This is a genomic window from Frigoribacterium sp. AC759, assembly GCF_979256015.1.
Window position 1 is genome coordinate 28,519 of the sequence record NZ_CEEDMT010000004.1, and the last position, 56,867, is coordinate 85,385.

The 56,867-nt window shown below is 70.4% G+C and carries 48 protein-coding genes and 1 tRNA gene (1 of these 49 running past the window's edge); 21 read left to right on the forward strand and 28 right to left on the reverse strand.

The window, feature by feature from the left end; translation table 11 throughout:
- Positions 1-63: 63 nt before the first annotated feature.
- A complete protein-coding gene (locus ACZ6JE_RS05880) occupies positions 64-1,365 on the reverse strand; it encodes an ABC transporter substrate-binding protein (protein WP_464318434.1) in 1,302 nt (433 codons plus the stop codon).
- A 210-nt stretch (positions 1,366-1,575) separates the two neighbouring features.
- Here ACZ6JE_RS05880 and ACZ6JE_RS05885 point away from each other — a divergent pair, with 210 nt between their 5' ends.
- From ACZ6JE_RS05885 to ACZ6JE_RS05895, 3 genes are all read left to right on the forward strand, one after another.
- The gene (locus ACZ6JE_RS05885; protein WP_464318435.1) at positions 1,576-3,636 is read left to right on the forward strand and encodes a beta-galactosidase; all 2,061 of its coding nucleotides are present in this window, start codon (positions 1,576-1,578) and stop codon (positions 3,634-3,636) included.
- A gap of 120 nt (positions 3,637-3,756) precedes the next feature.
- Positions 3,757-4,068, forward strand: coding sequence for a hypothetical protein (locus tag ACZ6JE_RS05890; RefSeq protein ID WP_192060920.1), 312 nt, complete (start codon positions 3,757-3,759; stop codon positions 4,066-4,068).
- 67 nt (positions 4,069-4,135) lie between these two features.
- Positions 4,136-4,420, forward strand: coding sequence for a hypothetical protein (locus ACZ6JE_RS05895; protein ID WP_464318436.1), 285 nt, complete (start codon positions 4,136-4,138; stop codon positions 4,418-4,420).
- A 329-nt stretch (positions 4,421-4,749) separates the two neighbouring features.
- Here ACZ6JE_RS05895 and ACZ6JE_RS05900 read toward each other — a convergent pair whose 3' ends face one another.
- From ACZ6JE_RS05900 to ACZ6JE_RS05930, 7 genes are all read right to left on the reverse strand, one after another.
- Positions 4,750-5,706, reverse strand: coding sequence for a helix-turn-helix transcriptional regulator (locus tag ACZ6JE_RS05900; RefSeq protein ID WP_320479115.1), 957 nt, complete (start codon positions 5,704-5,706; stop codon positions 4,750-4,752).
- A gap of 90 nt (positions 5,707-5,796) precedes the next feature.
- Positions 5,797-6,258: a hypothetical protein gene (locus tag ACZ6JE_RS05905; RefSeq protein WP_243216396.1), complete on the reverse strand. Its 462-nt coding sequence runs from the start codon at positions 6,256-6,258 to the stop codon at positions 5,797-5,799.
- Between the two features lie 295 nt (positions 6,259-6,553).
- Positions 6,554-6,898 carry a hypothetical protein gene (locus ACZ6JE_RS05910; RefSeq protein ID WP_464318437.1) on the reverse strand — a complete coding sequence of 115 codons (345 nt, stop codon included), beginning with the start codon at positions 6,896-6,898 and terminating at the stop codon, positions 6,554-6,556.
- 63 nt (positions 6,899-6,961) lie between these two features.
- Positions 6,962-7,429: a hypothetical protein gene (locus ACZ6JE_RS05915; RefSeq protein ID WP_243216394.1), complete on the reverse strand. Its 468-nt coding sequence runs from the start codon at positions 7,427-7,429 to the stop codon at positions 6,962-6,964.
- A gap of 79 nt (positions 7,430-7,508) precedes the next feature.
- Positions 7,509-8,378, reverse strand: coding sequence for an SDR family NAD(P)-dependent oxidoreductase (locus tag ACZ6JE_RS05920; RefSeq protein ID WP_464318438.1), 870 nt, complete (start codon positions 8,376-8,378; stop codon positions 7,509-7,511).
- Positions 8,379-8,476: 98 nt separating this feature from the next.
- Positions 8,477-10,687 (reverse strand): NADP-dependent isocitrate dehydrogenase, encoded by a 2,211-nt coding sequence (locus tag ACZ6JE_RS05925; RefSeq protein WP_464318439.1) that lies wholly within the window; start codon positions 10,685-10,687, stop codon positions 8,477-8,479.
- A 48-nt stretch (positions 10,688-10,735) separates the two neighbouring features.
- On the reverse strand, positions 10,736-12,916 hold the full coding sequence (locus tag ACZ6JE_RS05930; RefSeq protein ID WP_464318440.1) for a transketolase family protein: 2,181 nt from the start codon (positions 12,914-12,916) through the stop codon (positions 10,736-10,738).
- Between the two features lie 111 nt (positions 12,917-13,027).
- On the opposite strand from ACZ6JE_RS05930, the gene ACZ6JE_RS05935 reads away from it, so the two are divergent.
- The 4 genes from ACZ6JE_RS05935 (at position 13,028) to ACZ6JE_RS05950 (ending at position 16,682) form a co-directional block, all read left to right on the forward strand.
- Complete coding sequence (locus ACZ6JE_RS05935; RefSeq protein WP_192060911.1) at positions 13,028-14,194, forward strand: ROK family transcriptional regulator; 1,167 nt, start codon at positions 13,028-13,030, stop codon at positions 14,192-14,194.
- Positions 14,195-14,351: 157 nt separating this feature from the next.
- A complete protein-coding gene (locus ACZ6JE_RS05940; protein ID WP_192060910.1) occupies positions 14,352-14,825 on the forward strand; it encodes a PTS sugar transporter subunit IIA in 474 nt (157 codons plus the stop codon).
- A 49-nt stretch (positions 14,826-14,874) separates the two neighbouring features.
- A complete protein-coding gene (locus ACZ6JE_RS05945) occupies positions 14,875-15,147 on the forward strand; it encodes a PTS sugar transporter subunit IIB (RefSeq protein WP_192060909.1) in 273 nt (90 codons plus the stop codon).
- Positions 15,148-15,194: 47 nt separating this feature from the next.
- On the forward strand, positions 15,195-16,682 hold the full coding sequence (locus tag ACZ6JE_RS05950) for a PTS ascorbate transporter subunit IIC (protein ID WP_192060908.1): 1,488 nt from the start codon (positions 15,195-15,197) through the stop codon (positions 16,680-16,682).
- 129 nt (positions 16,683-16,811) lie between these two features.
- Here the strand turns inward: ACZ6JE_RS05950 and opgC are convergent, their stop codons facing one another.
- The 5 genes from opgC to ACZ6JE_RS05975 all read right to left on the reverse strand — a co-directional run bounded on the left by opgC (position 16,812) and on the right by ACZ6JE_RS05975 (position 23,247).
- Entirely contained in the window at positions 16,812-19,307 is a 2,496-nt protein-coding gene (gene opgC, locus ACZ6JE_RS05955) for an OpgC domain-containing protein (protein WP_464318441.1), read from the reverse strand.
- On the reverse strand, positions 19,304-19,732 hold the full coding sequence (locus tag ACZ6JE_RS05960) for an ATP-binding protein (protein WP_192060906.1): 429 nt from the start codon (positions 19,730-19,732) through the stop codon (positions 19,304-19,306). Before ACZ6JE_RS05960 ends, opgC begins: the two co-directional genes overlap by 4 nt.
- The gene (locus ACZ6JE_RS05965; RefSeq protein WP_197981978.1) at positions 19,725-20,054 is read right to left on the reverse strand and encodes an STAS domain-containing protein; all 330 of its coding nucleotides are present in this window, start codon (positions 20,052-20,054) and stop codon (positions 19,725-19,727) included. Before ACZ6JE_RS05965 ends, ACZ6JE_RS05960 begins: the two co-directional genes overlap by 8 nt.
- The gene (locus tag ACZ6JE_RS05970; RefSeq protein ID WP_243215784.1) at positions 20,054-21,997 is read right to left on the reverse strand and encodes a glycosyltransferase; all 1,944 of its coding nucleotides are present in this window, start codon (positions 21,995-21,997) and stop codon (positions 20,054-20,056) included. The genes ACZ6JE_RS05965 and ACZ6JE_RS05970 overlap by 1 nt, the downstream gene beginning before the upstream one ends.
- Before the next feature lie 62 nt (positions 21,998-22,059).
- Positions 22,060-23,247 carry a SpoIIE family protein phosphatase gene (locus ACZ6JE_RS05975; RefSeq protein WP_464318442.1) on the reverse strand — a complete coding sequence of 396 codons (1,188 nt, stop codon included), beginning with the start codon at positions 23,245-23,247 and terminating at the stop codon, positions 22,060-22,062.
- A gap of 173 nt (positions 23,248-23,420) precedes the next feature.
- Between ACZ6JE_RS05975 and ACZ6JE_RS05980 the strand changes: the two genes are divergently transcribed.
- The 4 genes from ACZ6JE_RS05980 to ACZ6JE_RS05995 are packed head-to-tail and all read left to right on the forward strand — an operon-like array spanning position 23,421 to position 27,975.
- Positions 23,421-24,395, forward strand: coding sequence for a hypothetical protein (locus ACZ6JE_RS05980; protein ID WP_464318443.1), 975 nt, complete (start codon positions 23,421-23,423; stop codon positions 24,393-24,395).
- The gene (locus ACZ6JE_RS05985; RefSeq protein ID WP_464318444.1) at positions 24,396-25,988 is read left to right on the forward strand and encodes an efflux RND transporter periplasmic adaptor subunit; all 1,593 of its coding nucleotides are present in this window, start codon (positions 24,396-24,398) and stop codon (positions 25,986-25,988) included.
- On the forward strand, positions 25,985-26,677 hold the full coding sequence (locus ACZ6JE_RS05990) for an ABC transporter ATP-binding protein (RefSeq protein WP_464318445.1): 693 nt from the start codon (positions 25,985-25,987) through the stop codon (positions 26,675-26,677). The genes ACZ6JE_RS05985 and ACZ6JE_RS05990 overlap by 4 nt, the downstream gene beginning before the upstream one ends.
- 14 nt (positions 26,678-26,691) lie before the next feature.
- Positions 26,692-27,975: an ABC transporter permease gene (locus ACZ6JE_RS05995; protein WP_464318446.1), complete on the forward strand. Its 1,284-nt coding sequence runs from the start codon at positions 26,692-26,694 to the stop codon at positions 27,973-27,975.
- A gap of 3 nt (positions 27,976-27,978) precedes the next feature.
- On the opposite strand, the gene ACZ6JE_RS06000 is transcribed toward ACZ6JE_RS05995, so the two are convergent.
- Positions 27,979-29,046: a hypothetical protein gene (locus ACZ6JE_RS06000; protein ID WP_464318447.1), complete on the reverse strand. Its 1,068-nt coding sequence runs from the start codon at positions 29,044-29,046 to the stop codon at positions 27,979-27,981.
- On the reverse strand, positions 29,043-29,393 hold the full coding sequence (locus tag ACZ6JE_RS06005; RefSeq protein ID WP_320479123.1) for a GntR family transcriptional regulator: 351 nt from the start codon (positions 29,391-29,393) through the stop codon (positions 29,043-29,045). The genes ACZ6JE_RS06000 and ACZ6JE_RS06005 overlap by 4 nt, the downstream gene beginning before the upstream one ends.
- A 211-nt stretch (positions 29,394-29,604) precedes the next feature.
- Here ACZ6JE_RS06005 and ACZ6JE_RS06010 point away from each other — a divergent pair, with 211 nt between their 5' ends.
- From ACZ6JE_RS06010 to ACZ6JE_RS06030, 5 genes are all read left to right on the forward strand, one after another.
- Positions 29,605-29,868 carry a GlsB/YeaQ/YmgE family stress response membrane protein gene (locus tag ACZ6JE_RS06010; protein WP_192060901.1) on the forward strand — a complete coding sequence of 88 codons (264 nt, stop codon included), beginning with the start codon at positions 29,605-29,607 and terminating at the stop codon, positions 29,866-29,868.
- Positions 29,869-30,114: 246 nt separating this feature from the next.
- Positions 30,115-31,089 (forward strand): ABC transporter ATP-binding protein, encoded by a 975-nt coding sequence (locus tag ACZ6JE_RS06015; RefSeq protein ID WP_464318448.1) that lies wholly within the window; start codon positions 30,115-30,117, stop codon positions 31,087-31,089.
- Positions 31,086-31,823, forward strand: a complete 738-nt coding sequence (locus ACZ6JE_RS06020; protein WP_192060898.1) for a diguanylate cyclase family protein — start codon at positions 31,086-31,088, stop codon at positions 31,821-31,823. Before ACZ6JE_RS06015 ends, ACZ6JE_RS06020 begins: the two co-directional genes overlap by 4 nt.
- Positions 31,824-31,852: 29 nt before the next feature.
- On the forward strand, positions 31,853-32,617 hold the full coding sequence (locus ACZ6JE_RS06025; protein WP_464318449.1) for a hypothetical protein: 765 nt from the start codon (positions 31,853-31,855) through the stop codon (positions 32,615-32,617).
- Between the two features lie 24 nt (positions 32,618-32,641).
- Positions 32,642-33,856, forward strand: coding sequence for a multidrug effflux MFS transporter (locus tag ACZ6JE_RS06030; RefSeq protein ID WP_464318450.1), 1,215 nt, complete (start codon positions 32,642-32,644; stop codon positions 33,854-33,856).
- A 91-nt stretch (positions 33,857-33,947) separates the two neighbouring features.
- On the opposite strand, the gene ACZ6JE_RS06035 is transcribed toward ACZ6JE_RS06030, so the two are convergent.
- Positions 33,948-34,454 (reverse strand): hypothetical protein, encoded by a 507-nt coding sequence (locus ACZ6JE_RS06035; protein WP_464318451.1) that lies wholly within the window; start codon positions 34,452-34,454, stop codon positions 33,948-33,950.
- 112 nt (positions 34,455-34,566) lie between these two features.
- Between ACZ6JE_RS06035 and ACZ6JE_RS06040 the strand changes: the two genes are divergently transcribed.
- A complete protein-coding gene (locus tag ACZ6JE_RS06040; protein WP_464318452.1) occupies positions 34,567-35,493 on the forward strand; it encodes a hypothetical protein in 927 nt (308 codons plus the stop codon).
- A 731-nt stretch (positions 35,494-36,224) separates the two neighbouring features.
- On the opposite strand, the gene ACZ6JE_RS06045 is transcribed toward ACZ6JE_RS06040, so the two are convergent.
- Entirely contained in the window at positions 36,225-36,920 is a 696-nt protein-coding gene (locus ACZ6JE_RS06045) for a hypothetical protein (protein WP_464318453.1), read from the reverse strand.
- 412 nt (positions 36,921-37,332) lie between these two features.
- Here ACZ6JE_RS06045 and ACZ6JE_RS06050 point away from each other — a divergent pair, with 412 nt between their 5' ends.
- Positions 37,333-39,120 (forward strand): AAA family ATPase, encoded by a 1,788-nt coding sequence (locus ACZ6JE_RS06050; protein WP_464318454.1) that lies wholly within the window; start codon positions 37,333-37,335, stop codon positions 39,118-39,120.
- A 1,427-nt stretch (positions 39,121-40,547) separates the two neighbouring features.
- Here the strand turns inward: ACZ6JE_RS06050 and ACZ6JE_RS06055 are convergent.
- Positions 40,548-40,638, reverse strand: a tRNA-Ser gene (locus ACZ6JE_RS06055).
- A 121-nt stretch (positions 40,639-40,759) separates the two neighbouring features.
- On the opposite strand from ACZ6JE_RS06055, the gene ACZ6JE_RS06060 reads away from it, so the two are divergent.
- A complete protein-coding gene (locus ACZ6JE_RS06060) occupies positions 40,760-41,518 on the forward strand; it encodes an SGNH/GDSL hydrolase family protein (RefSeq protein ID WP_464318455.1) in 759 nt (252 codons plus the stop codon).
- 257 nt (positions 41,519-41,775) lie between these two features.
- Positions 41,776-43,140, forward strand: coding sequence for a DNA repair protein RadA (gene radA, locus ACZ6JE_RS06065; protein ID WP_243214870.1), 1,365 nt, complete (start codon positions 41,776-41,778; stop codon positions 43,138-43,140).
- Between the two features lie 140 nt (positions 43,141-43,280).
- On the opposite strand, the gene ACZ6JE_RS06070 is transcribed toward radA, so the two are convergent.
- The 4 genes from ACZ6JE_RS06070 to ACZ6JE_RS06085 all read right to left on the reverse strand — a co-directional run bounded on the left by ACZ6JE_RS06070 (position 43,281) and on the right by ACZ6JE_RS06085 (position 47,724).
- Positions 43,281-43,757: an SseB family protein gene (locus ACZ6JE_RS06070; protein WP_464318456.1), complete on the reverse strand. Its 477-nt coding sequence runs from the start codon at positions 43,755-43,757 to the stop codon at positions 43,281-43,283.
- Between the two features lie 3 nt (positions 43,758-43,760).
- Entirely contained in the window at positions 43,761-44,447 is a 687-nt protein-coding gene (locus ACZ6JE_RS06075) for a hypothetical protein (RefSeq protein WP_464318457.1), read from the reverse strand.
- Positions 44,448-44,593: 146 nt separating this feature from the next.
- Positions 44,594-45,127, reverse strand: coding sequence for an amino-acid N-acetyltransferase (locus tag ACZ6JE_RS06080; protein WP_464318458.1), 534 nt, complete (start codon positions 45,125-45,127; stop codon positions 44,594-44,596).
- Positions 45,128-45,234: 107 nt separating this feature from the next.
- Positions 45,235-47,724, reverse strand: coding sequence for an ATP-dependent Clp protease ATP-binding subunit (locus ACZ6JE_RS06085; RefSeq protein WP_192061742.1), 2,490 nt, complete (start codon positions 47,722-47,724; stop codon positions 45,235-45,237).
- Positions 47,725-47,962: 238 nt separating this feature from the next.
- Here ACZ6JE_RS06085 and ACZ6JE_RS06090 point away from each other — a divergent pair, with 238 nt between their 5' ends.
- Complete coding sequence (locus ACZ6JE_RS06090) at positions 47,963-48,907, forward strand: NAD(+)/NADH kinase (protein ID WP_464318459.1); 945 nt, start codon at positions 47,963-47,965, stop codon at positions 48,905-48,907.
- Positions 48,908-49,359: 452 nt separating this feature from the next.
- Here the strand turns inward: ACZ6JE_RS06090 and ACZ6JE_RS06095 are convergent, their stop codons facing one another.
- The 6 genes from ACZ6JE_RS06095 to ACZ6JE_RS06120 all read right to left on the reverse strand — a co-directional run.
- Positions 49,360-50,424 (reverse strand): hypothetical protein, encoded by a 1,065-nt coding sequence (locus ACZ6JE_RS06095; protein ID WP_464318460.1) that lies wholly within the window; start codon positions 50,422-50,424, stop codon positions 49,360-49,362.
- Between the two features lie 656 nt (positions 50,425-51,080).
- On the reverse strand, positions 51,081-52,106 hold the full coding sequence (locus ACZ6JE_RS06100) for a sigma-70 family RNA polymerase sigma factor (RefSeq protein WP_192061739.1): 1,026 nt from the start codon (positions 52,104-52,106) through the stop codon (positions 51,081-51,083).
- Positions 52,107-52,607: 501 nt separating this feature from the next.
- A complete protein-coding gene (locus ACZ6JE_RS06105) occupies positions 52,608-52,853 on the reverse strand; it encodes a hypothetical protein (RefSeq protein ID WP_192061782.1) in 246 nt (81 codons plus the stop codon).
- 24 nt (positions 52,854-52,877) lie between these two features.
- Complete coding sequence (gene lysS, locus ACZ6JE_RS06110; RefSeq protein ID WP_464318461.1) at positions 52,878-54,434, reverse strand: lysine--tRNA ligase; 1,557 nt, start codon at positions 54,432-54,434, stop codon at positions 52,878-52,880.
- Positions 54,435-54,485: 51 nt separating this feature from the next.
- The gene (locus tag ACZ6JE_RS06115) at positions 54,486-55,247 is read right to left on the reverse strand and encodes a Rossmann-like and DUF2520 domain-containing protein (protein WP_320477692.1); all 762 of its coding nucleotides are present in this window, start codon (positions 55,245-55,247) and stop codon (positions 54,486-54,488) included.
- Positions 55,244-56,867 carry the 3' portion of a PH domain-containing protein gene (locus ACZ6JE_RS06120; protein WP_464318462.1) on the reverse strand. Its footprint extends 131 nt past the window's final position, so the window shows 1,624 of its 1,755 coding nt (coding positions 132-1,755); its start codon lies beyond the right edge, outside the window — the gene reads right to left on this strand; the stop codon is at positions 55,244-55,246. Before ACZ6JE_RS06120 ends, ACZ6JE_RS06115 begins: the two co-directional genes overlap by 4 nt.

Sequence of the window (56,867 nt, forward strand, 5' to 3'; positions counted from 1 at the left end):
CGAGGGCGGGGGCGACCATCGGGATCTTGATCCGCAGGGCGCCGCCCCTCCCGAGGCGCTCGGCTACTCGACCGAGAAGCCGCTCTTCACGAGGTCGTCCGTCGTGATCTCCTGCATCGCGTCGACCGCGTCCTCGAACGCCGCCTGGGTGCGGGCGTCGGCGGCCTTGGCGAACTCGTCGTTGTACGCGCTGAACGCGACGTTGACGTTGGGGCCGTAGGTGAACGGCGCGACGGTCGACGACGCCTCGGCGGCGATGTCGTAGAAGTCGCTCTGCTGGCTGAAGAACTCGGGCGAGGTGGTCAGCGCGTCGGCCGCGGCCTCGGTCGCGGCGGGGTAGACGCCGGCGATGTCGGCGAGCGCGGCGACGGCCTCGGGGTCGGTGTTCAGCCAGGTGGCGAACTCGACCGCCGCCTCCTTCTTCTCGGACTGCGTGGTGACGGCCGTGGTCGACCCTCCCCAGTTGCCGTCCGAGGGGTTCGCGGCGTCCCACTGCGGCAGCGGCGCGGCGGTCCACTTGCCGGCGGTGTCGGGGGCGTTGCCGCTCAGCACGCCGGGGGCCCAGACCGAGCTGATCCAGCCGACCTGCGAGCCGTCGTTCAGACCGGCGTTCCACTCGGGGGTGTACATCGGCTTGTTGTCGATGGCGCCGCTCTCGACGAGTCCGCCCCAGTACGAGGCGACCTGCTCGGTCGGGCCCTCGGCGATGTCGACTCCCCAGCTCTGGTCGTCGATGGACCACCAGGAGGCGCCGGCCTGCTGCGAGAGACCGGCGAACCAGCCCGCGTCGTTGGCCGAGAAGGTGCCGAGGTACTTGCTCGGATCGGCGGCGTGCAGGTCTTCGGCGACCTGGGCGTACTCGTCCCACGTGGTGGGGACGCTGAGGCCGTACTGGTCGAGGATGTCGGTGCGGTAGTAGGCCATCATCGGGCCGCTGTCCTGCGGGATGGCGTAGACGCCCTGCCCGTCGAGGGTGACCGACGACCAGACGCCCTCGCTGAAGTCGCCCTCGAGGTCGCCGGCGCCCTGGTCGGTGAGGTCGGCGAGCGCGTCGGACGCGACGAGCGTCGGGATCTTCTGGTACTCGGCCTGGATCAGGTCGGGGGCGCCGCTGCCGGCCTTGATGGCGGTGAGCAGCTTGGTGATCGCGGGGTCGCCGCCGTCCTGCTTGTTGACGGTGACCTGGATGTCGGGGTTCTCCTCGTTCCAGATGTCGACCACCTTGTCGAGGTTGGGCGCCCAGGCCCAGTAGGTGAGCTCGACGGGCCCGTCGGACGAGCTGCCACCGCCGCCGGAGCAGCCGGTGAGGATGAGGGCCGCTGTGGCGACCGTGACGACGCCGATGCGGCGGAGTGAGCTGTGCATTCGTCCTCCTTGAGGAAAGCAAGAGCTGGTGAGCGGACAGCGCGAGCCGGGAGAACCACCACGCTGTGCCTGTGAGCGGTAACAGTTACGCACACGACTTTTCGCTTGTCAACACGCTGCGGGTCACGGTTCGACATAGTCGTTGCGCCTTCTGCAGACTCAGCACGTGTGCTAGAACTGGGAGCGCACACAGTCAAAGGAGATCACCGCATGTCACTCGACCTCGACGCCCCGGCCGTCACGCCGACCCCCGAGTCCGACCCGCGTCGCACGACGAGCTGGCTGCCCGGTCGTGCCGACATCCGCTACGGCGGCGACTACAACCCCGAGCAGTGGCCCCGAGAGGTCTGGCTCGAGGACATCGCGTTGATGAAGCAGGCCGGCATCAACCTGGTCAGCGTCGGCATCTTCTCGTGGGCGCTGCTCGAGCCCCGCGAAGGCGAGTACGACTTCACGTTCCTCGACGACATCCTCGGGCTGCTGCACGACGCCGGCATCGACGTCGACCTGGCCACGCCGACGACGGTGCCGCCGGCCTGGTTCTGGACCGCCTACCCCGACTCGCACCCCGTGACCCGCGAGGGCCTCACCCTCGGTCGCGGCTCGCGAGGCATGGTCAGCCCGAGCTCGCCCGACTACCGTCGCGCGGCGACCGCCATCACCGAGAAGCTCGCCGAGCGCTACGCGACCCACCCCGCGGTCGTGCTCTGGCATGTGCACAACGAGTACGGCGCCCCGATCAGCGACGACTACGGAGTGCACTCGGTGCGCGCCTTCCGCGCCTGGCTGAAGACCCGGTACAACACGCTCGACGCGCTGAACGCGGCGTGGGGCACGCTCTTCTGGGGTCAGACCTACGGCGAGTGGACCGACATCGACGCGCCCCGCGTCTCGGCCACGGTCGTGAACCAGACGCAGCGCCTCGACTTCGCGCGGTTCACCTCCGACGCCCTGCTCGCCTGCTTCGTCGCCGAACGCGACGTGATCAAGCGACACGCACCGCACCTCCCCGTCACCACGAACTTCATGTCGACCAACTGCCCGTCGATCGACTACTGGAAGTGGGCCCGCGAGGTCGACGTCGTCGCCAACGACCACTACCTGGTCGCCGAACGCCACGACAACCACGTGCTGCTCGCCATGGACGCCGACCTGAACCGGTCGCTGGCCGGCGGCGAGCCGTGGATGCTGATGGAGCACTCGACGGGCGCCGTCAACTGGCAGCCGCGCAACATCGCGAAGCGCCCAGGCGAGCTGGCCCGCAACAGCACGACGCACCTGGCCCGCGGCGCCGACGCGATCCTGTTCTTCCAGTTCAGGGCGTCGCGGTACGGCGCCGAGAAGTTCCACTCGGCGATGCTGCCGCACGCCGGCACCTCGTCGCGCATCTGGCGCGAGGTCGTCGAGTACGGCGCCGACCTCGGTCGCCTGGCCGACGTGCGGGGATCCCGGGTGGAGGCGCGGGTCGCCATCCTCTGGGACGTCGAGTCGTTCTGGGCCCACGACCTCGAATGGCGCCCCTCGGTCGAGCTCGACCACCGCGAGCGCATCGTCGCCTTCTACACCGCGCTCTGGAACCTCGGCGTCACCGTCGACTTCCGCCACCCGCACGACGACCTGTCGGCCTACGACCTCGTGCTGGCGCCGTCGCAGTACATCGTCGACGCCGAGACGTCCGAGAACCTGACCTCGTACGTGCGATCGGGCGGCCGCTTCGTCGCCTCGTACTTCTCGGGGGTCGTCGACGAGAACGACGCCGTACCGGCCGGCGGCGCCCCCGGCGGCCTGCGCGAGGTGCTCGGTCTCTCGGTGCCCGAGTTCCTGCCGCTCTACGCCGACCAGGTCGTCACGCTCGACTCGGGCGCCACCGGCACCGGCTGGTCGGACGACATCGTGCTCGAGGGCGCCGAGGCGGTCGCCCGGTACACGACCGGCCCCGCGGCCGGCGGCCCGGCCGTCACCCGCAACGCGCTCGGCGACGGGACGGCCTGGTACGTCTCGACGCGCCTGGCCGGCGACGACCTCGCGGCCTTCGTCGGCGACGTGCTCGACGAGGCCGGGGTCGTCGTGCCCGGCGGCCACGTCGAGGGTCTCGAGGTCGTCGTCCGCCACGGAGACGACGCGACCTTCACGTTCTTCGTCAACCACGCCGACGCCGACGCCGACGTGGTCGCCGAGGCGGGGGTCGAGCTTCTCGGCGGCGAGGTCGTCGACGGCCCGCTGACGGTGCCGGCCGGTGGCGTGCGCGTGGTGCGGAGCCCGCGGGGCTGACCCGCGCCTCCTCGGTCCATCCATCGAGCCGAGGAGGCGCGCCGGGCGGAGCGGGCGGGCTGCGGGTGAGCTCTCGGCCGATCCCTTGTCGGCGGAACCGGCACCGGCTACACAGGGTCCATGAAGCACATCACGTTCGCCGCCAAGTCGCTCTTCGTCGATGACGAGGCGGCGGACACGCTGCTCGAGTACGCCGCGCTGCTCGCCCAGTCGGGCGACGCCGACACGGTCGAGCTGAACGCGATCAACGCCGACGGCAACCAGGTCGTCGCGACGTTCCTGCTCGACTCGGGTTCGCCCCTGATGGCGGAGACGACGACGAGCTCGCTCGAACCGCCCGAGAACGGCGAGGCGATCGCCTACATGCGGACCGAGATCGGGCACGCGTTCTCGGCCCTGCTGCCCGATGAGCAGCACCGGAGCCGGGACTAGCGCACCGGCCAGGCCGTTCTGCGAGTCTTGTTTTGAATTCCTCAAAACAAGGTCTAGAGTCGTGGACATGACCTCGACGCACACCACCACCTCCACGGCCCAGCTGCACCCCCTGGGCGGCCAGTACGTCTCGCGCATCGACACGGGCGCCGGCGTCGGCGTCGGCGTCGGCTCGTACACCGGCTCGAGCGCTCACGACGCCACGGTGATCGGGTCGTACGTCACGACCGTCGCCGAGCGCAACCTCGCCGTCGGTCGCTACACGCGCAGCGAACGACGCGGCGTCTCGGCCTGGACCACCGCGGTCCGCACCCTCACGGGATCGATCGTCACGTACCGTACGGCCGCCTAGCGGGGGCTGCGCGCCTCGCTCGACGGGCTCTGACGCGGCGCGGCCCTGGCGCGACCCGGCCTCGCGCCACCTGGCCTCGCGCCGCCCGGCCTCGCGCCGCCCGGCCTCGCGCCACCCGGCCTCGTGCCACCCTCCCCCGAACCCCGTTCGCGAAGATGAACCGCGTTATATCGCGGTTCATCTTCGCGAACGGGGTTCATGGCGTCACCCGGCACCGCGCGCAGCTCAGCCCGGCACCGCACGGAGCGTCGCGCAGCCCAGCCCAGCCCAGCCGCGCAGCGCTCAGCGCCGCGGAGCGCCGCAGCCCAGCAGCTGGCGCCGCAGCCCCGCTACCGGTGCAGCGTCGCGGAGGGCTTCTCGCCGAAGCGCTCGCCGTACGACGCCGAGAACCGGCCCAGGTGGGCGAAGCCCCAGCGCGTCGCGATCGCGGCCACGGTCGTCTCGCGCGGCCCCAGGTTCAGCAGATCCGAGCGGGCGCGGTCGAGGCGGATGCCGCGCAGGTAGTCGGTCGGCGTCGTGCCGAGCTGGCGGCTGAAGGCGACCTGCAGCCCGCGGAGGCCCAGGTCGGCGTGCTCGGCGATCATGGTCGGGGTGATCGGCAGCTCGGCGTTGGCGTGCATGTACTCGACGGCCGCGCGCAGTCGCGCATTGCGCGGTGCGAGCAGCTGCTCGGGTAGCTGCGGCCCCCGGTGCTTGAAGGTGCTCAGCAGCGTGACCGCGGCGAGCCGGTTGACCTCGGAGCGCAGCAGGGGCGTCGCCTCGCCGCCGAGCACGGTCTTCGCCACCGTGGTGATCGTGTTCTTCCACTGCAGCAGCGCCGTCGCCTCGGGGATCGCCGTGTGATCGAACTCGAGCGTGCCCGGCAGGGTCCCCTCCTCTTCGGCGGCGACCCGCTCGAGGAACCCGGCGTTGAAGTGCACCAGGTTCTGGCGGTAGTCCTCGAACTCGAACTCGAACTGCTTGCCGGTGGGGAACATCGCCGGCCGGCCGATCTGCAGGGGCAGCTCATCGCCGTTCAGGTCGTAGACGCCGGAGCCCCCGGTGATCCACGACACGACGTACTCGTTCTCGGGCTGGATGGCGCCCTTGATCGACCCGAGGAACATCGACGACCGCAGCGTCATCTCGTCGTCGCCCGTGATCGTGTACCGGTACGCGAAATCCGACTGGCTGTGCTCGGTGTCGAAGCCCTTGCCGTTGTAGCCGTCTTCGTACATGGCACGCGCCTGGTCCATGTCGCGACCCGCGATCTCCGACCTGATCGGCGGCTCGGTCTCACGGGTCATGCCCAGATGGTCCCACAGATGGCCTGACGGTGCCGCCTCTCGGGCCGCAATGCGAAGACGGCAGGAGGCGCGGGTCGACGACCGCGACGGTCAGCGGTCTTCGGAGTCGCCCAGCACCTTGAGCAGGGCCGTCCGCAGCACCGAGCGGAACGCCTTGGGCACCCTGATGCGGTACCGCCGATCGCCCTGCAGCGTCAGCACGACGTTCGACCCCTGCACGACGAGCGCCCAGCCGGTCACGGCAGCGAGCCGGAGGGTCGCCGACCCCCCGACGATCTCGGGACCTTCGATCGCGATGCGGTCGGGGTACACGTAGACGGCGTTGTGGTCGCCCGAGAGCGTGGCCGAGCATTCGAACACCAGCTCGGGGTCGAGTTCGCCGAAGAAGTCGGCCCAGTCGTCGTCGGCGGTGAGTTCGGGGGCGGCCGGACGGCGGTCCTCGATGGCGGCGGGTCGACCGTCGGCCCCGCTGAACGCGTCGAGGAGGGCGTTGCCCGCGTCGGTCGTCGAGTCACGCCGGGCGGTCGGGTCGGGCTGCTGCTGCTGCACCACGACGCACCACCTCTCACCTCGGCCTGATCTCTTGATCCGTCAGTCAATCAGTCGATCATGCTGCGATGCGAGGAGGTCGCAGGACTCCCAGGCCGTCTTGCGAGCCCCTGCAGCCCCCGATCCGCGGAGGGACGCCGATGCGAGGGGATGCCGGGCCGCCGACCGATTTTCGTGCACAGTCCGCTAAACGAACACCCATCCCTCCAGACCCCCGAGGCGCAGCCCGCCCTCGACCGCACCTGTCGCCCGGCGACGCTCGGACAGCCGAGGAGGAGCGGCCCGCAGGAGGCGCGGGTCAGCCCGAGACGAGCGCCATCGACCGGCTGCGCATCAGGCCGAGCATGGCCGCGGCGTCGACGGGAGCCGACACGGAGACGTCGACGACCGCGGCCTGCGCGGCGGCGCCCGAGGTCGGCCGGCCCTGCGGCTCGGCCGTCGGCGTCGGTGACGCAGGTGGTGTCGGCGAGACCGTCGCCGGCTCGTCGACGACGGTCTGATCGGTGGGGGCCGAGCGCGGGGTCGGACCGAGCGGAGCCCGGCCCCAGACGACGGTCGCGACGAGGAGGACCATGCCGATGGTCGTGAGCATCATCGTGCCGTGCAGTGCACGGCGCGTGACGTGGCGATGTTCTCGACGCATGACTCCCCCTCCGGTCGATGCGACGTTAGGGGGTCAGCATCACCGACTGCTGGGTCGTCGCCGTCAGAAGGCTGACAGGCGGGATCTCGCGCCGATGGCGATGCTCTCGACGAACCGCAGCGCCAGCGCCTGCGCCGCCGCGTCGTAGTCGTCGTATTCGGGCAGGCCCTGCACGAGCAGCGACAGGCAGAACACGACGTCGACGCCGCGGAGGGTCTTGTCGACCGTGCCATCGTGACGGCCGCGCGCCACGAGCAGATCGATGCGACGCCGGATCTCGTCGTCGAGGCGGGCGACCTCGGTGGGCGGCAGGCCCGGGGCGCCGAACCCCGGCAGCATCAGGCTCTCGCGTCGGTCGATCGCCTCGGCGAAGAGGCTCTCGAGGCCGACGATGCCGTCGAGCTCGAGACCCGCGATGTGGTCGAGCAGCGAGATGGTCTCGCCGTAGGCACGCACCATCACCCCCTGGGCGGCGGGGGCGGCATCGGCGTCTGGGCCGTCGGGCACGAGGCGTGGCGGAAGTCGAGTCACGATATGTAGCCTACGAAACACCGGCGGCGAACGCGACCCCGGATCGCGACTCCGAGCGAAATCACACCGAGCAGACCCCTCAGACGATGTCGGGAGCCTCGGTGAACCGGACGCTGCACTCCCACAGGCCGCGGGCCAGCTCGGCGTCGTCCGCCGACCGGTGCAGGCGACCGGGGGCCTGCAACCGGTCGAAGTAGTTCCCGCTCGGTGCCGGGACCCGTGCGGCGCCCGCCAGCCGCACGAGCGGCTCGGCGCCCTCCTCCGTCGTGACGGCGAGTCGCTTGCCGAGGGTCATGAGGCCGCCCGTCCCTCCGAAGCCCGACGCGACGAACCCGGGGTGGAACGCGAACGCCTCGACTCCCGTGCCGCGCAGGCGCCGGGCGAGCTCCCGGGTGAACAGCACGTTCTCGAGCTTCGACGCCCCGTAGGCCCTCATGCCGCCGACCCAGGGGCCGGTGGCGGTGCCGAGGTCGTCGAGCCGCACCCCGCCCATCCGGTTGCCCGCGCTCGAGGTCTGCACGATGCGGACCGCGCCGGCCGGCGAGCTATCGGCGGTCTCGAGGAGGCGCGGCATCAGCAGCGAGGTCAGCAGGAACCCCGCGAGGTGGTTGCTCTGGAAGGTCGTCTCGAAGCCGTCGCGGCTGCTCGTCCGCTCCGCGAAGATGCCGCCGGCGTTGTTCGCCAGCACGTGGATGCGCGGGTGGTCGGCGAGGAGCGACGCCGCCAGATCGCGCACCTGCGCCAGATCGGCGAAGTCGGAGACGTAGGCGCGACCGCCGACCTCGGCGGCGACGGACGTGGTGCGGTCGGGGTTGCGCCCGACGACGGCGATCTTCGCCCCGAGACGCGACAGCTCGCGAGCGGCGCTGCGGCCGATGCCGGAGCTCGCGCCGGTGATGACGATGGTGCGGTCGGTCTGGTCGGTGGCTTCAGGCAGGGTCACGGTCATGACTGCACGCTAGGCGCAGGCGCCTCCGAAGGGACCGGGGAACGGCAGGAGGCGCGGTGCCGACCGGCACCGCGCCTCCTGAAGGGATCGTCTCGGCTCTACAGCGTCGCGAGCGCGGCGTTCAGCGTCGCCGACGGGCGCATGACCGCTTCGGTCTTGGCGGCGTCGAGGCGGTAGTAGCCCCCGATGTCGACCGCGGTGCCCTGCGGCGCGATGAGCTCGGCGGTGATGACCTCCTCGCCCTCGCCCAGGGTCGCGGCGAGCTCGGCGAACGAGGCGGCCAGCTCGGCGTCGACGGTCTGCGCGGCGAGCTCGTCGGCCCAGTACTTCGCCAGGAAGAAGTGGCTGCCGCGGTTGTCGATCGAGCCCAGCTTGCGACCCGGCGACTTGTTCTCGTCGAGGAACGTGCCGGTGGCGCGGTCGAGCGTGTCGGCGAGGATCTGCGCCCGGGCGTTGCCGGTCGTCGTCGCCAGGTGCTCGAAGCTGACGGCCAGCGCGAGGAACTCGCCCAGGCTGTCCCAGCGCAGGTAGTCCTGCTCGACGAGCTGCTGCACGTGCTTCGGGGCCGAGCCGCCGGCGCCGGTCTCGAAGAGCCCGCCGCCGTTGATCAGCGGCACGACCGAGAGCATCTTCGCCGAGGTGCCGAGCTCCATGATCGGGAACAGGTCGGTGAGGTAGTCGCGCAGCACGTTCCCGGTGACGGAGATGGTGTCTTCGCCGCGGCGGATGCGCTCGAGCGAGAACGCCATCGCGTCGACCGGCGACATGATCTCGATCTGCAGGCCCTCGGTGTCGTGCTCGGCGAGGTACGTGCGGACCAGGTCGATGAGGGTCGCGTCGTGCGAGCGGGTCTCGTCGAGCCAGAAGACCGCCGGGGTCTCGCTGGCGCGGGCCCGCGTGACGGCGAGCTTGACCCAGTCGCGGATCGGGACGTCCTTCGTCTGGCAGGCGCGCCAGATGTCGCCCTGTGCGACCTCGTGCTCGAGGAGGGTCGTGCCGGCGGAGTCGACCACGCGCACGGTGCCGTCGGCCGGCAGCTCGAAGGTCTTGTCGTGCGAGCCGTACTCTTCAGCGGCCTGGGCCATCAGCCCGACGTTCGGCACCGAGCCCATCGTGGCCGGGTCGAAGGCTCCGTTCGCGCGGCAGTCGTCGAGCACGGCCTGGTAGATGCCGGCGTAGCTCGAGTCGGGGATGACCGCGAGGGTGTCGTGCTCGCCGCCGTCGGGGCCCCACATGTGACCCGAGGTGCGGATCATCGCGGGCATCGAGGCGTCGACGATCACGTCGGAGGGCACGTGCAGGTTCGTGACGCCCTTGTCGGAGTCGACCATGGCGAGGTCGGGGCCGTCGGCGATGCCCCGGTCGAAGGCGGCCTTGATCTCGGCGCCGTTCGGCAGGGCCGCGAGACCCTGCAGGATGCCGTTCAGGCCGTTCGCGGGGTCGAGCCCGGCGGCCTTCAGGTCGGCGCCGTACTGCTCGAAGACGCGGGGGAAGAACGCGCGGATGACGTGACCGAAGAGCAGCGGGTCGCTGATCTTCATCATGGTGGCCTTGAGGTGCACCGAGAACAGCACCCCTTCGGCCTCGGCGCGGGCGATCTGCGCGGCCAGGAACTCGTGCAGGGCGGCGACGTGCAGCACGGTCGCGTCGACGACCTCGCCCGCGAGCACGGGGATCGACTCGCGCAGCACGGTGGTCGTGCCGTCGGCCGCTGCGAACTCGATGCGCAGGGTGTCGTCGGCGGCGACGACGACGGTCTTCTCGTTCGACCGGAAGTCGTCGACGCCCATGGTCGCGACGTTCGTCTTCGAGTCGGCCGACCAGGCGCCCATGCGGTGCGGGTGCTTGCGGGCGTAGTTCTTGACCGAGAGCGGCGCGCGGCGGTCGCTGTTGCCCTCGCGCAGCACGGGGTTGACCGCGCTGCCCTTGACCCTGTCGTAGCGGGCCTTGACGTCGCGCTCGGCGTCGTCCGCCGGGGCGTCGGGGTAGGCGGGCAGGTCGTAGCCCTGCGACTGCAGCTCGGCGATGGCGGCCTTCAGCTGCGGCATCGACGCCGAGATGTTCGGCAGCTTGATGATGTTGGCCTCGGGCGTCTGCGCCAGGGCGCCGAGCTCGGACAGGGCGTCGCCGATGCGCTGCTCGTCGGTGAGCCGCTCGGGGAACTGGCTGATGATGCGTCCGGCGAGCGAGATGTCGCGGGTCTCGACGTCGACCCCCGCGGTCTTGGCGTACGCCTGGATGATGGGAAGGAACGAGTAGGTCGCCAGCAGCGGCGCCTCGTCCGTGAGCGTGTAGATGATCTTGGCCATGACGGCGGGTTCTCCCTCGTGTCGCTCGTGCGTGTGTTCCGCCTCAGGCTAGCGCTCGGAGATGTCTCGATGTCGAGAGACTTCGAGCACCCGACGCGCGGCCCGCTCGACCGACTCGACGTCCACGCCCTTGAGGCGCAGCAGCTCCGCGCCCGAGCCCGACTCGCCGAACCCGTCGATGCCGACGACCTCGCCGTCGAGCCCGACGTACCGATGCCAGGGCTGCGTGCTGCCGGCCTCGACGGCCACGCGAGCCCGCAGGGCGGACGGGAGCACCGCCTCCTGGTATCCGGCGGACTGCTCGTCGAACCACTCGAGGCAGGGCATCGAGACGACCCGGGCCGCGACGCCGTCGACCGCGAGTCGACGGGCGACCTCGACGGCCACGTGCACCTCGCTGCCGCTGGCGATCAACGCCAGGTCGTCGCCGCCGCGCTCGGCATGCACGACGTACCCGCCGCACGCCGCGCCGACGTCGGTCGCCTCGCCGCCGCCGAGGTCGGGCAGGGCCTGACGCGAGAGCACGAACGCCGTCGGGCCGCTCCCGTCGTGCTCGGGGGCCGGGCCGTCGCCCCCACGGGCCGCACCGTCGCCCACGCGGGTCGCACCGTCGCCCACGCGGGTCGCACCGGCCGCAGCCGCCGAGGAGGCGCGCTCGGCTCCGCGACCCAGCACGCGCCTCCAGATGGAGACGACCTCGCGGGCGTCGGCCGGGCGCACCACGTCGAGCCCCGGCACGGTGCGGAGCGATGCGATCTGCTCGACGGGCTGGTGGGTCGGGCCGTCCTCGCCCACGGCGACCGAGTCGTGCGTGAAGACGTAGAGCGCGGGCAGCCGCATCAGCGCCGCCAGCCGGATGCTCGGTCGGGCGTAGTCGCTGAACGCGAGATAGGTCGAGCCGTACGGGCGCCAGAGGCCGTGCAGGGCGATGCCGCTGAGCACGGCCGCCATCGCGTGCTCGCGGATGCCGAAGTGCACGAAGTCGCCCCCGGGACTCGCGCGATCGACGGCGACCCCCGCGACGGCGACGTTCGTCGACGCCGACAGGTCGGCCGAGCCGCCCCACAACCCGGCGAGGTCGTGCACGGCGGCGAGCACGGCGCCCGACGTCGTGCGGGTCGCGGCGCCGTCGTCGACCGGGACACCTGCCAGCACGGCCTCGAGACGGGTCGGGTCGGGCGCGGCCCGGGCGGCGTCGCGGCGGGCCGCGAGGTCGGGGTGCTCCCGCCGCCAGCGCTCGACCGCCGTGCTCCACTCGCGGTGCCGCCGGACGCCGCGGTCGCGCGCCGTGAAACCCGCGGCCCGCACGTCGTCAGGCACGAGATCGTGCAGACCCGCGTCGGGCGCGTAGCCGAGCGCCACCTTGACCGCCGCGACCTCGTCGGCGCCGAAGCCGCCGGAGTGCGCCGCCGGGGTGCCGCCGCGCAGGGTCGACGGGGCCCCGATCACGGTGCGGAGGGCGACGAGCGTCGGGCGCCCGTCGCGCACGCGCGCCGCCTCGAGGGCCCGCTGCAGCGCGTCGAGATCGGTGGCGTCGTCGGCCGCGACGTCGATCACCGACCAGCCGTAGGCGATGTAACGCGCCCGGACGTCCTCCGAGAACGCCAGCTCGGTCGTCCCGTCGATGGTGATGCCGTTGTCGTCCCACACGACGACGAGGTCGTCGAGCCCGAGCGTGCCGGCGAGGCTCGACGCCTCGGCCGAGACCCCCTCCTGGAGGCAGCCGTCGCCCGCGATCACCCACACCGTGGGGTCGAACAGGCCGGTGCCGCCGCCGTGCAGGGCCTCGTCGCGGCGGGCGGCGAGCGCGATGCCGACCGCCGACGCGAGCCCCTGGCCGAGCGGCCCGGTGCTCATCTCGACGCCCGGGGTGTGGTGCAGCTCGGGGTGCCCGGGGGTGCGCGAGCCGAGGCTGCGGCTGCGGGGCAGCTCGTCGAGGTCGAGGTCGTAGCCGGTCAGCACGAGCTGCGTGTAGAGCAGCAGACTCGCGTGGCCCGCCGACAGGACGACGCGGTCGCGCCCCTCCCACCCCGGGTCGGACGGGTCGTGCCTCAGCACGCGCTGCCAGAGCACGTGGGCGAGCGGTGCGAGGGCCATGGCGGTGCCGGCGTGGCCGTGGCCCTTCGCCTGGACGACCTCGGCGGGGATCGCGGTGGCCGCGGCGACCAGGCGCTCGTCGAGCCCGCGGCTAGGGTCTGTCGGGTGGATGTCGGGGACGTCGTTGGCCATCCGTCCACATTCGTATACAAATAGACAGAAGTCAACCGACCGAGGCCCACCGGACCGACCGGGACCGACCGACACGACCCACCGAGACCCACCGACCGAGAAGAGCGCATCGTGGCCCGAACCCCCAAGACCCCCTCGACGGGGTCCGGCGTGGTGCTCGACCTCATCCGTCGCGGCGAGGCGGCCACGCGCTCCGAGCTGATCGACCGTCTGGGCTGGTCGCGCGTCACGCTCGCCCGCCGTCTCGACGACCTGCTCGAGGCCGGCTTCATCGTCAGCGCCGGGCAGCTCAGCTCGAGCGGCGGCCGCCCGCCCGAGGAGTTCGCGGTCGACGCGTCGGCCGGCGTGATCCTGTCGATCGACATCGGCGGCTCGCACACCCGGGTCGGGGTGACCGACCTCGTCTCGACGGTGCTCAGCGAGGACGAGGCCGACATCGGCCTGCACGACGGACCGGACGAGATCTTCAGCTGGGCGATCCAGGTGTTCGACTTCCTGCTCGCCGACCTCGGTCGCGGTCGCGGCGACGTCCGCGCGATCGGCATCGGCGTGCCCGGGCCGGTCGACGCGGTGACGGGTCGACTCGGCAGCCCGCAGCTCGACTCCCGCTGGGAGGAGGTGCGCGTCGACGACTACTTCACCGGCTTCGACGCCGTGTTCGCGGTCGACCGCGACGTCAACATCCTGGCCGTCGGCGAGTCCCGGCTGAGCTGGCCCGAGTACTCGCACCTGACCGTGGTCAAGGTGGGCATGGGCGTCGGCTGCGCCTTCGTGCTCGACGGTCACGTCTACCGAGGGGCCCGAGGAGGCGCGGGTCAGCTGAGCGCGCCCCGTCACGACGGCAGCCCGCTGCACCGTCTCGAGCTCGAGGCGAGCGGTGCCACCATCCGCCGCGAACTCCGCTCCCGGGGCCGCGACATCGCGACGAGCGCGGACATCGTCGCCGCCGCCCGGGCGCACGACCCCGTGGTGCTCGACCAGCTCGAGCAGGTCGGCACCCGGATCGGCGAGGCCCTCGCCGACGTCGTCGGGCTGCTGAACCCTCAGGCGGTGATCATCGGCGGCAACCTGGCCGAGACCGGCGAGCGCCTCGTCGCGGGCATCCGCTCGGCGCTGCTGACCGGCACCCACGACTTCTCGCGTCGCGGTCTCGTCGTCGAGCGGGCCCGCCTCGGCGACAAGGCCGGCGTGCGGGGGGCCTCGCTGATGGCGCAGGACGCCCTCTTCGACATCGGCCGGGTGAGCGCCGCGACCAGCCGGCGGTCCCCGGCGTCGTGACCGGCGCCTCCTGACCGGGTCTCCCGCGCCTCCTTCGAGGACTTTCGAACACGAGTGGTCAAAAGCCGTTTTTCGGGTTAGGCTCGGGCACCAGTCGACGAGGCCCCTCTTCGACGACAGCTGCCGCCCAACGAGGCGCCGAGCGGAAGAGCGCGACATGCCCGTCGACCTGGCCGAAGAACTCCCCGTCGAATCCGTCGTCACCGGCGCGCACGCCGCCGACTGGCGCGAGGCCCTCCGACTGGCCGGCGACGGTCTCGTCGCCTCGGGCGCCACGACCTCCGCCTACACCGACGAGATGATCGCCGCCGTCGACGAGCTGGGGCCGTACATCGTCATCGCCCCGGGGCTCGCCCTGGCGCACAGCCGCCCCTCGCCCGCCGTGTCGCGCACCGGTCTCTCGTGGGTCGGCCTCGCCGAGCCGGTCGAGTTCGGGCACAAGACGAACGACCCGGTCGATCTCGTCATCGGGCTCGCCGCACTCGACCATGACGGCCACATCGAGGTCATGTCGGCCCTGGCCGGCGTGCTCGCCGACGAAGACGGGCTCGCGGCCCTCCGCGCCGCCGGGTCGCCCGACGAGGTGCTGCGCACGCTGCACGCGCTCTCCGACGCCCAGAACGCCTCCTGACCACCATCGCCACGCACCACCATCACGCACCGCTCGAAAGGAACGCACCATGAAGATCATCACCGTCTGCGGCATGGGGATCGGCACCTCGGTCCTGCTCAAGATGAACGCCGAGAAGGCCCTCCGCGCCCTCGACGTCGACGCCGACGTCGAGGCGGCCGACATCGGCACCGCCCGCGGCGCCGCCCGCACGGCCCAGATCGTCCTGACCTCGGCCGACCTCGTCGAAGAGCTCGGCGAGGTCCCCTCGAAGGTCATCGTCATCGACAACTTCACCAGCGTCGCCGAGATCCAGGCGAAGCTCCAGGAATCGATCGCCTGACGCTCCGCGTCGGCTGATCCCACGAACGAAACCCAGAAGGAGTCCCAATGGAGTGGCTGGTCGTCGTACTCGACTTCATCGGCATGCAGATCCTCAACGTGCCCGCCTACCTGATCGGCATCATCACCGCGATCGGTCTGATCGCGCTGCGCCGCAACGCCGGGCAGGTCGTGGGCGGCGCGCTCAAGGCCGCTCTCGGGTTCCTGATCCTCGGGGCCGGCGCGACCGTCGTCACCGGGGCGCTCGACCCGCTCGGCACGCTGATCCTCGCCGTCACCGGCGCCCAGGGCGTCATCCCCACGAACGAGGTCATCGCGGCCGTCGCGCAAGAGCAGTACGGCGCGCAGAGCGCCTACGTGCTGGTGCTCGGGTTCCTGGTGATGCTCGCCCTCGCGCGCTTCACCCCGCTGAAGTACATCTTCCTCACCGGGCACCACATGGTCTTCATGTCGGTGATGCTGACGGTCGTGCTGTCCGTCGGTCTCGGCGAGGGCCTCAGCTGGCTCACCGTCGTGCTCGGCGCGGTGCTGCTCGGCGTGATCATGGTGGTGATGCCCACCCTGGCGCAGCCCTTCATGAAGAAGATCACCGGCGACGACTCGATCGCCATCGGCCACTTCGGCACCCTCGGCTACCTCGCGGCGGGAGCGACCGGTTCGGTCGTCGGCGGCAAGAGCAAGTCCACCGAAGAGATCAAGTTCCCGCAGGGGCTGAAGTTCCTCCGCGACTCGATGGTCGCGACCAGCCTCTCGATGGTGCTGATCTACCTGGTCTTCACCGTCTGGGCCCTCATCGTGCTGCCGCGCGACCAGGCCTTCGACATCTTCGGCGTCACCGACGCGGGCGCGTTCATCATGGCCGGCTTCGCCCAGGCGCTGCAGTTCGGCGTCGGCGTCGCGATCATCCTCTACGGCGTCCGCACCGTGCTCGGCGAGCTCGTGCCGGCGTTCCAGGGCATCGCCGAGAAGGTCGTGCCCGGCGCCAAGCCGGCCCTCGACATCCCGCTGATCTTCCCGTACGGGGCGAACGCGGTGCTGATCGGGTTCCTGTCGTCGTTCGCCGGCGGTCTCGTCGCCCTCGCGGTGCTGGCGTCGTGGCTGAACCCGGTGTTCGGCCTCGCGCTGATCCTGCCGGGCATGGTGCCGCACTTCTTCACCGGTGGTGGAGCGGGCGTCTTCGGCAACGCGACCGGCGGTCGCAAGGGCGCCGTGCTGGGCGGGTTCGTCAACGGCCTGATCATCACGTTCCTGCCCGCGATCCTGCTGCTCGTGCTCGGCAACCTGGGTTTCGCGAACAGCACCTTCGGCGACGCCGACTTCGGCTGGTTCGGCACGCTCATCGGCGTCAGCTTCCTGGGCGGCCCGCTGATCGGCGTCGTCATCAGCCTGGTCGTCGGCGCCGCGCTCGTCATCGGCGCGTCGATCTACCAGATCAAGCTCGTCGACGGCGGCTGGGTGCCCGGCGCGAAGCGCGATGCGCGACTGGCGGCCGAGCAGGCCGAGGTCGATGCGGCGAAGGCGACCACCGCCTCCTAGGCGGCCGCTCCGCGAGAACGACGAAGACCCCCGTGCGCTGTGCACGGGGGTCTTCGCGTCGCTCGGCCGGGTGCCGGGCCTGAGGAGCAGAGCGCAGGAGGCGCGGGTCGCGACGACCGCGCCGCCCGGCTACCGCGGGATGACGGAGAACAGGAAGCGCTTCCGCACCATCCACCACACCAGCAGGATGACCGCGGTGTGGATGATCGTGCCGGTGATCACGTTCGTCCGGTCGAGGCCGGGGATCGACGCCACCGCCAGGGCGAAGAACACCTGCCAGATGAACACGTAGAGGCTGGCCTGCCCGAGCGGGATCCACAGCCAGCCGAGGGCGGCGGCGATGGGCTTCCAGAACACCGTGAGGATCGCGTAGACGCAGACGACGACCAGGGCGGTGTCGACCAGGCGGCCCCACTGCATGTCGACGCGCTGGTAGCCCGTCAGGTACAGCGAGTCGTAGATCGACGAGGGGATCGGCCCCAGGTCGAAGCCGTAGGTGCTTCCCGCCCAGATCAGGGCCAGGAACCCCGCGTAGCCGACCACGCCGACCCCGACCAGCACCTTGCCGACCGTCGTCGTCAGCGCCGAGACGATCTGCCGCCGGTAGTTGCCGATCACGAGACCGTGGGTGAACAGCACCTGCCAGGCGAAGAGCGGGAACACCGGCTCGAACTGCGAGGGCAGCAGCGAGAAGTCGGGGAAGAGCACGCCGACCGCGTAGACGGCCCAGCTGCCGACGAGCACGACCCACCAGAGACCGCGCTTCACGAGCCACATGAGACCGGGGATCGTCAGGCTGAGCACGACGAACAGCCCCATGATGTTGAACGGCCAGGGACCCATCTCGAGCAGCAGCAGCTGCCGGACGGCGTACCAGGGCGGCGGGTAGTCGAGCAGGCGGTCGGCGTTCGGGTAGAGGTCGTAGACCCGGCCCATCGCGCCGGCGCCGGTGTCGCCCGTGCCGCGGTCGGTGAAGGTCGTGATCTCGTCGGTGTTCACCAGCGGCACGAAGCTCAGGGCGAAGACGACGAGGATGACGACGAGCGTCACGACGTACTGCTTGCGGGCCCGCACGAAGGCGCCGATCGCGGCGGTCTTCTCGCCGAACTTCTTGACGCCCAGCGGGTAGACCATGCCGAGCACGAGCCCGCTGAGGAACACGAACATCTCGGCGCCGGTGATCGCGCCGACCGCCTTCAGCGTGACGAACGAGTACGGGCCCGCGACCTCGATGTGGGTGATGACCACGGCCAGGATGATGAACCCGCGGAAGAGGTCGATGCGGAGGTCGCGCCCGGGCTTGCCGTCGTCGGGGTAGCGCCAGCGCGGCAGCACGCGCCCCACGACACCGCTCAGCAGGAACGCCAGCGCGAGGGCGACCGCGCAGCCCACGATCCAGCCCATCTCGTCGCCGCCGCCGCCGTCGCGCACCTGCACCGTGGCGGCGTCGCCCTCCTCGGGTGTGACGGGGTCGGTGAGAGGCCCGAAGACGATGGCGCCGCTGTCGACCAGGTCGGCGCGGAACGCCGCGGCGATGGCGTCGTCGTCGGTGGCGCGCCAGTCGACCTCGCGGTCGCCGGCCTCGGCCTCCTCGCGCACGGTCTCGAGCCAGGTGACGCCGGCGACAAGGGGCTGGTCGTCGAGCGCGGTGAGCATCTGACGCCACCAGCCCTGCTTGACCGCGAGCTCGGTGGCGCCGTCGAGCCCCTGGTCGTAGAGGGCGCCGGTGTCGAGCAGCAGCGGGTGGTCGGTGCCGACCGCGAACCGGTCGTAGAAGGTCGCCTCCTGCGGCTGCGAGTAGCCCCAGGTCTCGTCGAAGCGCGCCTGCACCTCGCCCTCGGCCGGCGCCTGGTTCGCGACGAGCGGCACGTCGGTGCCGGCGGCCGTCGAGGCGTCGCCCTTGCCGAAGAAGAACATGGTGAGACCGACCCAGTCGACGGCGTCGTCGCCCGGGTAGTACGGGCCGTACGGGTCGTCGGCCTCGGTGACCGTGCCGTCGCCGTCGGTGTCGAGCAGGGCCTCGTCGCGGGCTCCGGTCGCGGGCAGACGCCCGTCGGCCTGGGCGAAGGGGTAGCCGGCGCCGTACGAGGGCGCCCAGACCATGTCGGCGGTGGACGTGCCGTCGTGCACGGCGTCGGCGATCTGGCCGAAGGCCCGCACGAACTCGGTCGGCTGCTGCCCCCAGCGCTGCCAGTTGCCGTTCATCTCGGGGGCGAAGCGCACGAGCTGCGCGATGCCGTACTGGTCGTGGAACTCGGTCAGCAGCTCGTCGGCCCGGGCGGCCTGGTCGGCGTCGAGGTCGGCGAGCGGTCGCGACGGCTCGAGGCTGACGACCAGCGCGGCGCCCTGAGCCGCCGCCGCGCGGGCCGATCGCCGCCACTGATCGGCGGAGTCGTCGTCGATCGGGTAGTCGATGTTGACGGAGTACGTCGAGGGGGTCTCCCCCAGGCGGTCCGCGTAGCCGTCGGGCCCGTCGGAACCCCAGTCGAGGTCGGGCCCGAACCAGGCCCCCTCTGCAGGAGGCGCGGTGTCGGCGGTCGCCGGCGCCGCGCCTCCCAAGACCAGGGGCACCACGGCCACCGCCGCCGCGAGTGCGGCGAGGGCGCGCAGTGCCGGTCTTCTCACCGACGGCACACGAGAGTCCAGATGTTGCGGCCGCCCTCGCGGGTGTAGTCGAGCGACTCGAGGCTGAGCATGGCGAGCGCCAGACCGCGGCCCCCCTCGTCGTCGAGATCCGCCATCGACACGTCGCTGAGGTCGATCTCGGCGGGCAGGCCGTTGTCGTTGAAGACGGCCGTCAGGCGCTCGTCCTCCGCACGGAGCTCGAGGGTGAAGCGGCGACCCTCGATCCCCTCGGCGCCGTCGGCCACGATCGAGTGCTCGATGACGTTCGCCGCGATCTCGACGATCGCCGTCTCGAACGGGAACCGCACCTCCATCGAGTCGATGCCGAGGGCCGTCCACCAGGCCTCGAAGGTGTTCTGGACGAGATCGATGCTCTCGGGGACGGCCGCGACGTCGATGACGCTGACGCCGTCGCTCTCAGTCATGGAGCGCTTCTTCGACCGAAGCGCGGGGCTGGAGGATGCGGTCGAGGTTCGTGAGCTTCAGCACCATCGACACCTGCTCGGTCGGCGCGACGAGCCGCAGGTCACCACCCGCCTGGCGCGCGGACTTGAGGCACGACACGAGCGCGCCGAGCCCCGACGAGTCGACGAAGGTCGTCTGCGACAGGTCGACGATGATCAGCCGGTCGCCGGCCTCGATGCGTGTCGCCACCTCCGTCCGCAGCTGCGGGGTCGACACGACGGTGAGGCGCCCCTGCGGGGAGATCACGCATCCGCCCTCGACGGTCTTCACTTCTACGGTCATCATGGGGATTCCTTGTCTCGGGGCTCCGGCCCCGTGTAGAGAACGGCGCGGACGACGATGCTGAAGATCACCAGGTCGAAGACGACCCAGAGGATGTTCACCAACGGCGCGATGCCGTCGGCCTGTCCGGTCGCGTAGCGGATGCCGACCAGCACCAGTGCTGCGGCGAGGCAGCCCATGGCGACGAGTTGCGGCTTCACGAGGTCCCAGCGTGGCCCGTTCGAGGCCTGCTTGGTCTTGGGCGTCACCGAGAAGCCGAGCGCACGGCCCCGGTAGACGTTCTGGAACGCCGTCGTCACCGACGCGATCCAGACGGGGAAGAGCGCCAGCGAGTACTGCTGCCCGCGCCAGGTCGGCCGCCCGGCGGCCACGACCCAGAACAGCACCTGGTTCAGCACCAGGAACGGGATCAGCCGGGCGAAGAAGTCGACGCTGTACGCCGTGACGGGCACGACGCCGAACGAGAGGCAGAGCACCGGCGCGCCGATGTAGACGAGGGCGGCGAAGCCCGAGAGGTAGCTCCACATCGTCGAGAAGTACATCAGGCGCTGGCCCAGCGAGAGGCCCTTCTGCACGAGCGGGTTCTCGCGGAAGAACACCTGCATCGTGCCCTGCGCCCACCGCAGGCGCTGCGTCATCATGGTGTTCAGGTCTTCGGGGGCGAGGCCGATCGCGAGGATCTCGTCGTGGTAGACCGACTTCCAGCCGAGGCCGTGGAGGCGCATCGCCGTCGCCATGTCCTCCGTCACCGAGATCGTGGCCAGCGGCATGATCGCCTGGGCCTCGTCGCCGCGGTCGACGTCGAGCGCGCCGACGAGCATCGAGATCGACTCGATGGCCTGCAGCGGCGACGCCGAGCGGTCGCTGAGCAGATCGAGGGCTGCCTGGTCGAGCGCGTCGAAGGTGCCGGGGCCGACCGACATGGCCGCGAGCTCGGCGATGTCGTCCTGCATGGCGGCGACGTCGGCGTCGGCGAACCGGTAGGCGATGGTGTCGATGCCGCGCTGGAACCGGTACGTGACGTCGCCCAGCGAGTCTCCGCGGGCGAGCTCGACCCGGGCGCGCTCGACGATCGTCTCGGCCTCCTCGAGCACCTCGAGCACGCGCGGCTGGTCGACGGCCTCGAGACGGGCGTGCTCGATCAGACGGCTCGACGTCTTGACGGCGCGACGCACGGCCGACTCGACCTCGGCGACGTACCGCGACACGCCCAGCTGCATCAGCGCCTCCCGACGGAGGACGGCGTTCGAGCCGCAGAAGAACGCGCTGTTCCAGCCGTCCTTCGACTGCTGGATGGGCCCGTAGAACAGCGGGGCCTGACTGCCGAGCGGGTCGGACTCCGGCACGTTCTCGAACCACTGCGGCGTCTGGACGAGCGCGGTCTTCTCGTCTTTGAAGTACCCGAGGGTGCGGTGCAGGATGCTCGGCTCGGGCACCTGGTCGGCGTCGAGGATCAGCAGGAACTCGCCCTCGGTGGTCAGCAGCGCGTTGTTCAGGTTGCCCGCCTTGGCGTGCCGCGGGCGGTCGACCCAGTCGGACGACCGGGTGATGACGCCGATCCCCGCGCCCTCGGCCGCCTCGCGGATCTCCGCCCGCCCGCCGTCGTCGAGGATCCACGTCGTGTGCGGGTACTCGATGGCCTGCGCGGCGAGCGCCGTGCGCATCACCATCTCGACGGGCTCGTTGTAGGTGGTGACGAAGACGTCGACGGTGACGACGGTCTCGGGCGAGTCGGGCGACGGCGGGGTGGGCGGCTCGCCCCGTTCGCGGAGGCGCCAGGCGCCGAGGCCGAACAGCAGCGAGTCGATCACGCTGTACGTCTCGGCGACGACGAGCGGCACGGCGATCCACCACGAGGTCCAGTTCACCGAGACGGCCCAGCGCCAGATGATGTAGTTCAGGCCGGCGAGCGATGCGAGCAGCACGACGATGCGGATGGGCACGATCCGACGGGCCGGGGTCGACCGGCCGAGGAGGCGCTGGTCGCGTCGGGTGAGGAGGTCCGTCACGGACGTCGGTCCAGTACGAGGAGGGTCACGTCGTCACGGGCGATGCGGTCGCGGGCGAGCAGGGCGATGGCGTCGACGAGATCGGGGGCGTCGGAGCGTTCGGCGTCGCCCGAGCGGGCGACGATGCCGCCGACCTCGGCCAGCCAGCCGTTCTCGTCGTCGAGCACGTCGAGCACGCCGTCGCTCATGACGACGAGCCGGTCGCCCGGCAGCAGCACGATGGTGTGGGTCTCGTGCGTCTGCGCCTCGAGGCCGAGCGGCAGGTCGGATCCCATCAGCTGCTCGACGGAGCCGTCGGCGCGGACGACCAGGGCGAGACCGGAGCCGGCGTCGACGTACGAGAGCTCGTCGGTGTCGAGGTCGAGCACGGCGTGGAAGTACGTGACGAACGAGCCGGTGCGCTGCAGATCGCCGATGACGGCGCGCTCGATGCGGTCGACGGCCGTGCCGAGGAGGCGGTTGTCGCTGACCGTGGGGACGGCGGCTCGGCAGGCGGCCCGGACTGACGACCCGAGGATGGCCGCGCCGACGCCCTTGCCCATGACATCGCCCACGGCGACGTGCACCTGTCGGCCGACGACGCCGTAGTCGAAGTAGTCGCCGCCGACGCTGAGCGAGGGGAGGCAGACGCCCTCGACGTGGACGTCGTCGATCTCGAGCGGCTCGGCGGGCAGCAGCGCCTGCTGGGTGGCGGACGCCGAGGCGGCCTCGGCGTCGGCCAGCAGCTCGCTCTGAGCCCAGGCCGCGAGGTCTTCGAACTCGGACATCTGCTCGGCGTCGAGATGACGCGGTTCGAAGCCCATGACGCAGAACGAGCCCACGACGTTGCCCGACCCGTCGAGCAGGGGGTGGCCGAGGTAGAAGCCGAGGCCGTTGGCGCGGAACGGCTCGATGTGGTCGAAGCGGGCGTCGGCGCGGGCGTCTTCGGCCGAGATGATCTCGCCCGAGTCGATCACGAGGTGGCAGGGGGTGTCGTGCCGACCCACCACCGGGACGTCGAAGCCGTCGCGACCGAGGAAGAGCGCGCGCTGATTGTCGAGCACCGTGACCGACGACATCGGCACGCCGAAGATCGCCCTGGCCATGCGGGTGATGCGGTCGAGGCGGGGATTGCGGTCGGAGTCGATGACGCCGAGGCTCTCGACCGCCCGCTGACGTCTGATCTCGCGAGTCGACTCCTGCATCGCTGCACCCCCTCTCTGTGGACACTCTAAACAGATGGAGCGGTCTACGGCGGCGATCGGGCCGCCACCGGTGACCCCATTTCTGGTCTGGCCGGGGTGTGGAGGAGCCGGTTGACGGGCCGACATATTAATAACACTATGAGGGTTCTTGTCATCGTCCCGAAGGGTCCCTCGTGAAACACCGCCGCTCCGTCCTGGCCGCCGCATCGCTGGCCACCGCTCTGACCGTGACCCTGTCCGCCTGCGCGGACAGCACCTCCTCCCGATCCGACGAGGTCGCCGAATCGCCGCTCGAGGCCTACCTCGGCTCCGTGATGGGCAGCGAGCTGTCGCCCGAGGAGCAGGAGGCGGAGAACGACGAGCTGAATCGCCGTGTCGAGGAGGCCGTGGCCGAGTGCATGACCGATCAGGGCTTCGACTACGTGCCTCACACCACGTCGATGTCGGCGGACCCCGACTACGAGTGGCTGCCCGACGACCGCGACTGGGTCGCGCAGTACGGCTACGGCGTCGTGGACTCGCCCTACACCACGAGCGACGAGGGCCTCGTCGAGGACGACCCGAACACCGAGTACGTCGAGAGCCTCTCGGAGTCCGAGCAGGAGGCCTACTACGAGGCTCTCCACGGCCCCATGCCGGATGAGGACGAGGTCGTGGACGAGCAGGCGGAGTACGACTGGACCACCGCGGGGTGCTACGGCGAGGCGCAGCACGACAGCCAGTCCGACCAGACGGCCCTCTTCGAGGAGCACGACGAGCTCTTCGAGAAGATGGGCGCTCTCTACGAGGACATCGAGAGCGCACCCGAGCTCGTCGAGGCGAACGAGGCCTGGTCGCAGTGCATGACCGACGCGGGTCAGCCCGGTTTCGCCCGGCAGACCGACGCGCGCGGGTCGATCGAAGAGGCCTCCTCCGACCTCTGGGCCGAGATCGACGACGGGGCCGCAGAGGGCGACCCCGACCAGTCCGCTCTCGACGAGCTCGCCGACACCGAGATCGAACTCGCGCTGATCGACCTCGACTGCCGAGAGGAAACCGACTTCGCCGGCATCTCGGCCGCGGCCTCCGCCGAGATCGAGCAGCGGTTCATCGACGAGCACAAGAGCGAGCTCGACGCGCTCAAGGCCGACGCCGAGCAGGGCCGCTAGGTGGCGCGAGACGGTGCGGGCGGGGCCGGCGGCGATGCCGGGGCGGCCGGAGGGCTGCTCTCGCGTGAGGCGTCCGCCACCGGGGGCGCGGTCGGCGGGTGGCGGGTGCTGCTCCGTCGCAACCGTCTGATCGCCATCGTCGCAGGGGCTTCGGCGCTCGGTCTCGTCGCGGGCCTGCTCGTCGGGCGATTCGTCGTATCACCCGCGGACGCCGCGTCGGCGGAGGGTCCGCCCGAGGCCGGACTGGTCGGCGTGCCGGTCGAATTCGGCGAGCTGCGCAACGACGTGACCGTCCGGGGCGAGATCGCCTACGCCGACGCCGTCGAGGTGAGGGTCGACACCTCGACCCTCTCGGGCCCCGCCGTCGTCACAGGGCAGGTCCCCGACGAAGGGACCGAGCTGTCGGCCCTGTCGGTCGCCCTCGAGATCGCCGGACGCCCTGTGATCGTGCTGCCTGGCGACCTGCCGGCCTACCGGACGCTGCGCGTCGGCGTCGCGGGGCCCGACGTCTCGCAGTTCAAGACGGCCCTCCGCGCCGTCGGCATCGACGGAGGCGACCCCGCCGACGACGTCTTCGACGCGACGGCCGCGAACGCCCTGACCGCCCTCTACGCCGAGGCGGGTTACCCCGTGCCCGACGGCGGCTCCAGGTCGGACGGCGAGGGCGCGACGGTCGATGTCCGCGCCGCCTCGGAGGGCGTCCGAGCCGCGGAGCAGGCCGTCGCCCAGGCGAAGGCCGAGTTGAACCGCGCGCAGGCGGGCCCCTCGGCGGTCGAGAGCCTCGAGGCCGCGAACGCCGTCGACGCCGCCCGACGCGCCTGGGAGGCCGCCCAGGCGCAGCTCCCCGTCGACCGCGTGCTCGTCGCCGATCTGCACGACGCGCTCGAACTCGCCGAACTGCAGCGGAAGCAGCTCGCCGCACCCGCCGACGCGTCGAGCGAGCGATCCGCTCTCAGCACCGTCGAGGCGCAGCTGGCCGACGCCAGGTCCGAGCTGACCCGAGCCCGCGAGGGCGCCCTCCCGGCACTGCCCGCGAACGAGGTGCTCTATCTCACCGAACTGCCCCGCCGGGTGGACGCCGTCTCCGTCGCTCGGGGCGACATGCTCGAGGGCCCTGCCATGACCGTCTCGGGCGCGACGATCGGGGTCACCGGTTCGGCGGCCGAGGCCGATGCGTCGCTGCTCGAGGTGGGCGACGAGGCGTTCTTCGACCTGCCCGACGGCGCCGAGCACCGGGCTGTCGTCTCACAGGTCCACCCCGGCTCGGACGACGACGCTCGATGGACGATCGCCCTGACCCCCGATCCGCTGACGGCGGAGCAGGTCCAGCAGCTGCAGGGGTCGAACGTGCGCGTCTCGATCGCCGTCGGCGCGACCGACGGCGAGGTGCTCTCGGTGCCGCTCGCCGCGCTCACCGCGGGGCCCGGGGGCGAGTCGCGCGTGGAGGTCGTCGAAGGGGACCCGCGCGACGGCGCGTCCGCCGAGACACGGATCGTCGTCGTCGAGACCGGCTTGGCCGCGGCGGGAGCAGTCGAGATCGCACCCGTCGACGACGAGCTGAGCGAGGGCGACCTCGTCGTGGTCGCCCGATGAGCGCCGCGGCCGACGGCGCGCCGCTGGTCGAGCTGCGGGGCGTCACCCGCTCGTTCGCCGGGCCGCCCGAGGTGCAGGCGCTCAGGGCGGTCGACCTCCGGATCGAGGCCGGCGACTACCTGTCGATCGTCGGGCCGAGCGGCTCGGGCAAATCGACGATGCTGAACATCCTCGGGCTGCTCGACAGGCCGAGTGTCGGCGAGTACCGCCTCGCGGGCGAGCTGACCGGGGCCCTCGACGACGACGCGCGGGCGGCCCTGCGATCGAGGCGGATCGGCTTCGTGTTCCAGTCGTTCCATCTGATGCCGAGGCGATCCGTGCTCGAGAACGTCATGATGCCGATGCTCTACAGCGGCACGCCGCGGGCGTCGCGGGAGGATCGCGCCCGCGAGGCCCTCGATCGGGTCGGCCTCGGCCACCGGGTCGACTTCTCGCCGACGACCCTGTCGGGCGGCGAGCGCCAGCGCGTCGCCGTCGCCCGCGCCGTCGTGGCCCGCCCGGCCCTCCTGCTGGCCGACGAGCCGACGGGAAACCTCGACGGGATAACCACCGGGGCGGTGATGGGTCTGTTCGAGGAGCTGCTCCACGACGGGCTCGCCCTGGTCGTCATCACCCACGACGACGATGTCGCCGATCGAGCAGCTCGTCGCATCCGCATCGCCGCAGGGCGTCTGAGCGAGCAGTCGTGAGGCGGCGCACAGCCGTGAACCGGCTCACAGCGGCGAGGCGGAGCACCCACCGGCCGGGGTCGGTGACGTCGACCGTGGCGAGGGGCGACCGGTTCGGCCTCGCGGATCTCCTCACCGAGGCCACAGCCGATCTGGGTACGCGCCCGGGTCGACTCGCGATGACGCTGCTGGGCACGGTCCTCGGCATCGGCGCCCTGGTCGCCACGATCGGGTTCGCGCAGACGACCGCGGGGCAGCTGTCGCGGCAGTTCGACGCCGTCTCCGCGACGCAGGTGACGATCGGCCCGGCCGAGGCGACGACGTCCGACGGGTCCAGTGTCGCGACCGTGCGCCTCCCCTGGGATTCGGCGTCGCGACTCGAGACGCTCGCCGGCGTCGAGTCCGCGGCGGTCGTCGCCGAGGTGCCGCTCGGCGAGGCGGAGGTGACCGCCGTTCCGCTCAACGACCCGTCGGCCGCGACCGTCGCGTCACCGCGGGTCTTCGCGTCGTCGGCCGGGCTGATCGACACCCTCGGCGGGTCGGTGACGACGGGGCGGCTGTTCGACGAAGGTCACGATGCGCGAGGCGATCGGGTCGCGGTGCTCGGGTCGCGGGCGGCAGAGCGCCTCGGTGTGGGCCGGGTCGACTCGCAACCGTCGATCTTCATCGACGCTCTGGCCTACGCCGTGATCGGCACGTTCGACGACGTCGAGCGCCGGTCCGAGCTGCTCGACGGGGTGGTGCTGCCCACCGGCGCGGCTCGTGCGGACTTCGGGCTCGTGGCCCCCGGGGAGGTGCAGGTCCGGATCGAGGTGGGTGCCGGTCCGCTCCTGGTGCGGCAGGCACCGCCGGCGCTGGCTCCCGACTCCCCCGACGAGGTCGAGGTGGCAGCGCCCCGCTCGGGTTCCGACCTGGCCGAGGCCGTTCAGGCCGAGGTGAACCTGGTGTTCGTGGTCGTCTCGGTCATCGCCCTCTTGGCCGGAGGGCTCGGCATCGCGAACGTGACGATGCTGTCGGTCTCCGAGCGGACGGGCGAGATCGGTCTGCGTCGGGCCGTCGGGGCGACGAGGCGGCAGATCGCCGGTCAGTTCGTCGCCGAGTCGGTCGTGATGGGGTCGCTCGGTGGTCTCGCGGGTGCCGCGGTCGGCGTCGCCGCGGTGCTCGGAGTCTCCGTCGCACAGCAGTGGACACCGGTCGTGGACCCGCTCGTGGCGGTGGCGGGTGTCGTGCTCGGGGCCGTCATCGGGCTCGCGGCCGGCGGGATCCCCGCACGCCGCGCCTCCCTCATCGAGCCCGTGGACGCGCTGCGCGGGTCGTGAGGGTCAGCGCTGCGCGAGAGCAGCCGCGACGGACGCGGCCGACTCGGCGTCGTCGATGGTGACGGCGACCGCGCTGCCGTCGCGGCGTCGGACGACGATGCCGGGGCGGCGGCCGGTGACGTAGGCGGTGCCGCGCTTCGAGACGCGCAACCCCCAGCCGCCCCACGACATCGGGTCGAGGGTCTCGGTCTCGACGCCGGCGACGTCGGTCAGGCGCACCCGCAGCAGGCGGACGCCGAGCAGCGCCGAGACGAGACGCACCCCGCGGTGGTCGACGGTCAGTCGAACGCGGCCCAGAGCGAGGACGGCGGCGCCGGCGAGCAGCAGCACGGCCGAGTAGACGACGACCGAGGAGGCGCCCATCACGAAGAGCACGGCGCCGGTGACGATAGCCAGGGTTAGCACGACGGACCCCATCACGACGAAGACGGGGCTGCCGGTGGTGCCCGACCACGCCAGCCGCTCCCCCGGTCGCAGATCCGCCGGGCGGACGCTCGCCCGGTCGTCGAACTCCACGTCGGGCAGCGCCCGGACGCCGCTGCCGGTCGCCAGCCAGCCGACGACGACGCCCCAGGCGAGGCCCGGGAGCGTGAGCGCGGGCGTCCAGCCGGCCACCGCCTCCCCGGGGGTCGGCGCGGCCGCGGTCGCGAGGGCGGTGGCGACCCAGGTGCAGGCGGCCAGGCCGGCGAAGGAGGCCGCGCCCCCGGCGATCAGGCGTGACGGGCGCCCGCGCCGGGTCAGAGCGGCCACGATCGACACCGTGGTCAGGGCCGCGACGATCGCCGCGACGACGGTGAACGACGACCAGGTGCCCGAGAACCCGTCGGCAGCGCCGTCGCCCGACCAGTGACGCGCGATGGTGTCGCCCAGCCGCGGACCGAGCACGAGGGCGACGACCACGAGGAGGGCCGCGGGCGCGAGGGCCGCGACGACGGCCGAGGAGGTGCGGAGCAGGGCCACCCCGTCCACCTCGGCGGGCACGGGGTCGGCGGGCACGTGGTCGGCGGGCACGGGCGTGGTGCCGGTCTCGGGCTCGTCGGGCGAGCTCGGGGCGGGTCGGTCGGCGGTCATGTCATCCCCCTGATGATCGTGGCGAGGTCGGCGGGTGCGATGCCGAGGCGGGCGGCGTCGCGCACGAGCGCGGCGGCGGCGGCGTAGAGGGCCGTGGTCGGGGCGTTAGCGCCGGCGATGACGACCGCCCCGCGACCGCGACGGAGCTCGATCAGGCCGGCGGTACGGAGCGAGTCGTAAGCCCGCAGGACGGTGTGCATGTTGATCGCGAGGGCGGCCGCGAGGTCACGCGCCGAGGGCAGTCGCTCGCCGACCTCAATGTCGCCGTCGGCGATGCCCCGGCGGATCTGCGTCACGATCTGGTCGGCGATCGGCATCTCGGATGCCGGGTCGAGCCTGATCAACATGTTCTAGTTCTACTAGTACAAGTGGCTGCTCAACAAGGGCCCCCGTGCGCTTTTCGGCTAGCCGATGCGCGAGCTCGAGCACCAGACTCTCAGGAGGTGCACAGTGGATGTACCGCTAAGCCTCGATTTGAGGCTCCTGAGCTCGTCGCCATCTCGGTGGTGAGGGGGTCAGGCGGTGCAAACTTGTCGTCAACCGCTCGAAAGGTCTCTCATGAGCTTCCTCGCCTTCCTCCTCCTCGGCCTCATCGCCGGCGCCATCGCCAAGGCCATCCTCCCCGGCCGTCAGGGCGGCGGCTGGATCGCCACCCTCGTGCTCGGTGTCATCGGCGCCCTGCTCGGCGGCTGGATCGGCGGCGCGCTCTTCGGCGTCGACTTCAACGGCTTCTTCTCGATCGAGTCGTGGCTGATCGCCATCGTCGGCGCGGTCGTCGTGCTGTTCGTCTACGGCCTCATCACGGGTCGCAGCAAGCGCTGACCCTCCGGGTCTAGAAGAAGGGGCGGGCGCAGTGCGCCCGCCCCTTCTTCGCGCTCGAGGTCAGCCGAGCCGGCCCGTCAGGCGGGATGCGCCGCTAACGCATCGGCGAACACCCGCTCTCCGCGTCATCCACGGTCGCAGCTGCTGACCCGATGCGACTCCCGAGTGATCAGCTGCCCGCAGGGCGACCGCCCTGATCGCGAGACATCTTGACATATCGTACGGTATGTCTTACTTTCGGCAGCTATGCATGAGCCCATCCTCGACGTGCGCGAGGCACGACGCAGCTTCCGGACGTCGGCAGGATCGATCGAGGCTGTCCGCGGGGTCGACCTCTCCATCGGCGCCGGCGAAGTCGTCGCCGTCCTCGGCCCGAACGGCGCCGGCAAGACCACCACGGTCAAGATGGCGGCGACGTTGCTCGAGCCCACGCGCGGCTCCGTCCGAGTCGCAGGCATCGATGCTGTCGCCGACCCTCGCGCAGCTCGCCGTCACCTGGGGCTGGTGCTCGGAGGCGACCGGGGCTTCTACATGCGGGCCAGTGCGGTAGAGAACCTCCGCTTCTTCGGGGAGCTCCAGGGAGTACACGGACGCGCCCTACGGCAGCGGATCGTCGAGGTGCTCGCCCGCGTCGGCCTCTCCGATCGTCGAGGCAGCAGGGTCGAGACCTACTCCAGGGGTATGAGGCAACGACTGCATCTCGCGAGAGCGCTCCTCGCAGAGCCCGAGCTCATCCTCCTCGACGAGCCGTCCATCGGGCTCGACCCTGAAGGCGCCGAAGACCTCCGCGGGCTGATCCGTGAGCTGCGGGCCTCGGGCAAGGCGGTCCTTCTGACCACGCACGATCTCGCCGACGCCGACGACCTCGCTGATCGCATCGTGATCATCTCGGATGGTCTCGTCGTCGCGGAGGGGGCACCCTCCGACATCGCGGCCCGCGCGGGGATCGGCACCGTGACGACCCTCACCGTCGAGTCGCGGGCAGATCCCCGGCCCATGTTCCGGTCCGTCGCCGGAACAGCGGACATCATCAGCGAGGAGCGGCGGGGACTCTGGTACGTCGACCTCGTCTGGGAGCACGGCCGCGATCCCGCCGCACCGGCCTTCCTCGCCTCCCTGGCCGACGTCCGGGCCTCCGTCACGAGACCGACGACCCTGGAGGAGGCGTACCTGGCCTTCCTGCGGACGCATCGAGAACGAGTCGGGACATCAGCGCCGTGAACGGGCTTCGAATCACGCTGTTCCACGCCCGACAGCTCCTGCGGACGCCCTTCTTCCTGCAGCAGGCGCTCGTCGCACCATGCATCTTCGTCGCCCTCCGTGTCCTCGGCTCCCTCGGTGCCGACACCCCCCTGACGGCCTCGCTGTGGCTCGAGGGCTCCATCGCCGGCATCTGGGCGACGACCACGACCGCTGTCGGCATCATCAGCTACCAGCGCTTCCAGGGCACCCTCGAGCACATGGCCTTGAGCACCCTCCGCCCGGGCGTGGTCTTCGGGAGCCTGTGTGCGGCGGCGGCGACCATCGGACTCCTCGGCATCCCCCTCGCGCTCGGGTTGCAGCTCGCCGTGACGGGTCACGTGCACGTGGATCTCCGCGACCTGGTCTCGTTGGCCGCGTCGTTCCTTGCCTGCATGAGCTCCGCCCTCGTCCTGGCCGCGTTCTTCCTGGTCTCACGCTCGGCGACTGTGCTGGAGCCGCTGCTCCTGACCCCGATCTGGCTGCTCAGCGGGATCGTCGTCCCCTTGTCGTCATTCCCGTGGTGGATCGTTCCGGTAGCGGCGATCCATCCGCTCGTGGGGGCGGTCGCCGTCGGGCACTCGACGGGGTCCGTCGCTCTCGTGTGGCTCCTCGAGTCGGTGGGGATGTCCGCGCTGTGGGCTACGGCCGCGTGGGTTCTGCTGATCACGGCGCTCCGTCGAGCGCGTCGAGACGGAACGCTGGCGCTGGCATGACGGGCGCAGGTTCGACCTACCGCGCGGCGATGGTCATCGCATGGCGGGCGCTGCCCGAGTCGATCAGTCCGACCGTTCGAGCGGTCCGCCTCGGGGTGATCCCGCTGCTGACGTCGATGTTCTACCTCGCCATGGCGAGCGGTGCCTGGGCCGCCGATCCTGATGCGGGCGACGCCCTCGCCGCGTCGGTCGGCGTCGGTTCGGTCGCCGCGAGCGTCGCCGTCGCCACCCTGGTCGCAGAGGATCGCTTCGAGGGGACGACCCCGTTCCTCTTCATCGCCCCGCACGGAACCGTCGCCTCGTGGCTGGGTCGCTTCACCGTCGTCGCCGGCCTGGGCGTCCTGGTCGCGACCGTCGGTCTCCTCGCGACCCTCATGGTGGTCCAGCCGTCGGGCCGCTCAGACAGCTGGGGCATCATCGCCCTGGTGCTCATCGGCGTCGCACCGGCTGCCATCGGCATCGGCTTCCTCATCGGTGCCGCCAGCCTCTCCCTCCGCGACAGCTTGCTTCTGTCCAACATCGCAGAGTACGTGCTGCCCCTGGCGGCCGGGGTCGTCGCCCCCCTGAGCGTGCTGTGGCACCCGATAGATCTCGTAGCGCGTGTCATTCCCCTCGCGAACCTCATCGAAGCCGGGAGGACCGGCGTCGACGAAGGGATGTCGGAGGGGTTCTGGGGCGACTACGCCCTCGCTCTCGGCACCGGAGTCGTCTGGGTCATCGCGGCGGTCGTCGTCTGGGGGCGTTTCGAGCGACGCGCCCGTCGCGTCGGGACCCTGGAATCGTCGGCGTTCTGAGGCACGGAGCTAGGCTTCGACGTGATGAGCGACGACGACGTCTCCCTGCCCCGCGCTGCCGCCCCGGCCCCCAGAGGGCGCGGCGCGGTCCTCACCATCGCGCTCATCGTCGGCATCTCGCCGTTCGCGACCGACATGTACATCCCCGGTCTGCCGGCCATCGCCCGCGACCTCGGAGCCTCGACGGCGCAGGTGCAGCTCAGCCTCACCGCCTTCCTCGTCAGCTTCGCGCTGGGGCAGATCGTCATCGGCCCGCTCAGCGACGGCACGGGTCGCCGGCGCATCGTCCTGATCGGCATGTCGGTGTTCGCGCTCGCCTCGGTCGCCTGCGCGGTGGCACCCGACGCGAGCACCCTCGTCGTGGCCCGGGTGCTTCAAGGACTAGGAGGCGCGGCCGGCTCCGTCGCGGCCCGCGCGATGGTCGGCGACTCGACGACGGGCACCACCCGGAGCCGTCTCTTCGCCACCCTGGCGGCCATCAACTCGGTCGGCCCGGTCGTGGCCCCGCTCGTCGGCGGCGCCGTGCTGGCGGCCGGGTCGTGGCGCATCACGTTCGTCGTGCTGGCGGTCTTGGGGGCGGGGCTGGCCATCGCGGCGGCGCGACTGCTTCCGGAGACCCTCACCGCGCCTCCTGAAGGCGGAGCCTCGCTGGGGGCGTCGCTGCGAAGGATGCGCGGCCTGCTCGGGATCGCACGGTTCCGCTGGTATCTGATCACCGGATGCGCGGCGACGATCGGCTTCTTCTCGTACATCTCGACGTCGTCGTTCGTGTTCCAGCAGGAGTACGGATTCGGCGAGGGGCTCTACACGCTCGTCTTCGCCTCGAACGCGTCGTGCATGATCGCGTCGACGCTGGTGTTCCGGCGGCTCATCGGGCGATTCGACGAGGACCGCCTCTTCACCGTCGGGCTCGCGGTCTGCGCGTCCGGGTCGCTGCTGGTGCTCGTGGGGGCGCTCTCGGGCGCGGGGCCGGCGCTCGTGTGGCCGGCGCTGGCGATCGTCACGGCGGGGTGGGGGTGGGTGATCCCCGGGTCGATCACGCTGACGCAGGCGCTCGGCCATCGCTCTCCCGGCACGGCGGCCGCCCTCGTCGGCGGGCTGCAGTTCGGCCTGGGCGGAGCGGCCACACCGCTCGCGGGCGCCCTCGGCGGTAGGGCCGTCGTGATGGGCGCGCTCATGCTCGGGTTCATCGCGGTCGGTCTCGGGGCGCAGGTCTGGGCGTCGCGACGGGTCAGGTGACGGTGCCGGTGAAGGCTTCTCCGAGATCGAGATCGAGGAGTCGCACGATCGCACGACCTGGATCACGCTCGTGAACGCGAGTCGTGTCGACCTACGGGAGGTCGAAAGACCGTTCGTCGCGGCGAGGGTCGGTCCGTGCCTGCAGACGGTCGAAGACGGGAGCGCAGGCCGCTCGGAGTTCGTCCCACGTGGCGGTCATGAGGCCCGTCAGCGGGTTGTCCACGCTCTGCGCGTAACCGTGCTGCGCGCGCGGCACCGCGTCTCCGGGCAGGACCAGAGACTGCACGAACGCCCCCGTGTCCTGGTCGAACGTCAGAGTGTGCGAGGCGACGTTCCGCCCCCAGTCTTCGGAGGGCCAGGACACGAACGCCACGTGACGGGGCGGAGCGGCCGGGTCGGTCGCGGAGACGTAGCTCCCGTAGTGCTCCTCGCCGGGCGAGAGGATCTTGTACGCGCCGTTGTCCAGGTAGATCAGCAGAGCCTCGGGGAACGGCTTCGCTCCGTACATGGCCGTGTACCGCAGCGCCTGGACGAACACGGGGGCGCCGAGCGGCACCTCGAGTGCTCGCCGTGGTGATGAGTGCTCTTGCTCGATCATCGTGTCTCCTTTCGGTTAGGACGGGTCGACAGGGGTGCCCAGATTAGGCGACCTCTTCAGTACGTAGGCGTCTCCGGAGCCGCTGGGCTGATCGGCCGGTAGCGTCGCCGTCATGGGGATCTGGTCTCGGCTCGTCGGCGCGGCGTCGAGCCACGTGCCCGCGGAGTTCGTCGTCGTCGTCAACCGGGAGAGCGTGTCGATGGGCGACGACGCCCAGTCGCACCGTCGCGAGCTGCGGGTCGGGGCAGGGTCGCTCGTCGGCGATGTGGTCGAGCGCAGCAGCCCCGACGTTCGCGTGCAGGGCTGGTCGTGGGTGGCGGTCGTCGACGGCACCGTCGTCGCCGTGTGGTCGGACGACCACGGCGTCGCCCTGCTCGCCCCCGACAGGCCCCTCACCGCGTCGGACCCGGGCGGGGTCGTCCAGGTGCGCTTCCTCTACCTCGGCCGGCTCGACCCGGCGTGGCTGCACGCGCGCCTCGCCCAGGGGGCGCCGCTCGACCGGGAAGCGCTCGCCGCCGAGCACGCCCCGCTCGCCCGTGCGGTGCTCGAGCGCGAGCGCCGGGAGCGCGAGGCCGCGACGACCGCGCGCTTGCTCGGCCCGACGTGCGTGCGGGCGCTGGAGCACCTCGGGGCGGTCGTCGACCTCCACTCCGACGTGCTCTGCCGGTTCGACGTCGGCGGTGTCGCCTGGCAGGTCGAGCGCAGCGACAGCATGATCGTCGTCTTCGGCCGGGGCCGCCGTTCGCCCCTGGCGTCGCTGCGTCCGGTCGGCCTCGCGGAACGCTGGGTGCTGGCGGCGCTGGCCCTCGACCGGCACGCCGCCGAGGGCCTCGACCCGCTGCCGGACCCGCCCGTGCGTGCCGGGGCCGAGCCGGTGCAGCTCGTGGTCGCGGGCAAGGCCCGGGCTGTCGAAGGCTCGTCGGGCGCGGTCGTCGCGCAGCTGAGGGACGAACGCGACGTCGCGTCTCTCGACCTCGTCCGGGGGCGCGACCTCGACGAGGTGGTCGCCCTGTTCGGCCTCGCCGGGCCGCGCGCCTGAGGCACCCGTCGCGGCCCAGCCCGTGGCACCGCCGGCCGGCCCGACCGGGGGCTCGTTGAGGCTGCGCGCGCACGGTGACGGCCAGGCCGGCGCCCGATCCGGCGACGCCTGCCTCGGAGTCGGCGGTCCGAAGATGCGGCGGCCCAGGCGAGCACCTCCGGCGTCGAGGCGGCGCGGTCGGTCCGACATGCGCGGTGATCGCGAGTACGTCGACGTGCGGCAGCTGGCTAGCCGCTCACCTGCCTCCATGCGTTAATCGAGGTCAACAACGGTCCACGGGCCGACCTGCATCTTCATGACCGCGATCGGTCCCGCGCCAGCATCGATAGTTTGGGGAGATCAGTGGCCCGCCTCGGCGTTGGCCTCGACAAGGAAGGGTGCTAGTGCTGGCCCGGGCTCTCCATCCAATGAAGCATCGACGTCGTCGACCGTGAGCCTGGCGTGGCGGGCAAGACCATCTGCGGGAGAGAAGGCGGCGAAGTCGACCGGTTCGTGGTCGCCGCCGGCGGCCACGGCGCGGTAGCCATTCGTTTATGTCGCTACGCAGGGATGCTCGAACGAAGCGAGGGCGAGGGGCGCGACGATCCGGTGGTACTGCTCGAGCGTGCCAAACAGGAGTCACGCCCCGGAGAAGGCGAGCTCGTCGCGACCACGAGCACGACGGAGGACCCGGTCAACGAGGTCGAACCGAGCCTGAGCCCGAGCCCGAGCCAGCCGAGCGCGATAGTCGGTCATGATTCTCTCTCGCTTATCCCGGCAAGAAGGTCGTCTCGTTCGACGCGGTCGAGGAAATTCCGGGCGTCGACGATCTGCCTCTCGATCTTCCGTCGGAGCTCCAGCAGGTCTGCCAGGTGTGCGAGCTGGATGATGAGCTCTTCCGTGTAGGCGACCTCCGCAGCGAGGGCGTACGCCGCGTGCGCCCATTGCACCGCTGGGACCTCGGCGTCGGTCCCGCGCTTGTAGTCTTGCGTCTTGAGTGCAGCGATCGCCGCGCGCAACCCTGCTCCGAGGTGCAGGGTCTTGTGGATGAGGCTGCCGTCCCGCTCGATGTGCCACAGCGCGTAGGGCTCTTGCAGTGTGTTGACGAGCAGCATGGGGCTGGAGCCCACGTCACGCTCGATGCGGAGCGAGAACGTGCGTGCCTCGAGGGCGGTCGGGCCCGCGACGTCCACGGCCGCGCCGGCGACCGCATGACCTCGCCTGAGCAGAGGTTCGTGCATGCGCCGCAGCATCACCGTGTCGTCGACGTCGAAGGAGGGCGCGTCCCCGCCCCAGGAGCGCGTCCGCGTCCACCATGACCGATCCTCGTAGCGGTACTCGTAGCCGACCGCGACCCGGACAGCGTCAAGGGCGACGCGGGCGTGCGGGGCCTGGAGATTGAATTGGTATCCACCGCGGGGGCCGGGGACGACGAGGCCAGAGTTCATAAGGACGGCGGTCGCTCGGTGGAGTCCTCGCAGCCATAGAAGATAACTGGGAACTGGACGGCCACTAGGTCGTCGAGCTCTACCTCGGGGTGTTCTCGGCTGTATCGCTTCTAATCCCCGATCGGGACGTCAGGACGGACTCGAGTTGCGGGCCCTGCTAGCGTCCCCGCATCCCTTTTCGGCAGTCCGGGGTGCAGCGCTTCCAGAGACACCAGAACCGCTAGACGCTCGGGCCTTGGAGCGGTGATCTATGGGGCTGTTCTTCTCGCTCGGTCCCGACGCGAACGTTGAGTAGCTACTCGTGTTCCGCCCAAGGATCCCCTACCGGGAACCCGACCGGGACCCGGCGAATCGGATCCCAGTTATTTCCGAATGCGACTTTGGACCCGCTCAATCTGCAACAATCATCGCTATGAAGCGTTTCGACATGGATTACTTCTCATCCGTTTACGCGACCCGGTACCCTGAGTGGACAACCGGCGATCCCGATCAATTCCACTACAGCGTAGAAGCCATAACGCTTTCGAGCGGTGACGTCATCAGGCCTCAGGCCTCAGGCGTCACAGTCCTGGTGGGGTCAAACAACGCAGGCAAGTCCACAATCTTGCGTGAGGTCAATGAGTGGATGCAACATTATCCTGGACAACCGCGTCCACTTCAGAAGTCTGTCAAATCCCTCTCGGTAAACGCTCGTGGCACCGCTGGCGACCTGCTCCAATGGATCGGTCGCACAGCTCCGTTTACGACCAAGGGTGGCAGCATGGGCTTCGCTCGTGCAGGAGGCCTGCATGACCCATTGAGTCTCGCCCACTTGTGGCAGCAACCTCAGAATGGCGTAAGTGAACTTAACAACTTCCTCACGTTCTATGGCAATGCGGCCGGAAGGTTCTCCGTTGGGGGCTCAGCGGAAATGCGCGATTCCGGTGATGATCCGGCGATCCACCCAATCCATGCTTTGCAGGATTCACGAGAGCTGCGCGATCGCATAAGCGCCACGTCGGAATCAGTGTTCGGAGATCCCCTTACACTTGACACGCTCGGTCGGACAGTTCGACTTCGCGTAGGCAAGTTAGATACCCCTGCACCTCCGATCGACAACATACCTCCCGGCTATCGTGCGGCAATGACGGAGCTACGGCCTCTCGACGAGCAGGGGGATGGCATGCGAGGTTTTTTCGGTCAAGTTTTGCCGGTGATCGCGGCCACATACCCAGTCATCATTCTCGATGAGCCCGAAGCCTTTCTGCACCCACCGCAAGCTCACGCACTGGGCGCCGAGCTTGGCGCCCTGGCAGTCGAGCGTGGGGTCCAAATCTTTGTTGCAACTCACGACCGCAGTTTGCTGACCGGCCTTCTTGATTCAGGGGTGGAGGTGTCAGTAGTCCGGGTCAGTAGAGGCGGAGGCCCGACGCGAGCTCACCAGCTGGATTCGGATCAACTACAAGACCTCTGGCACGATCCGGTGTTGAAGTATACAAATGTCCTCGATGGCCTCTTTCATCGAGTCGTCGTTTTAGGCGAGGCAGAAGGGGATTGCGCCTACCTGAATGCCGCCCTTGATTATCAGCAGGAGGATGCTGATGCCCTGCCGCGGAACGAGATGCTTTTCGTTCCGACGGGCGGCAAGGACGCAATGTGGAAGGTGGCACGAACACTCCGCGCCATCGCAGTGCCGGTCATCGCAACTCCAGACCTTGACATGCTGAACAACGAGGCATCGATAAGTCGACTTGTTATCGCCATGGGGGGCGAATGGGGAGAGGCAGAAAAGACGGCTTGGGCACGCGCAACAGCGGCGCAACGAGCACCGCGTGAGGCAGTAAGCACTGGAAACGTTCTCGATGCCATCGCTGCCCTTTTCGATGAGCGGCGGGACGAGCCCTTTACCGCAACCATTCGCGAGGAACTACTCGCTCAGACGCGAAGTCGCGAGTCCCCCTGGGCTGAGGTGAAGTCCTATGGCGTTGACGCGTTCAGAGGGGAAGCTCGAACGGCACTCTTTGAGCTCCTGGCATTCTTAGAGTCAATCGGCATTGTACTGGTTCAGGTAGGCGAACTTGAGCGGCTTGCTCCCGAGGTGGCATCAAGAAAAGGTCCTGGCTGGCTTCAAGAGGCCCTATCAATAGGAGCGCAAGGGAACAACCGCACGCAGGAGCACCTCAACCGCATACTCGCAGCCAGCTCGGCAGTAGTGCTCTAACGAACTGGGTGAATGCCATCTGCTTGCAGGCATAAATGCCATGCTGGGAGGGTCTAGCTGGCTGGCTCGGTAGGCCTTCGACCGAAAGACGCCGAAGAGTTCCGCGATCTCGCTCGTTGTGTGGGCGCCGGTGCGGTGTAGCTGCACTAGGCGGTTCTCCTGCCAAAGGGCGAGCTTCGATTTGCGACCTCGGAGCTTGCCAACGGCCCTCGTGATAGCCGTACCCGTAAGGGTCGGGGCGCGGATGACGTCGTTCAGTGTCGTTGTCTTTCGTGTTTCCGCGGCCATATCTCCCTTTCAAGCCGTGAAGCCAAGCTAGCGGGACTCGCCCATTGCAGAGCTAGTGGAGGCGGACGGTCGCGAACGGGCGGCCAAGCATTGAGCGATGAACCAGTTTCTTCGTGGTGGCCCTTCACCGTGAGCTAGTACCGCGACAGTCGTCAGCGCGGGTGGTGGCCTGCACACACTCCCACTGTTTTCGGCCTGGTTCCGGGTCTCGTATGGCTACGGTTGCGATTCGTATTGCCGACCGGCCGGGCGCGCTTGGCTCCATTCGGCAGTTTGGCGGGACGGCGAGTCTCACAGCCAGGTATCGCAAGTTCGGGTCCGCATTGGTGTCACGAACCTTGGTCACGAGACAGAAAGGATGGGTCGGCGACGCCGATTGGCTATGCCCGGGTGTCGGCACGTTACAAGACACCGACCGGCAAGAGGTCGACCTCCTTCCTGCTGGCGTGCGCCGAGAGGACCTATGCGTCGAGCAGGGACTCTCTGGTGCTCGCGGCATCAAAGGCCTCCTTTGATCGTGCCCTGGCTGCCCTCCACGACGGGGACACCCTCGTAATGACGACCCCGGACTGGCTCGGGTGATCGACCACCGACATGCTTGTCTGCGCCGAGCAGCTCCGTAGCCTGGGCGCGCGCCTTCGAGTTCTGAGCCTCGGCGGAAGCGATGTCGACACTCAGACCCCGATGGGGTCGATGGTGTTCTCCGTCATGGCGGCGTTGGCGAGATGGAGCTCGAGATCAAGCGAGCGCGAGACTCTGTTTCATAACGCCGTACGGCGGGGAAGGATCTCGGTGGGCGCCAAACCGTGTTCCGGACAGCGAGATCCGCTCCGCAAATCAGTTGCTATATTCGGTCCAACTGCCAACGCGAGTAGCCCGCGATTTCGTCATGTCCCGCGCAATGCTCTCCCGCCGCATCGGCGTCCTGGTCACCAACGAAGAAATTTCGACAGACACCGCAAGCCGAGGAACGAGTTACTGACCGCGGGTCTTCTCTAGGAGCCACCATTCGGGCAACCTGCGGTTGCTCACAACTCCTGACCGAGTTCCCGTTACTGCTGCGTTACCGCTTCGCCCCGTCAGCAAAGAAAGGAGCCCCGGAACCCTTGTAAGTACGGGGTTCTCGGGGCTCTTTCTCGTGGCGGTACCGGTGGGATTTGAACCCACGGTGGAGTCAACCCCCACACATGTTTTCGAGACATGATCCTTCGGCCGCTCGGACACGGTACCGAGAGTGAGTGTAATACACGACGGGGGCTGTGTCGAAACGGTGACCCGCGCCTCCTCGGCTCCCGCGTGGCTCCACAGGCATCGCAGCCGTGATGTCAGTGGTCGGGCGTAGGTTTCGAGCATGACGCAGCGCACTTCCCTCGCCTTCCTGTCGGGCGTCGGCACCACCCTCGCCGCCGCCGGCGGGGCCTTCGCCCTGTACCGCCACTTCGCCGGTCAGCAGCGCGCCGCCGCCCACGACCTGAACGAGAAACTGCCGGTCCACTCTGCCTGGTGGCGCTCGCGCTACGACAAGAAGGGCGCCCTGCTCTACGTCGCCCTCGGCGACTCGGCCGCCCAGGGCATCGGCGCCTCGAGCCCCGCCCGCAGCTACGTCGGCCGCCTGTCGGCAGGCATTCGCCGGGCCACCCACTCCTCCCTGCGCATGGTCAACCTCAGCGTCAGCGGCTCGACCACCTGGCTCTGCCGAAAAGACCAGCTGCCGAAGCTCGCCGAATACGACCCCGACATCGTCACCGTCGCCATCGGCGCCAACGACATCATCGACTTCAAGGCCGAGTCGTTCGAGAAGAACATCCGCGCCATCTACAGCGCCCTGCCGAGCCACGCCATCGTCGCCGACCTGCCGACCATGTGGCTGCCCGACCGCGAGAAGAAGGTCGCCGAAGCCAACGCGATCGTCCACCGGGTCGCCGGCGAACTCGGCCTCACCGTCGCACCCCTCTACGAGACCACGCGCCGACAAGGGCTCCTCCGCACCTTCCGCAACTCGGCCGGCGACCTCTTCCACCCCAACGACCTCGGCTACCGCGTCTGGGCCTCCGCCTTCGAACCCGCCATCGCCGACCGCCTCGCGGAGATCGCCGCCGAGCGCGCCTGAGCCGGGCTGGGCAGCCCGATCCGGGCTGACCCGGCGCGGCCCCTCGCAGCGGCCCGACCCTGCCTGACCCGGTGCGGCCCCGGCCTGACCCGGCGCTGCATGGCGCTACCCGGCGCGGCTCCGGCCTCGAACCCCCGCGTGAGCAAGACACCCCCGCACGACGGGGTTCGATGCTCACGCGGGGGTTCGTCGTCGGCTCTCCACAGCCCCACCGAGGAGGCGCGGCGAGTGTCGGTGGCCACACCTAGGCTGTCCGCATGGCACGCCCCGCATCCCCACCCTTCCGCTGCACCGAATGCGGGTGGACATCGCTCAAGTGGGTCGGCCGCTGCGGCGAATGCCAACGCTGGGGCACCGTCGTCGACGTCACCACCACCCTCGCCAGCGCCCGCGGCACCGCCGCCATCAAGGTCGGCGCCGACCGCGCCGCCCGCCCCATCACCGAGATCGAAGCCACCAGCGTCGCCTCCTGGCCCAGCGGCATCGACGAATTCGACCGCGTGCTCGGCGGCGGCATCGTCCCCGGCGCCGCCATTCTCCTCAGCGGCGAACCCGGCGTCGGCAAGTCGACCCTCCTGCTCGAGGTCGCCTCCCGCGCCGCCGCCACCGGCGCCCGTGTGCTCTACGTCACCGCCGAAGAGAGCGCCTCGCAGGTCCGCCTCCGCGCCGAACGCACCAACGCCCTGCACCCCAACCTCTACCTCGCCGCCGAAGTCGACCTCGCCGTCATCCTCGGCCAGATCGAGCAGGTCGACCCGCAGCTCGTCATCGTCGACTCCGTGCAGACCGTCTCGTCGTCCACCCTCGACGGCATCGCCGGCGGCACCTCGCAGGTGCGCGAAGTCGCCTCGACCCTCATCCGCGTCAGCAAAGACCGCAACCTGCCGGTGCTGCTGGTGGGGCACGTGACGAAAGACGGCACGATCGCCGGCCCGCGCCTCCTCGAGCACCTCGTCGACGTCGTCTGCCAGTTCGAAGGCGACCGCCAGACATCACTCCGGTTCATCCGCGCCCACAAAAATCGGTTCGGCCCCACCGACGAGGTCGGCTGCTTCGAGATGACCGGCGACGGCATCGCCGAGGTCGCCGACCCCAGCGGGCTGTTCATGTCACGCACCGGCGCCCCCGTCAGCGGCACCTGCATCACCGTCGCCATGGAGGGCCGCCGCGCCCTGCCCGTCGAGGTCCAGGCGCTCATCGTCGCCAGCTCGGCACCGCAACCCCGCCGCGTCGTCAACGGCGTCGACTCGTCACGCGTCGCCATGCTGCTCGCCGTGCTCGAACGCCGCGCCGGCATCCGCCTCGGCGACGCCGACGTCTACGTCTCGACCGTCGGCGGCATCAAGCTCACCGAACCCGGGGCCGACCTCGCCATCGCCCTGGCCCTCGCCAGCGCCAGCCGCGACGTGTCGTTCCCGCATACCATGGCCGCCATCGGCGAGATCAGCCTCGCCGGCGAGATCCGACCCGCGTCATCCGCCACCCAGCGCAGCTCCGAAGCCCGCCGCCTCGGGTTCACGCACCTCGTCGACTCCGACGCCACCCACCTCCGCGAGGCCCTCCGCCGCGCCTTCAGCATCGGCAGCAGCCCGCGCGAACGCGAGCTCGACGCCGCATTCTGACGGCATGACCCCGCCGGGCCGCTCGCCGACCAGGGCGACGACCCGCGCCTCCTGCGCTCCGCCTGGTGTGCAGCGGCGCCGACCAGGTACGTCGGCCAGCGGCATCGAGGCAACTAGGCATCGACCGGCAGCCGGGTCGACTAGTGCAGAGCCTTCAGCAGATCCTCCGGCGTGGCCGCCATCGTGTGCGGCCCGGCGATGTCGAAGAACACCTGCTCGAGCACATCGAGGTGAACCTCCAGGAATGCCCGCAGAGCGGACGCGTCGTACAGCATCACCTGACGGTTCGTGTCGTTCGGCACCATCGCCGCGTAAGCGTCAGCCGACGAGAACAGCAGCAGGATCCGCTTGTCGGTGTTCTCACGCCCGAAGACGCGCACCTGCTCGGCCGCACCGAAGGCCACACCATCGGCGTCAGCACCGTCAGCACCGTCAGCGCCGGCACCACCGGCACCCCCGGCACCACCGGTACCCCCGGCGGCACCGGCCGACGCATCGGCCACGAGCTTCGGCACCACGACCACGTCATGGCGCAGCGCGAACGCGACGGCGGCGACATCCTGGCTGGCCAGGGCCAGCTCGAGCGCCTCGGAACGGGGGTCAGCAGCTTCGGTCATCGCTCAGTTCAAGATCATCGGGGCGGGGTCGGCCGACGTGATGTCGCCGACGAAGACGGAGAGTCGATAGGTCGCGCCATCGGCCGGAACGGCGCTGCGCGACTCGCTGTCGCAGGTGTCGGGCGACGACCGCGTGCGGTCCCAGGCGATCGCCGGGGTCTCGAGCGTCTGCCCGGCCGTCAGTGTCACATCCTGGTCGGTGCCGTTCACCTGGCAGTCCTTCGACGACCAGTACTGCTCCTCACCACTCGAGACGACCAGACGCTGCTGGTTCGACCCCAGGTTGATGACGCAGTCGGCATCGCCCGTGTTCGTGATCGACATCGCCATCTGCGGCAGCTCGGTGGCCGCGTACGACTCCTTGTCGAGGATCGCCGCCAGGGCGATGTCCGCGGGCTCGCACGCCGTGCCGTCGGTCGCGGCCGAAGGGTCGGCGCTGGGCTCGGGCGTCGCATCCGCGGCCGGAGCCGTCTCGGCGGGCGCCGTGTCGGCGGCGTCGTCTGCCGAGCCGTCGGCGGCAGGGGCGCTCGACGTCGCCGCCGCACCCGGCTCGCTCGCACCCGACCCGGGTCGCACGACGATCAGCACGATGATGACGATCACCGCGATCAGCCCGAGGGCCACCACGGCACGTCGACGCCAGTACACCGAGGGCGGCTGCGGCCCGGTCGGATTCTTGAACGTCGACATGCGCACAAGCTAACCGCAGGTCAGCCCGCGAACCCGGCACCCCGGCGGCGTGTGGGCTGAGAATCGCCCCAGCAGCAGCCGAGGAGGCGCGGTGCCGGCCCCGAGGCAGCCGGACGAGCACTCGGCCGTCCCCGCGACCCGCCCGGTCAGTCGAGCGCGGGCAGCGCCTTCAGCATGCGCGAGTTGCCGAGCGTGTTCGGCTTGACCCGGGCCAGGTCGAGGAACTCCGCCACGCCCTCGTCGGTCGACCGCACGAGCTCGCCGTACACCTCGGGCGGCACGAGCCCGTCGTCGCCCACGTTGAGGTACCCGTGCTTCTCGAAGAAGTCGACCTCGAACGTCAAGCAGAACAGGCGCCCGATCTCGAGTCGACGCGCAGCGCCTTCGAGGGCCTCGAGGAGGCGGTGGCCGACACCCCGACGGATCCATGCGGCATCGAGAGCGAGCGTCCGCACCTCGGCCAGATCGTCCCACATGACGTGCAGCGCTCCGCAGCCGATGGGGGTGCCGTCGGGGCCGACGGCGATCTGGAACTCCTGCACGTCGCCGTACAGCGTCACGAGATCCTTGCCGAGCAGGATGCGCTTCTGCACGAAGGGCTCGCAGAGCCGCTGGATGTGCGGGACGTCGCTGACGACGGCGTCGCGGACGGTGATGCCGAACTGGTCCGCTGTGGTCATCGGGCCAGCCTACTCAGGCCGACCCGCGCCTCCTCGGCTCCGGGTACGCCGAAGGGCGGCCCGGCCGGAGCCGGACCGCCCTCGCGGTGAATCGGATGGACCCTCGATCAGCTCTCGATCTCGGGGGCGTCGCCCACCAGGACCTCGTCGCGACCGGGCTGGCGCGACGTCTCGAAGGTGAACTCGCCGTCGACGAAGTCGATCGCGACGTGGTCGCCCGCGGTCAGGTCGCCCGTGAGGATGCGCTCGGACAGACGGTCTTCGACCTCGTGCTGGATCGCACGACGCAGCGGACGAGCACCCAGCGACGGGTCGAAGCCGATCTTGATGAGCTGCTCCTTCGCGGGCAGCGTCAGGACGGTCGTCATGTCGCGGTCGAGCAGTCGCTCGGACAGGCGCTTCACGAACAAGTCGACGATCTGCAGCAGCTCGGGCTTGCTCAGCTGCGGGAACACGATGGTGTCGTCCACGCGGTTGAGGAACTCGGGCTTGAAGTGCTTCTTGAGCTCTTCGTTGACCTTGGCGCGCATCCGGTCGTAACCGGTCGCCGTGTCGCTGTCGCTCTGGAAGCCGACGGGGCCACCAGCGATGCCCTTCGACCCGAGGTTGGTCGTCATGATGATGACCGTGTTCTTGAAGTCGACGACGCGACCCTGACCGTCGGTCAGGCGACCCTCTTCGAGCACCTGCAGCAGCGAGTTGAAGATGTCGGGGTGGGCCTTCTCGATCTCGTCGAACAGCACCACGGAGAACGGCTTGCGGCGGACCTTCTCGGTCAGCTGCCCGCCCTCTTCGAAGCCGACGAACCCGGGAGGGGCTCCGAACAGACGCGAGACGGTGTGCTTCTCGCCGTACTCGGACATGTCGAGCGAGATGAGCGCGCCCTCGTCGTCGAACAGGAACTCGGCGAGCGCCTTGGCCAGCTCGGTCTTACCGACACCGGTCGGACCAGCGAAGATGAACGAGCCGGAGGGGCGGTTCGGGTCTTTCAGACCGGCCCGCGTGCGGCGGATGGTCTTCGAGAGCGCCGCGATGGCCTCTTCTTGCCCGATGACCCGCTGGTGCAGCGCCTTCTCCATGAAGACGAGACGCGAGGTCTCCTCTTCGGTGAGCTTGAAGACGGGGATGCCGGTCGCCTGGGCCAGCACCTCGGCGATGATGCCCTCGTCGACGGTTCCGCCGGCTCCGGCTTCGCCTGAACGCCACTGCTTCTCGAGTCGGAGACGCTCGCCGAGCAGCTTCTTCTCCTCGTCGCGCAGCGAGGCGGCCTTCTCGAAGTCCTGGTCTTCGATCGCGCCCTCCTTCTGACCGCGGACGCCGGCGATGCGCTCGTCGAACTCGCGCAGCTCGGGCGGCGCCGACAGGATCGACAGACGCAGACGCGCGCCGGCCTCGTCGATCAGGTCGATGGCCTTGTCGGGCAGGAACCGGTCGCTGACGTAGCGGTCGGCGAGGTTCGCCGCCGACACGATGGCGCCGTCGGTGATCGAGACCTTGTGGAACGCCTCGTACTTGTCGCGGAGGCCCTTGAGGATGTTGATCGTGTGGGGCAGCGAGGGCTCGTGCACCTGGACCGACTGGAAGCGGCGCTCGAGAGCGGCGTCCTTCTCGAAGTGCTTGCGGTACTCGTCGAGCGTGGTCGCACCGATCGTCTGCAGCTCGCCGCGGGCGAGCAGCGGCTTCAGGATCGACGCGGCGTCGATGGCGCCCTCGGCGGCACCCGCACCCACCAGGGTGTGGATCTCGTCGATGAATACGATGATGTCGCCGCGGGTGCGGATCTCCTTGGTGACCTTCTTCAGGCGCTCCTCGAAGTCACCGCGGTAGCGGCTGCCGGCGATGAGCGAGCCGAGGTCGAGCGAGTAGAGCTGCTTGTCTTTCAGCGTCTCGGGGACCTCGCCCTTGACGATCGCCTGGGCCAGGCCCTCGACGACGGCCGTCTTGCCGACACCGGGCTCGCCGATCAGCACGGGGTTGTTCTTCGAGCGGCGGGAGAGGATCTGCATGACCCGCTCCATCTCCTTCTCGCGCCCGATGACCGGGTCGAGCTTGTTATCGCGCGCCGCCTGCGTCAGGTTGCGACCGAACTGGTCGAGCACCTGACTGCCGCCCTGCGCGCCCTGGGTCGCTTCGCCGCCCACGGCCACCGCCTCCTTGCCCTGGTAGCCGGAGAGGAGCTGGATGACCTGCTGACGGACCCGGTTGAGGTCGGCGCCGAGCTTGACGAGCACCTGGGCGGCGACGCCCTCACCCTCGCGGATGAGGCCGAGCAGGATGTGCTCGGTGCCGATGTAGTTGTGGCCGAGCTGCAGCGCTTCGCGCAGGCTCAGCTCGAGGACCTTCTTCGCCCGGGGCGTGAAGGGGATGTGACCGGTCGGCTGCTGCTGGCCCTGACCGATGATGTCCTGGACCTGCTCGCGCACGGCGTCGAGCGAGATGCCCAGAGACTCGAGGGCCTTGGCGGCTACGCCTTCGCCCTCGTGGATGAGACCGAGCAGGATGTGCTCGGTACCGATGTAGTTGTGGTTGAGCATCTTCGCCTCTTCTTGGGCGAGGACGACGACGCGACGGGCACGGTCGGTGAATCTCTCGAACATCTTCTTTGCTCCCTAGGTGACGGGGTGGAGTTGTCGCCACCGATACGCAGTCGGTGCCCGCAGGGGGTGGCACCGGTTTACACAGAGAGTAACCACGGGACACCGCTTAATCAGCCCCTGTTCGCTGGGGGCATAGAGCGGCCTCGCGACGGGCCGCGGCAGGGCCGCGGCGGGCCCGCGGCAGGCCTCCGGGGTCGGGCTGACAGGGCCGACAGGGCCGACGACTAGCCTCGGCCCCATGGGCACCTTCACCGTCGGGCTCGTCCCGCACCCCACCAAGTCGGTCGTCGACAGCGTCGCGATCCTCCGCGACTGGACGACGCGTTCCGACGCGCACCTGCTCGCGATGACCGCCGACGCGGCCCGGGTCGGCGACGGCGTCGAGCTCGTCGACGAGGACGTCTTCCGCGAGCGCGTGTCGGTCGTGGTGGCGCTCGGCGGCGACGGGACGATGCTCGGCGCGATGCGCCTCGTGGCCGAACGGCCGGTGCCCGTGCTGGGCGTGAACTACGGCAACGTGGGGTTCCTGGTCGAGGTCGAGCCGCGCGACCTGCCCGAGGCCCTCGATCGGATCGGCGAGAAGCAGTTCTCGCTGGAGGCGCACCACGCCCTCGAGGTGACCCACACCTCGTCCGGCTTCGAGAACACGTACCTGGCCTTCAACGACGTCTCGGTGGCACGGCGCCCCGGCGAGGGCGTGGTCAGCGCCGACCTCGTGCTCGACGACACCCCCTACGGCTTCTACAAGGCCGACGCGATCGTCGCCTCCACGCCGGCCGGCTCGACCGCCTACAACTACGCCGCCGGAGGGCCGATCCTGTCGCCGGCCGTGGCGGCCGTCGTGGTCACCCCGGTCGCCCCCATGTCGGGCATCGACCGCTCGGTGGTGCTGGGCCCGCGCGAGCTGCTGCGGTTCGAGATCGGCGACGGCACGCACTCGGCCGCGCTCGAGATCGACGGACGCGTCATGGCCGACGTGAGCGCCGGGTGCGTGGTCGCGCTCCGACTGCGCCGCGACGCAGGCCAGGTCATCCGACTCGACGCCGACCGGCACGGACGCAAGGGGCGCCTGAAGCTGAGCCTGCTCGACCTGCCGCTGCGCGAGGACCAGCTGCTCGAGCTCGTGCCGAGCGACGTGCGGGCGCGGTTCCGCGAGCGCGTCGAGCGCGGCGAGCGGCCGTAGCCGGTCGCCCGGCCGTAGCTCGAACGTCAGCCCGCGCCACTCGGTACCGCTCGACCCCAGACGGTGGGCAGAAGATGCCCCTCGCGCGGCGCTGAAGGGCGACTTCCGACCAACCTCGCAGGCCCTCACTACGGTGGTCAAAAGACGCCGTTCGCCCGGCACTGAAGGGCACCCTCTGACCAACCTCACGAGCCCCACTGCCACGGTGGTCAGAAGACGCCCGTCGCTCGACCTCGAAGGACGACTTCCGACCAACCTCGCAGGCCCCGTCGCCACGGTGGTCAGAAGACGCCTCTCGCGCGCGACTGGCGGGCGACTTCTGACTAGCCTGGACCGAAGCGGACCGCCCTAGGCCGGAGCAGACCCCGCGCGGGTCGATGTGAAGTCTTCGCCGGCCACGCAGCGACATCATCCGACCACCCCGCTCGGTATCGCTCGCGGCCGCCGCCTGTCTAGGCGAGAAGACGCTCGACGCGGGCCACGAGTTCTGCGGCCCGCCGCCCGTCGAGGTCGTCGCCCGTGCAACGGACCGTCCGCCAGCCCGCGTCGGCGAAACGCTCGCGCCTCAGGATGTCGTGCCGGAACCGACGACGATCGAGCCGGTGCTCGTCACCCTCGTACTCGATCGCGACCTTGCGCCACCGGTACCGCAGGTCCGGCTTGCCGAGATAGCGACCGCTGGCGTCATAGGTCGGCTCATTGATCTCGGGCTCGGGCAACCCCGCACGGACGAGAAGGAGGCGCAGGTCGGTCTCCCTCGGCGACTCCACGCCCGGGCGGATCAGCTCGAGGGCCGCTCGGACCCGCCCGGCCCCGGGGACCCGGCCCACAGCGGCGATCGCGGCGATGAGCTCGTCGATCGACCGTTCGCGCGCCTCCTCGTGAGGCGACCACGAGCCGGCCAGAGCGTCGCCCGCTCGGACGAGCTCGTCGAGACTCATGAGGGTGCCGGAGCGCGCCCAGGCCGAGAGGGGATCATCGACGGGCAGTTGTCTCCGAGCAGAACTCGCGCTGCGCCACGATGCTGATGACGAGACGTCGAGCCGAGTCGGATCGGGCAGACGCGTCGCCGCCGACCGGTGCCCGACGACGCCCGGCCGACGTGGGCCGCGCCCGACGCTCGTGCTGACGTGCAACGGCTCGACCCCGGTGGTCACCCGGAGAGGGACGGGCAGGTTCCAGATCGCGAGCGCCGTGGCGTGTGAGAAGAACCAGCTCTCGAGCATGACGGGCTGCAACGCCAGCGCCCGATCGATGACCACGGCCGACGGCCCCGGGAGGGCGGCGGACTCGAACCCCGTACGGGCCGGTATGAGCTCCGTCGCAAGGCCGGGCGGCCGGGCGGCGGGTATGGCACGGTCGTGCCTCGCGATGCGCTCGGACGCGAGACGGACTCCGCGATGTGGAGCCACGAGATCGGGGCCGCGGAGACGCTTCGCCCCCAGACCGGCCTCTCTCGCTTCGGCGACGGAGAACGGACGGTCGACGAGGTTAGGGGGCAGAGGGATGCGCGGCATGAGGCGAGACTGGCCCGGCTGAGTTGACCCGCGCCTCCTCGGCTACGCCCCCTGTGGACGATTCGGCCCCGCCTGCGACTGGGGAGGGCTCGCCTCACGGCACAAGCCCGCAGAGCACCGCGAGCCGACGGCTCACGGTGGGCAGAAGACGCTCCTCCGGCACCCCGTGACAGGCGACTTTTGACCACCGTCAGCCGAGGCCGCGCGCAGCAGGGTCCCCCGGTGGGCAGAAAGCGCCTCTCCAGCACCGCGCGAAGGGCGACTTCCGGCCAACGTCAGCCGCAGCGCGCGCAGCAGGCTCAACGGTGGGCAGAAGACGCCCCCCAGCACCCCGCCAGGGGCGACTTCCGACCAACGTCAGTCGCAGCGCGCACCGCAGGCGCCACGGTGGGCAGAAAGCGCCGCTCCAGCACCGCGCGAAAGGCGACTTTCGACCAACGTCAGTCGCAGCGCGCACCGCAGGCGCCACGGTGGGCAGAAAGCGCCCCTCCAGCACCGCGCGAAGGGCGACTTTCGACCAACGTCAGCCGGGCACGAGCGCGAGCGACGAGCGACGGGCCACCAGCGACGAGCGCGCAAGACGGAGGGCCGCCACCCGAGCTGACTCGGGGCGGCGGCCCTCCGGTGAAGCAGACGAGCGCGAGCGCCCGACAGGCCTACTGCAGGTACAGCTGGAGGTCCTGGCTGACGGCCTTCGCGAACATGCGCAGGCGGGCGCGGCTCTCGACGCGCGAGACGGCCTGGCGCGACGAGTGGACGCGCTTTGAGATCTCGTCGAGGGTCATCGGCTGGTCGTCGTCGAGGCCGAAGCGCATGCGGATCACGCGCGCCTCGTCGTCGGGCAGCGTCGCCACGAGGGCGTGCATGTCGCGGTTGAGCAGCGAGTTCTCGGTCGCGGCGGTCGGCGACGGGGTCTCTTCGTCTTCGATGAAGTCGCCCAGCTCGCTGTCCTCCGCGTCGCCGACGACGGTATGGATCGACACCGGCTCGTGCGAACGCGACTTCAGCTCGACCAGGTCGGCGACCTCCATCGCGACCTCGGCGGCGACCTCGTCGACGGTGGGCGCACGGCCCAGGTCGACGGTCAGGTCGCGCTCGGCCCGCGAGATGCGGTTGATGCGCTCGACCGTGTGCACCGGGATACGGATGGCGCGGGCCTTGTCGGCGAGCCCGCGGGCGATGGCCTGGCGGATCCACCACGTGGCGTAGGTCGAGAACTTGTAGCCCTGCGTGTAGTCGAACTTCTCGACGGCGCGCACCAGGCCGAGGTTGCCCTCCTGGATGACGTCCATGAAGGGCAGCCCGCGCTGCGTGTAGCGCTTCGCGATGCTGACGACGAGGCGCAGGTTGGCGGTGATCATGCGGTCCTTCGCACGCTCGCCGTCGTGCTGCAGCCACTTGAGGTCGCGCATCATCTGCGCGTGGGCCTTGGTGCGGTCTTTCTTGACCGCGTCGGCGGCCTGGAGGTCCTTGATCTTCTCGGCGGCGAACAGGCCGACCTCGATGCGGCGGGCGATCTCGGTCTCCTCGGCCGCGTCGAGGAGGGGCATGCGGCCGATGTGGCGGAGGTAGTCGCCGACCTGGTCGGTGGAGGCCCCGCGGACCTGCGAGAGGACCTCGACTTCGGTGTCGTCGGTCGTCTCGGTGCTGCTGCTGCGCGTGGTGACGGTGGTGGTCGTCATCGTTCTCTCCCTGCTTCGAGTGCTGACTGCGTTGCTGTCGAATAAGTTCGTGAAGCTCTTCGGCGTAGTAAAAGTCTCTCGCTCGACCGAATCCCGGCAAAAGCCGGAGGGGACCTTCACAAGCTTTCTCGGAGGGCGCACACAGGGTTTCGAGTCATTCGGGGTACGAGAACACGTCGTCTTTGACGGCGCACCCCCTGCGGGTGTAAGCACCTCGACGCCGCACAACGGGGTACAGCCCCCGGAGTCGGGGCACAGCGATGCCCGTGATCATGGGCATCTCGGGGCGCGAGCGGCACGTCGAGGGGGACGCCGTCCACCGATGCACACATCGGGTACGGCTGCTCTATCTTTTTCAGCCCACCGGGCACCCTCCGTTCGGTTCACGGCTAGGGGGACAACTCCGCTCGTGTCCGCGCGGCGCCCGAGACAGCACGAACGCCCGCCGACGGGGTCGGACGGGCGTTCGGGGAGAAGCCGGGGAGAGGAGCCGAGGAGGCGCTACGACGTGGCCGCGCGGCGATCGCCGTCGAGGCGGTCGCCCCCACGGCGGTCGGCGGCGATGCGCTCGGCCTCGAAGTCGGCTGCAGCGACCTTGGCGCGCTCTTCGGCCTCGATCTTGGAGTACGCGGAGCGCTCCGTCCGGTCGGCGCGGATCAGCGAGCGGACGACGAACCAGAAGATGAGGCCGACGACGATGGTCGGCGTCAACGAGAAGACGAACGCTCCGAGATAGGTTTCAGGCACTCGTCAAGGGTACGTCTCGGGATGTCACTTCACCAGCGGGAACAGGATCGTCTCGCGGATCCCCAGGCCCGTGATCGCCATCAGCAGGCGGTCGATGCCCATGCCCATCCCGCCGCTCGGCGGCATGCCGTGCTCGAGGGCCGTCAGGAAGTCCTCGTCGAGGCGCATGGCCTCGACGTCGCCGCGGGCACCGAGGGCCGCCTGCTCGACGAAGCGCTCGCGCTGCACGACCGGGTCGACGAGCTCGGAGTACGCCGTGGCGAGCTCGAACCCGCGGACGTAGAGATCCCACTTCTCGACCACGCCCGGCTTCGAGCGGTGGCTGCGGACGAGGGGGCTCGTGTCGACCGGGAAGTCCATGACGAAGGTCGGGCGGTCGAGCGACGGCTTGACGAAGTGCTCCCAGAGCTCTTCGACGAGCTTGCCGTGCGTCTCGTGCGGCACGACGAGGTCGACGGTGGCGGCGAGCGCCTGCAGGTCGGCGACCGAGGTGGCGGGGGTGACCTCGACGCCGGCGGCCTCGCTGAGCGACTCGTACATGGGCACGCGGGCCCACTCGCCACCGAGGTCGTACTCGGTGCCGTCGGCGAGGGTGACGAGATGCGTGCCGGCGACGGCGAAGGCGGCGTTCTGCACCATCTCTTGAGTCAGTCGCGCCATCTGCTCGTAGTCGCCGTAGGCCTGGTACGCCTCGACCATGGCGAACTCGGGCGAGTGCGTCGAGTCGGCGCCCTCGTTGCGGAAGTTGCGGTTGATCTCGAAGACGCGGTCGATGCCGCCGACCACCGCCCGCTTGAGGAACAGCTCGGGCGCGATGCGGAGGAACAGCTCGGTGTCGAACGCGTTGCTGTGGGTCTGGAAGGGTCGGGCCGCGGCGCCGCCGTGCATGGTCTGCAGCATGGGCGTCTCGACCTCGAGGTACTCGTGCGAGTCGAAGGTGCGGCGGAGCGACGCGACGGCGGCGGCGCGGGCCCGCACGGTGGCGCGGGCCTGGTCGCGCACGATCAGGTCGAGGTAGCGCTGACGCACGCGGGTCTCTTCGCTGAGCTCGCCGTGCAGGTTGGGCAGCGGCAGGATCGCCTTCGACGCGATGGTCCAGTCGGTGACCATGATCGACAGCTCGCCCCGGCGCGACGAGATGACCTCGCCGGTGACGAAGACGTGGTCGCCCAGGTCGACGAGCTCCTTCCAGTCGGCGAGCGACTGCTCGCCCACCTCGGCCAGCGACACCATCGCCTGGATGCGCGACCCGTCGCCCGCCTGCAGGGCGGCGAAGCAGAGCTTGCCCGTGTTGCGGGCGTGCACGATGCGACCGGCGAGCCCCACGACGTCGCCCGACCGGCTGTCGGTCTCGAGCTCGGCGTGACGGGCGCGGACGGCCGCGATCGTGTCGGAGACGGGCACCCCGACCGGGTAGGCCTCACGACCCGAGTCGAGCAGACGCTGCCGCTTGGCGAGGCGCACCTGCTTCTGCTCGGACGCCTCGCGCGCCTCCTCGCTGACCGCCTGGCCGTCGGCGGCGGCGGCGCCTGCCGCGCCGTCGAGCGCGGTGGTGGAGGTGGGGTCGGGCGAGACGGTCATGTGTCAGCTGCTCCAGCGAAGGGGGAAGAGGATGTGGGAGGCGCGGTGCCGTCAGGCGCGCGGGTCGCCGAACGCGGACGGCCCGTCGTCGAACGAGGCCACGTCGATGGTACCGGGGCCGACCGACCCCTCGGCGATGCCGAGAGCGCGGTCCATCGCCGACCGGACCAGCGGGGCGATGACGCGCCCCGGCTCGGGCATGCCCAGCTCGGCCAGCAGACCGACCGACTGGGTGACGATCGCGGCCGAGAACTCGGTCGCCGTCGCGACGGCCTCGGCGTACCGGGGGCGGTCGGCGTCGGCGACGAGCACGGGCTCGGCGCCCATCTCGACGACGAGCGCCTGCCCGATCGGCTGCACCGGCACGGGCGCCGTGACCGCGCAGTACGCGCCGCGGAGCCGCACGAGGTCGATGGTGGTGCCGGTGAACGTGAGCGCCGGGTGGATCGCGAGCGGGATGACGCCGGCGGCGAGCGCGGGTCTCAGCACCTCGAGTCCGTGCACGGCCGAGGTGTGCACGACGAGCTGCCCGGGCTGCCAGCCGCCCGTCTCGGCGAGCCCCGCGACGAGGTCGGCGAGCTGGTCGTCGGGCACGGCGAGCAGCACGAGCTCGCTGCGTTCGACGACCTCCTGCACGGTCAGCACGGGCACGCCCGGCAGGATCGCCTCGGCGCGGTCGCGGGCCCGCTCGGAGACGGCCGAGATGCCGACCACCGCGTGTCCGGCGGCGGCGAGGGCGGCCCCGAGGATGGGGCCGACGTGCCCGGCTCCGATCACCCCGACCCCGAGCCGTCCGCTGCGCTGGGCGCTCATGCACCGCTCCCGTCGACGGGAGCGGAAGGCCCGGCAGGAGGCGCGGTGCCGGCACCCGCATCGCTCACGACGCTCGACAGCCACCGGTGCGTCCGGTCGGCGCGGGCCGCGCCCACGGCGTCGCGCCCGGCGGCGTGGAAGAACTCGAGCGCGTCGTTCTCGTCGAGCGCCCCGATCTGGGCCGTGATCGGCCCCTGGACGGTGTGCACGCTCACCTCGGCGAGTCGCAGCCGGCGCAGCAGCGGCCCCTGCCGGAGGGCGACGCTCTGGATGCGCGGCAGCGGCACGACGACGAGTCTGCGCCAGACGGCCCCGGTGCGCAGCAGCACCGCGCCGGGCGCCGAGCGGAACCCGTTGCGTCGCCACGAGAACCAGCGCAGCACGGCCGCACGACGCGGCGAGACGGTGAAGCCGCCGTCGTCGCCCTTCGCGGTCAGACCCTGCTCGATGATCGACACGGTGCGGGCGGCGTGCTCGCCCGCGTTCTCGCGGAACCCGCGCGCAGCGCCCACCGGATCGGAGGCGACCGCGTCGGAGGTGGCGACCAGCGCCTCCTCGGTGACGGGCTCCGTCGGGGCGACCAGCGCCTCTTCGGTGTCGGCGTCCGCGGCGGCCACTCCGACGAGCTCGGGCAGCACGAACTCGAGCACCCGACGCACGTCGGCCATGTCGCCCACCGGCAGGATGCTGGTGTTGTTCTGACCGTCGGCGCCGTTCGCACTCGACCGCGAGGCGCGGTTGATCGAGATCTCCCACCAGCCGAACGGCCGCCAGAGCAGCGGCTGACTGACCTTGACCGAGTGGATGCGCCCGGGCGGCAGCGTCTCGTTCGTGGTCGAGAAGAGGCCGTAGCCGATGCGGATGCCGTCGCGGGTCGACGCGATGCTGAAGCGCAGCGACTTCGAGATGCGGTTGACGAAGAACCCGCCCGAGCCGAGCAGAGCCGGCAGCATCGCGAACAGCAGGAAGTACTCGCCGGTCACAGCGACGCTGATCGCCACCGCGACGGCCGCAGCGACGATGAACAGCGTGTAGCCGCTCAGCAGCACCGAGCCGATCAGGCGACCCGGCTCGATGCGGACGACCGAGTCGGGGTCGGCCTCGCGCGGGTCGAGCTCGGGAGCGAGGAACTCGTGCGCGCGCTGCTCGACGACGCCGCCGAGCCCGGTGCGGTGGGCGACCGGCGGGGTGCCGGGGGCTCCTTCGAGAACGGGCGCCGCGCCTCCTCGGTTCGCGGGGTCGTCGCCGGCGAGCGCGGACGTCGTCTCGGGTCGGCGGGCTCCGGAGGCGCGGCGCAGGATCTCGCGTCGGAGGTCGTCGGCCGCGGCCCCCCTCAGGTACGCGAGCACGACGTTGGCGTCGTCGCCCGCCTGGTTGACCTCGAGACGGGCGGCCCCGAAGACGCGCGCCAGCAGCGGGCGCTGGATGTTGATGCCCTGGATCCGGTCGAGCCGCGCCCGACGGTTCGTGCGGAAGACGACGCCGCTGCGGACCTCGACGATCTCTTCGGTGACACGGAACGTGTTCATCCGCCACGAGAGGTAGAACAGGCCGACGAGCGCCGCGATCACCACGACGATGCCGAGCAGCACGAAGCCGATCCAGCCCTGGTCGACCACG

Coding starts and splice junctions, on each gene's coding strand:
- ACZ6JE_RS05880 (WP_464318434.1), bottom strand. CDS start 1,365: ATGCACAGCTCACTCCGCCGCATCGGCGTCGTCACGGTCGCCACAGCG.
- ACZ6JE_RS05885 (WP_464318435.1), top strand. CDS start 1,576: ATGTCACTCGACCTCGACGCCCCGGCCGTCACGCCGACCCCCGAGTCC.
- ACZ6JE_RS05890 (WP_192060920.1), top strand. CDS start 3,757: ATGAAGCACATCACGTTCGCCGCCAAGTCGCTCTTCGTCGATGACGAG.
- ACZ6JE_RS05895 (WP_464318436.1), top strand. CDS start 4,136: ATGACCTCGACGCACACCACCACCTCCACGGCCCAGCTGCACCCCCTG.
- ACZ6JE_RS05900 (WP_320479115.1), bottom strand. CDS start 5,706: ATGACCCGTGAGACCGAGCCGCCGATCAGGTCGGAGATCGCGGGTCGC.
- ACZ6JE_RS05910 (WP_464318437.1), bottom strand. CDS start 6,898: ATGCGTCGAGAACATCGCCACGTCACGCGCCGTGCACTGCACGGCACG.
- ACZ6JE_RS05920 (WP_464318438.1), bottom strand. CDS start 8,378: ATGACCGTGACCCTGCCTGAAGCCACCGACCAGACCGACCGCACCATC.
- ACZ6JE_RS05925 (WP_464318439.1), bottom strand. CDS start 10,687: ATGGCCAAGATCATCTACACGCTCACGGACGAGGCGCCGCTGCTGGCG.
- ACZ6JE_RS05930 (WP_464318440.1), bottom strand. CDS start 12,916: ATGGCCAACGACGTCCCCGACATCCACCCGACAGACCCTAGCCGCGGG.
- ACZ6JE_RS05940 (WP_192060910.1), top strand. CDS start 14,352: ATGCCCGTCGACCTGGCCGAAGAACTCCCCGTCGAATCCGTCGTCACC.
- ACZ6JE_RS05945 (WP_192060909.1), top strand. CDS start 14,875: ATGAAGATCATCACCGTCTGCGGCATGGGGATCGGCACCTCGGTCCTG.
- ACZ6JE_RS05950 (WP_192060908.1), top strand. CDS start 15,195: ATGGAGTGGCTGGTCGTCGTACTCGACTTCATCGGCATGCAGATCCTC.
- ACZ6JE_RS05960 (WP_192060906.1), bottom strand. CDS start 19,732: ATGACTGAGAGCGACGGCGTCAGCGTCATCGACGTCGCGGCCGTCCCC.
- ACZ6JE_RS05965 (WP_197981978.1), bottom strand. CDS start 20,054: ATGACCGTAGAAGTGAAGACCGTCGAGGGCGGATGCGTGATCTCCCCG.
- ACZ6JE_RS05975 (WP_464318442.1), bottom strand. CDS start 23,247: ATGCAGGAGTCGACTCGCGAGATCAGACGTCAGCGGGCGGTCGAGAGC.
- ACZ6JE_RS05990 (WP_464318445.1), top strand. CDS start 25,985: ATGAGCGCCGCGGCCGACGGCGCGCCGCTGGTCGAGCTGCGGGGCGTC.
- ACZ6JE_RS06000 (WP_464318447.1), bottom strand. CDS start 29,046: ATGACCGCCGACCGACCCGCCCCGAGCTCGCCCGACGAGCCCGAGACC.
- ACZ6JE_RS06005 (WP_320479123.1), bottom strand. CDS start 29,393: ATGTTGATCAGGCTCGACCCGGCATCCGAGATGCCGATCGCCGACCAG.
- ACZ6JE_RS06010 (WP_192060901.1), top strand. CDS start 29,605: ATGAGCTTCCTCGCCTTCCTCCTCCTCGGCCTCATCGCCGGCGCCATC.
- ACZ6JE_RS06015 (WP_464318448.1), top strand. CDS start 30,115: ATGCATGAGCCCATCCTCGACGTGCGCGAGGCACGACGCAGCTTCCGG.
- ACZ6JE_RS06025 (WP_464318449.1), top strand. CDS start 31,853: ATGGTCATCGCATGGCGGGCGCTGCCCGAGTCGATCAGTCCGACCGTT.
- ACZ6JE_RS06030 (WP_464318450.1), top strand. CDS start 32,642: ATGAGCGACGACGACGTCTCCCTGCCCCGCGCTGCCGCCCCGGCCCCC.
- ACZ6JE_RS06035 (WP_464318451.1), bottom strand. CDS start 34,454: ATGATCGAGCAAGAGCACTCATCACCACGGCGAGCACTCGAGGTGCCG.
- ACZ6JE_RS06040 (WP_464318452.1), top strand. CDS start 34,567: ATGGGGATCTGGTCTCGGCTCGTCGGCGCGGCGTCGAGCCACGTGCCC.
- ACZ6JE_RS06045 (WP_464318453.1), bottom strand. CDS start 36,920: ATGAACTCTGGCCTCGTCGTCCCCGGCCCCCGCGGTGGATACCAATTC.
- ACZ6JE_RS06050 (WP_464318454.1), top strand. CDS start 37,333: ATGAAGCGTTTCGACATGGATTACTTCTCATCCGTTTACGCGACCCGG.
- ACZ6JE_RS06060 (WP_464318455.1), top strand. CDS start 40,760: ATGACGCAGCGCACTTCCCTCGCCTTCCTGTCGGGCGTCGGCACCACC.
- radA (WP_243214870.1), top strand. CDS start 41,776: ATGGCACGCCCCGCATCCCCACCCTTCCGCTGCACCGAATGCGGGTGG.
- ACZ6JE_RS06070 (WP_464318456.1), bottom strand. CDS start 43,757: ATGACCGAAGCTGCTGACCCCCGTTCCGAGGCGCTCGAGCTGGCCCTG.
- ACZ6JE_RS06075 (WP_464318457.1), bottom strand. CDS start 44,447: ATGTCGACGTTCAAGAATCCGACCGGGCCGCAGCCGCCCTCGGTGTAC.
- ACZ6JE_RS06080 (WP_464318458.1), bottom strand. CDS start 45,127: ATGACCACAGCGGACCAGTTCGGCATCACCGTCCGCGACGCCGTCGTC.
- ACZ6JE_RS06085 (WP_192061742.1), bottom strand. CDS start 47,724: ATGTTCGAGAGATTCACCGACCGTGCCCGTCGCGTCGTCGTCCTCGCC.
- ACZ6JE_RS06090 (WP_464318459.1), top strand. CDS start 47,963: ATGGGCACCTTCACCGTCGGGCTCGTCCCGCACCCCACCAAGTCGGTC.
- ACZ6JE_RS06095 (WP_464318460.1), bottom strand. CDS start 50,424: ATGCCGCGCATCCCTCTGCCCCCTAACCTCGTCGACCGTCCGTTCTCC.
- ACZ6JE_RS06100 (WP_192061739.1), bottom strand. CDS start 52,106: ATGACGACCACCACCGTCACCACGCGCAGCAGCAGCACCGAGACGACC.
- lysS (WP_464318461.1), bottom strand. CDS start 54,434: ATGACCGTCTCGCCCGACCCCACCTCCACCACCGCGCTCGACGGCGCG.
- ACZ6JE_RS06115 (WP_320477692.1), bottom strand. CDS start 55,247: ATGAGCGCCCAGCGCAGCGGACGGCTCGGGGTCGGGGTGATCGGAGCC.